The sequence below is a fragment of the Collinsella sp. SGI.180 genome (assembly GCF_050313455.1).
In the GTDB taxonomy this organism is placed as follows: domain Bacteria; phylum Actinomycetota; class Coriobacteriia; order Coriobacteriales; family Coriobacteriaceae; genus Collinsella.
This window is the reverse complement of the sequence record NZ_JBNPLL010000015.1, coordinates 1-56,440: the sequence shown is the minus strand read 5'-3', so window position 1 is coordinate 56,440 and position 56,440 is coordinate 1. Positions and strand designations below refer to the sequence as shown.

Below are 56,440 nucleotides of genomic sequence, written 5' to 3'. Positions count from 1 at the left end.
CTTTTTGGCGAGTGTAGGATCCAAGACGCCGGATGCATCGATTTCGGAGAATAACTCCGTCACTTCTTCCGGAGTCAGATGGTTCTTATCAGCCATAACCTTCCTGTCATATCAATCAGTCGAGCTCGTGCGCACGCGCACCTTCGAACTGCATTCGATAGTAACGGGCATAAGTGCCGCCACGGGCGAGAAGCTCCTCGTGCGTGCCACGTTCCACAACGCGACCATGCTCAACGGTCGCAATCTCGTCGGCATGCTTAATGGTCGAGAGACGGTGAGCGATGATGATCGTGGTGCGGCCGCGCGCCAAGCGCTCGAGCGACTCCTGCACTGCCTCCTCGCTCTCGTTATCCAGAGCACTGGTCGCCTCATCCAAAATAAGGATCTTGGGATTTTTGAGAAACACGCGCGCGATGGCGACGCGCTGCTTTTGACCACCAGAAAGACGGCTGCCGCGCTCGCCCACCACGGTGTCATAGCCCTGCGGAAGCGACTCGATAAAAGCATCGATGTTGGCGCGATGGGCCGCCTCGGCGATCTCTTCTGCCGTAGCGCCCGGCTTGCCATAGGCGATGTTCTCGCCAATCGTTCCGTCGAACAGATAGACATCTTGCTGCACCAGGCCGATGGATCGGCGCAGGCTACGCTGCGTCACGTCGCGCACATCCTGGCCGTCAATGCTAATGGAGCCGGCGGCAACGTCGTAAAAGCGCGGCAACAGCGAACAAGTCGTTGATTTGCCGCCGCCCGAGGGACCAACCAAAGCGATGGTTTGACCGGGCTTAATGGACAGATCCATATGGTCGATAACGGGACGCGTCCCGTCGCCCGCGCCCAGCTCGACATCCTCGTAGCTAAAGCACACGTCGCGATACTCAACAGCGCCGGCCGTCACCTGCAGATCCGCAGCACCCGGCTTATCCTGAATATCGGGAACAGTCGAGAGCACCTCGTCCATGCGCTTAAAGCCGGCGATGGCTTTCTGATACGTCTCGGCCGAATTGACGAGCGTCTCAAGCGGCGTGCAGAACAGCGAAATGTAGAGCGCGAAGGTTGCCATATCGACCGCCTGCAGCTGGCCTTGGGCAACGAGCCAACCGCCCAGCAGCACCACGATCACATAGAGCACGCCCGAGAGCAGACCATACGTCGCGGTGTAGACGCCCATGGCGTGATACATGTTTTCCTTGGACGAAAGGTAGCGATCGTTAGAGGCACGGAACTTAGAGCGTTCGGTCTGCTCATTGGCAAAACTTTTGACCACACGCATGCCCGCCAGCGAATCCTGCAGCTGCGCATTGATGCCGCTGATCTTTTTGCGGTTATCGCTAAAGACCTCGCGCATGCGCATATTCTGCCAAAACATAATGACCGCGAACACCGCCGTCACCACGACCATGGCGAGTGCGAGCACCGGCGCAATGGTAAACAGAATCACAAACGAGCCAATGATCTCGATACCGCAAATAATGATCCATTCGGGCACGTGGTGCGCCGCCTCGCAGATATCGAACAGGTCGTTGACCACGCGGCTCATCATGTCACCCGAGCTGTTGCGATCAAAGTACGCAAAGCTAAAACGCTCGTACTGATCGAACAAGTCCTCGCGCATCTTGGACTCCATGCGCGCGCCCATCACGTGGCCCCAATAGCTCACAAAGTAGCGGCAGGCGCAGCGGGTGGCATACATCAGCACCAGTCCCACCGCGACCATACCGAGCGCCTGCATAATGGCAGTCTGGCCCTGGGTAAACAGCCCGCCGCACAGATTGCGCAGGATAATGGGAAACGCCAGGTCAATGGCGGCGAGCACCAGGGCGCAAATGGTATCGGCAACAAAAAGCCCCATCTGGGGCTTGTAGTAAGACAGAAAACGCTTCAGCATGTGATCCTCAAAGAAATATCAGCAACGTAAGACCCTGGGACAAAGCAATCAGTAGCACTTGTCCCAGGGCTATCCCCACTCGTTACAGCTCAGAACCACCAAGGCGGTGCGCGATGCTGTCGCAGGCAAGTGCGCCCACGACGGTCTTGGCATCCTCGATCTTGCCGTCGAGCACGGCATCGATCAGCTCGTGCAGCGGCACCAGGTCAACGTTGACAAACTCGTCATCGTCGGGGTTGGGCGCATCGAACTCGAGCTTGGTGGCCAGGTAGATGTGAATAATCTCGTCGCAAAAACCGCAGGTCGTGACAATAGACGTTAAAAAGCGAATGCGCCCGGCCTTAAAGCCCGTCTCCTCATGCAGCTCGCGCCTGGCACAATCGAGCGGGTCCTCGCCTGGGTCGAGCTTGCCGGCGGGAATCTCAACCGTCACGCGGTCGATGGCGGTGCGGTACTGACGCACCAGTACGATCTTGCCGCTCTCGGTCAGCGCCACAACGGCCGCCGCACCCGGATGGCGAACGATATCGCGGGCGCTGCGGTGACCGTTGGGCAGCTCAACCTCAAGACGGTGGACGTCGAGGATCTTGCCCTTCCAGGCGCACTCCTCCGAAAGAATCTTCTCGTGCAGCTCGACATCGTGCGGGTCGTCGTCGCCCAGCACCAGCGCCGGCTCGTCAGCGACCTCGCCACCAGGCTCGCCCTCGGCGTGCCCATACATGTGGCTGTCCTCTTCGACGATTTGCGCGTCCACGAGCTCTTCGTTCTTCTCGTCCATCCGTCTCATTCCTCTCGGATTTTAAGCATCCCAGGCGTCGCGGCCGCGCAGCGCGCGCAGGCCAATGTCGTGACGCAGGGTCTTGCCCTCAAAATCGATCTTCTCGCAAGCCTCGTAGGCAAGGTTGCGAGCGTTCTCGAACGTGTCGCCCAGTGCGGTCACGGCGAGCACGCGGCCGCCGTTGGTCACGAGCTGGCCGTCCACCACGGCGGTGCCGGCGTGATACACGGTCACGTTCTCCATGGCCTCGGCATCCTCGATGCCGGTGATGACCTTGCCCTTCTCGTAGCTGCCGGGATAACCCGCGCTCGTCAGCACAACGGCCACCGCCCACTCGTCACGCCAATCGAGCTCAATCTGGTCGAGCTCGCAGTTAGCGCAGGCAAGCATGACCTCGACCAGGTCGTTCTTAAGGCGCGGCAGCACGACCTGCGTCTCGGGGTCGCCAAAGCGGGCGTTAAACTCCAGCACCTTGGGGCCGGCGGGGGTAAGCATAAAGCCGCCGTACAGGCAGCCACGGTAATCGATGCCCTCGGCAGCGAGCTCGGCCACGGTCTGCTCCATGACCTTCACCATGGTGGCGTGCTCCTCGTCGGTCACGATAGGCACCGGGCTGTAGACGCCCATGCCGCCCGTGTTGGGACCAAGGTCGCCCTCAAGCGCGCGCTTGTGGTCCTGCGAGGTGGCCATGGGGCGCACGGTCTTGCCGTCGGTAAAGGCCAGCAGCGAGCACTCGGGGCCAACGAGCATCTCCTCGATAACCACGGTGTTGCCGGCGTCGCCAAAGGTGCCGCCAAAGCACTCGCGCACGGCCTCTTCGGCCTGCGAAAGCTCGGTTGCCACAATAACGCCCTTGCCCGCGGCAAGACCGTCGGCCTTCACGACCAGCGGAGCGCCCTGCTCGCGCACATAGGCGAGAGCCGAAGCCTCGTCGGTAAACGAGCCGTAGGCGGCCGTCGGAATGCCCGCGCGCTCCATGAGCTGCTTGGAAAACAGCTTAGAGCCCTCCATCTGGGCGCCCTCGGCACCCGGGCCAAAGCAGGGAATACCCGCCGCGCGCACGGCGTCGGCCACGCCCGCCACGAGCGGAGCCTCGGGGCCAATCACCACGAGTCCGCATCCGTGGCTCTGTGCAAACGCCGCCACGGCAGCAGGATCGCAATCGTCGAGAACCACGTTCTCGCCGCAGCTCGCGGTGCCGCCGTTGCCCGGGGCGATGTAGAGCTTGCCGGCGCGCGGTGATGCCGCGAGCTTGGCTGCCAAAGCATGCTCGCGGCCGCCGCTGCCCAACAACAGGATGTCGATGGTTTGAGTGTCCGCCTTCAAGGGTGCCTCCTCTATGGATTAACGGCCCGTCAACCATGCGGGCCCATTACAAGCAAATATACCCCTCGGCCGCCCGTCCGGGCTGCGAAGGGGTATATCGCAATAACCAAATAACGCCGATTACTTCCAGAATCGGTTGATGATCTGCTCGCGGCCGGCGCCAACACCGACAAACGTCACGCGCGTGTGCGCCAGATCCTCGACAAATGCCACGTAGTCCTGAGCCTCCTGCGGCAGCTCCTCAAAGCTGCGGCAGCCGGTAATATCGCACTTCCAGCCAGGAAGCTCCTCGTAGATGGGCTTGGCATGCTCAAAGCGCACCTGGTGCTCGGGCACGCTGGTGTAGCGCTCGCCATCGACGTCATAGGCCACGCACACCTTAATGGTGTCGAAGACCGAAAGCACGTCGAGCTTGGTCAGGGCGATGTCGGTAAGACCGTTGACGCGCGAGGCGTAGTTGGCGATGGGACCGTCAAACCAGCCGCAGCGACGACGGCGACCGGTGGTCACGCCGTACTCATAGCCCTCCTCGGTCAGCGTATGGCCGGCCTCGGACTCGTAGGAAAGCTCAGTGGGCATGGGGCCTGCACCGACGCGGGTGATGTAGGCCTTCATGACGCCCAGCACGCGATCGACGTTTTTCATGCCAACACCAGAACCGGTGATCGCGCCGCCGGCGGTGCAGTTAGAAGATGTGACAAACGGATAGGTGCCATGGTCGATATCGAGCAATGTTGCCTGGGCGCCCTCAAAGAGCAGGGTCTTGCCCTCATCGATCATGTTGTTGAGCAGCAGGCTCGTCTCGGTGATGTACGGGCGCAGGCGCTCGGCCATGGGCAGGTACTCTTCACAGATCTGGTCCACGGTGTAGGTGGGCAGGCCGTAAAGCAGCTCGAGCTCGGGATTCACGCGGGCAAGAGAGGTTTCCAGCTTGTCGCGGAAGAGCTCCTCATCCAGCATGTCCTGCATACGAAGGCCAATACGGGCCATCTTGTCCTGATAGCACGGGCCAATGCCGCGCTTGGTGGTACCGATGCTCTTCTTGCCGAGCTTCTGCTCAAAGGCGCCGTCCAGGTCGACGTGATACGGCATGATCACGTGTGCGTTGCCGCTGATCTTGAGGTTCTTGGTGGTGATGCCATCGGCCTCGAACATGTCGATCTCCTCAAGGACAACCTTGGGGTTGACGACGCAGCCGTTGCCAATCACCGACACGTGGTCGGCGTACATGATGCCGGAGGGCACCTGGTGCAGGCCGTACTTCTTGCCGTTGACAACGATGGTGTGCCCGGCGTTGTTGCCGCCCGAATAGCGCACGACGGCATCGAAGTCGCCGGCGATCAGGTCGCAGATCTTACCCTTGCCCTCATCGCCCCACTGGGCACCGACCAAAACGGTTGACGGCATGTTTACTCCTTACATACATGGACTGTCTGCGCGCCATACGGCGGGCAGAAGCACAAAACATTCCCAGTATACCCGTGCAACGGGCGCCTGTCCTACTCCTCGGTATGCACCCCATCAAGCTCATAGAACTTGGTAGACGCCGGCAGAAACATCAGGTCGACGTCGCCGATCGGGCCCGAACGGTTCTTGGCCACGACAATACGCGTGACGCCCTCGTCGGGTCGGTCGTCGCGCGAGGCCTCAGCCTCGTCGGCGGAACGGTCCAAGAACATGACGATATCGGCGTCCTGCTCGATGGAGCCCGATTCGCGCAGGTCGGAAAGCTGCGGGCGCTTGCCGGTACGGGATTCGACCTGACGCGACAGCTGAGACAGCGCGATCAGCGGAATCTTGAGTTCCTTGGCCATAATCTTTAAGCCACGAGACATCTCGGAGACCTCGACGGTGCGGCTCTCGGAACGGCGTCCCGGCGGAGGACTCACCAGCTGCAGGTAGTCCAAGATAATGATGGCCTTCTCCTTGTTGTGGAGCATGCGGCGGCTCTTGGCGCGAATCTCGGTCACCGTGGTGCCGGGCGTATCGTCAATCAGAATATCGAGCTTGGACAAGGTCTGCGTGGCCTCATTGATATTGGCCCACTGCTCGGGGCTAATGCGACCCATGCGAAAATCACTGATCGAAATCATGGCATAGGCGCAAATCAGGCGCTGGGCAATTTCCTTGCCCGACATCTCCAGCGAGAAAAAGCCGACGGTGTAGCCCGCAGCGGCGGCATTGAGCGCCAGGTTTAGAGCGAACGAGGTCTTACCCACGGCGGGGCGGGCGCCGATAATGATGAGCTGGCCCTCGCGGAAGCCCATAAGCATGCGATCGAGTGACGGGAAGCCCGTGGGAACGCCCGCTGCCTGGCCACCGGCCTGGCACACTTCCTCGGCCTCGTTATAGGCCTCGACCATAAACTCGGTCAGTGTCTTGTAGCTCGACTTAACCTCGCGCGCCGTAACCTTGAGCAGCTTGCTCTCGGCCAGCTCCACGACCTCTTTGGTATCGGTGGGGGCGTTATAGGCCAGCGCGTTAATCTCGTTGGTGGCGCCAATCAGCTCACGCAGCATCGAGTCGCGACGAACGATGGCGGCATGGTGCTGCCAGTTGACGAGCGACAGGGTCTGACCCATCAGCTCCAAAATGTACGCCTCGCCGCCCACGGCATCGAGCTTGTTGATGCTTCGCAGGTAATCGATCAGCGAGATGGAGTCGATGGGAATGCGACTGTTGTACATATCGACCATCGCGGTATAGATGGTCTTATGAATGGGCCGGTAGAAATCATCGGGCTGCAGCTCGACCTGGGCTTCTTCGACCACTTCGGGCGATAGCAGCATGGCGGCCAGTACGTTGGCCTCTGCATCTTGGTTTTGGGGGAGACCCAACTTGGAGCCGCGGTCCTCGACCGTCAGCCATGTCTCCCTATCGTCATATGCCATGAGCATCCTCATTCATATCGCTTGCGAGCATCCATAGTATCAGCCACAGCTTTAAATCGAGGCGCGCCTTAACAATCATCACCGAACCAAACGGATGAACGGTCCCTTATGTGGGACCGCATCTCAATGTATGACGTGACACCCACTCAGCGCAAAAAATAAAAGGGCGCCCCGGTCTCCCAGAGCGCCCTTCTTAGAACAAGATTGTTGCGTTGCAGCAAATGCTACTCGGCAGCAGCCTCGGTCTCGGCCTCGGCGGTCTCGGCCTCGGCGACCTCAGCGGCCTCCTCGACCTCAGCCTCGGCAGCGAGCTCCTCGGCGGTAACGCCGACGAGAACGACAACCTCGGCCTTGATCTCGCGGTACAGCGAGATGGCAACGGTGTGGGCACCGGCAACCTTGATGGGCTTACCGAGCTCGACGCGCTTGCGGTCGATGTCCATACCGAGCTGATCCTTGATGGCGTCAGCGATCATAGCGGCGGTGACAGAGCCAAAGAGGATGCCCTCGTCGCCGACCTTGACGTCAACGGTGACCTGCTTGCCCTCGAGGGCAGCCTTGGTCTCGTTGGCGATAGCCAGACGGACGGCCTCGCGCTTGGCGATGTTGTTGCGACGCTCGTCAAGCTGCTTGAGGTTGCCCTTGGTGGCGGCAACAGCGAGCTTCTTGGGGAACAGGAAGTTCTCAGCGTAACCCTGAGCGACCTCTACGACGTCACCCTCGCCGCCCTTGCCCTTGATCTCATCGAGAAGAATAACCTTCATGATGCGTCTCCCTTCTTAGCCGCGGTCGCGGTTGCCACGAGAGGAAACCACGGGGACGGTGTACGGCAGGAGAGCCATCTCGCGGGCACGCTTGATGGCGTTGGCGATGTCATGCTGATGCTGCGTGCAAGCGCCAGTGACGCGACGGGGCTTGATCTTGCCACGGTCGGTCATGTACTTACGGAGAAGCTGAGTGTCCTTATAGTCGATGAACTCAGTGTTCTCCTTGCAGAACTGGCAGTACTTACGACGCGGCTGACGTGCAGAAAAATCATTAGCCATGTCAAAATACCTTTCATTTGGCAACTTCGGCGAACCGAAGCCGCCTCTCACTCAAAAATAGGTGAACAACCCTTAAAACGGGATGTCCTCATCGTAGACGTCGACCGCGGGCGGCGTAGCCACCGGTGCGGCAGGACGCGCTGCGGGCGCGGGAGCTGCGGGGGCGTAACCGCCCTGATCGTAGCCACCCTGGCCACCACGGGAGCTCATAAACTCAATCTCATCGACGATGACCTCAAGCTTGCTCCTGCGCTGACCATCGCGCTCCCAAGAGCTGTAGCGCAGCTTGCCCTCGATCGCAACCTTGTTTCCCTTTGCCAGGAAACGGCTCACGGCCTCGGCGCGGGTGCCGAACATAGTGCAGTCGACAAAGTTGGGATAGTCCTCCCACTCGCCAGTCTGCGCATTGCGGCGGCGATCGTTCACGGCGACGCCAAAGGACAGAACCTGGGTTCCGCCGGCAGTGGCGCGCAGCTCGGGATCGCGGGTGAGGTTACCGGTGATGTTCACTCGATTGATGCTCATTACTCACTACTTCCTCTTGGGGCACAAGCCCAGTCCAAAACGACAGTCTTACTCCTGGTCGTCGCGACGGACGATCATGTGGCGGACCACAGCGTCGGTGATGCGCAGGACGCGATCAAGCTCGGCGATCTGGGTAGGATCTGCGTGGAAGTTGATGAGGGTGTAGTCACCATCGGTGAGGTCGTTGATCTCGTAGGCGAGCTTGCGCTTGCCCCACTCGTCAACGGAGTCGACCTTGCCAGCGCCCTCAGCGATCGTGGTATCGATACGCTTCATAACAGCGAGACGAGTCTCGGGGTCGAGCGACGGGTCAACAAAGAACAGCAGTTCATAAGCCTTCATATTGTCACCTCCTCTGGACAAATGTGGCTTCAGGTCGTGAAGGTGCGCCTGAAGCAGGAAAAGACTTGGTAATAGTATCTTTCAACCTCCCAGGCTGCAAGAATATGCAGCTACAACCTCATGACCTCCACATATGCCCATACTCGCACGGCCTTTCTTGCATATTCCAACCAAATGCTGTCCAAGAGCTTGACGGATTTGAGGACAAGGGCGGGTACATACCGACTTTCTGCCAGATAACCGCAAGTCGCTCGCAGCATGGCTGCGGTCGCAAAATGCATACCAGCGGTACAACGCGACATTTTGAATTATTAAACTTGATTCCCGACCGTCCGTAACTACCTCATTTGAACAGTTCGCCTGGGCCGATTACGCAGGTCATCGATTGGTTTCGGCACGGTTGGGCAAACGACGGAGCGATGCAATTTAAAAAATGCCAAGTTTTTGGTTTGCACTTTGCGATTCCTCGTGTATACTGACTTTCGCATTTAACGGAGAGTTGTCCGAGTGGCCGAAGGAGCACGATTGGAAATCGTGTAGGCGTCAAAAGCGTCTCCAGGGTTCAAATCCCTGACTCTCCGCCAGTTAATTCCAAAGCAGGCCTTTGTGCCTGCTTTGTTTTTACCCCACGCGGAGGGGTGGCAGAGTGGTTGAATGCGGCGGTCTCGAAAACCGTTTGGCCTGTATAAGGTCACGAGGGTTCGAATCCCTCCTCCTCCGCCATTTTGGTTGAGAAAGCTCCCAACAAAGGGAGCTTTTTTGTTTTGAGTCCCTTACAAACAAATACGGCGGAGGAGGGGTTCGAACCCGCCAGGGCGTTCAACACCAACCCAGATCTCTAAACATGTACATCACCCTCCAAAGATGTCAAAAAATGTCGTTTTTGGATGCTGATGTACATGTTTGGAACCTGTGACCGCGCCCAGTTCCGACCGTTTACCGAGCAATGGGGTCACGACCTCCCACAACCATGTACTATGTACGGGCATTTTCCAATCCAACTACCCAAAGGAACCCACCTTGCCCGTCATCGCCACTGTAATCGTTACCGCACACGCCTCGGATGCCATGGTTGCCATCCCGTTTTGGCTCGAGATGTTCGCTGTCGTCGCGGCGTCGATTTCGGGTGTACTGGTTGCGCGCGAGCACAAACTCGATCTGGTGGGCGCCGTCGCGCTCGCCGTGGTCTGCGGTCTGGGCGGCGGTCTTTTGCGCGATATGACGCTCCAGGTGGGCAACGTCTACATCCTTAACCAGCCCATGGCGCTGCCGCTGTCCATCGCCACGGCGGCCATCATCTACATCTTCCCTGCCATCGTCGACAAGCCCGACAAGCTCATCCCCCTGCTCGACATCATCTCGGTGGGTATTTATGCGGCAACCGGCGCAGATAAGGCGCTCGTGTACGGATTTGCACCGGTCGTGTGCATCATGATGGGCTTTTTTACCGCGGTAGGCGGCGGCATGCTGCGCGATGGTTTTATGGGCGTGGTGCCGGGTATTTTCCAGCGCACCAACTTCTATGCCATCGCGGCTATCGCTGGATCGGCAAGCTATGTTTGCCTTGTCATGAGCGGCTTAGTCAGCAATGTCGTCGCGCTGGTCGTTTGCGTCGCAGTGACCATGGGCCTTCGCTGGCTCTCGCTGCGCTTTGACATCAAAAGCCCCACCGAGGACGATATCGCGCGTTTCCTACATCGTAAAAAATAGATAGCACGGCCCGGCCCATCGCAAGGTGACAGCCTATCTACAACCGGCCGCAGGCCCGATATCCCGCGACGCCTTACGTAGGCAATTGCCCATGCAGAATACTGCAACCGCGAGTTTCTTTTAGAGCGAAGGCGCAATGGGTACCATATTGGTCGTATGCAAATCACCAAGCAAAGGATTCACCATGCCTCACAACCAACCCGCGGCGGCGCAACGTCACAACATGCGCGGACACCTCATTATGGCCTTCGCGCTTATCGCGCTGGCGTTTACCGCGCTGCCTTCCATGGCATTCGCCGGCACCGACACCGCGGGCAATGTTTTCGTGTCCGACGGGGACTCCAGTCCATCCGGCGTCGGGGGCGATCTGTACTGGGCCGGTCAAAGCCTTAGCCTGGACGACGCGTCCATCGACCGCGATATCATCGCCGCCGGCGAAAGCCTGTCTATTCGCGACTGCACCGTAGGCGGCGCCGTTCGCCTGGCAGCGCGCACCATCGATATCGCCAAGACCACCATTGATGGAAGCGTGACAGTTGCCGCTCAGCACGTCGTACTTAACTCCGGCAGTACCGCCAATTGCTTCTATGCCGCAGGTGAGACGGTTGCCCTGCGCGGCTCCGCCAAGTCGGCAGTGCTCGCGGGCAGTACGGTAACCATCGACGGCACTGTCGATGGCGATGTTGAGGTCTGGGCCGAAAAGCTGGTGCTCGGCAAAAACGCCAACATCACCGGCACCGTAAACGCTCATGTCTCACAGGATCCCGAACGCGCCGACGGCGCCAAAGTTGGAGCCCTCAAGATCGACCGCACCGAGAACGAGGATACCTCCACCATCAACGACGTCATCGGCGGCATCGTTGCCGCAGCTCTTTCCACCTGCTTTGTCGCGATTCTCCTTGAGCTCGTCTTTCCGCGTGCAACAGCCAGCGCGGCCGGCATGCTTCACCAGCACCCCGCCCCGCTGTGGGTGGGCGGTCTTTTGGGCACGGTAGCCGCCGTTCCCGCCATCTTGCTGCTCATCATCTCGATTGCCGGCCTGTCGCTCGCCGGAGCCCTGATGTGCGGCGTCATCGGCATCGCCCTGGTCTCGGCGGCCTTTGCGGGCACCGCGATCGCACGCATGGTCGGGCACAGCCAGAACCGCTACGCCATGGCCGCCGTGGGCGGCGCCATCGCCGGCGCCCTTACGGCACTTCCCCTTATGGGCAACTTTATCAGCGGCGTAGCCTTCGTCTTTATGCTGGGCTATCTCATTCAGATCATCTGGCGCAACGCCCACGTCAAGCCGCAACAGGCCCCCAACACCCCAGGCCTTCCCTCCGCCTAACCGCCAACCACCGCAAAGGTGTCCTTTCTCTTTGTGGTGGTACAAAAAGGGCGCCGGCCGCGATGGTCGACGCCCTTTCTTGTGAATGCTACAGAGTTCAGCGCTTATTTGTTGACCTGACCGGCGCGAACGGCAGCCTTCTTGCGATCGGTGGCGTTGAGCAGACGCTTGCGCAGACGGATGTTCTTGGGGGTGATCTCCACCAGTTCGTCATCGGCGATGTACTCCAGCGCCTCCTCCAGCGAGAAGGTGCGAGGCGGCACCAGCTGCACGGAGATATCGGAGGTCGAGGAACGCTGGTTGCCCAGGTTCTTGGTACGGGCGATGTTGACGACCATGTCGCCGGCCTTGCTGCGCTCGCCCACGATCATGCCCTCGTAGCACTCGACACCCGGCTCAACAAACAGCTGGCCGCGCTCCTGCAGCGTGCCCAGAGCGTAGGCAACGGCCTTCTCGGTGGTCATGGAGATCATGGCGCCGTTCTGACGGTTGCCGATCTCGCCGGCGTAAGGACCGTACTCCAGGAAGGTGTGATAGAACACGCCCTCGCCGTGAGTGACGTTCATGATGCGGTTCTTAAGGCCCATGATGCCGCGGGTCGGGATCTTAAACTCAAGGTGCGTCACGATACCCGATGTGTCCATGCTGGTCATAATGCCGCCAGAGGTGCCAAAGACCTCGACGACCTTGCCCGAGTACTCGTCCGGGCACTCGACGACAGCCTGCTCGACGGGCTCCATCTTGTTGCCGTTCTCATCCTTCTTAAACAGAACGCGGGGACGGCCGACCTGGAACTCAAAGCCCTCGCGACGCATGGACTCCATCAGGACGGACAGGTGCAGAATGCCGCGGCCCGAGACCTCGACGCCGCTCTTGTCCTCGAGCTCCTCGATCTTCATGGTCACATTGTTCTCGGCCTCATTGAACAGGCGCTCCTTGAGCTGACGGGCGCCCACAATGTCGCCATCGCGGCCGACGAGCGGAGAGGTCGAGGCCTCAAAGACGATGGACAGGGTCGGCGGATCGATCTCGATAGGCTCGAGCTCGACGGGGTTCTCGGGATCGGTGTAGACATCGCCGATGTCGGTGCGCTCGATACCCACGACGGCGGCAATGTCGCCGGCGCCGACTTCCTGGCACTCGGTGCGGCCCAGGTAGTCGAAGGTAAAGAGCTGCTTGACGGTAGCGGTGGCGCTGGAACCGTCGTTCTTGACGACCAGGATCTGATCGCCCTGGCGAATGGTGCCGGAGTACACGCGGCCAATGCCGATGCGGCCGACAAAGTTGGAGTGGTCGATGGTCACGCACTGCATAGCGAGCGGCGCGGTCTCGTCAACCTCGGGCGCGGGCATGTCGTCGATGATCATGTCGAGCAGCGGGTACATATCCATGTTGCCGTCGTTGGGGTCAAGGCGGGCAAAGCCATTCATGGCGCTGGCATAGACCACGTGCTCCATGGCAAACTCGAGCTGGTCGTCGGTGGCGCCCAGGTCGGCCATAAGGTCCAGACAGTCGTTGTAGGCCTTCTCGGGGTTGGCGCCCGGACGGTCGATCTTGTTGATGACGATCATGATCTTAAGGCCGGTGTCGATGGCGTGACGTAGGACGAAGCGGGTCTGGGGCATGGGGCCCTCAAAGGCGTCGACCAGCAACAGGGCACCGTCGGCCATGCGCAGCACGCGCTCGACCTCACCGCCAAAGTCGGCGTGGCCCGGGGTGTCGATGACGTTGATCTTAACGTCCTTGTACTCGATAGAGATGTTCTTGGCGAGAATCGTGATGCCGCGCTCGCGCTCCTGGTCGTTGGAGTCCAGGACGCGATCCTCGACCTGCTGGTTGGCACGGAAGGCGTCCGTGGCACGCAGGAGCTTATCGACCATCGTCGTCTTACCGTGGTCGACGTGGGCGATAATGGCGATGTTCCTCAGATTGTCTACGCGCATGTAGTTCCCCTATCTTCTATCTATATACAAACGGCACGCGTATGTGACCCGTCCAGCAACACAACGCTCGGCGGGAATATTGAGCCTTTTACCGAAAACTCGTTTATTTTAGCGATTCTAGATGAGAGGGGTTTCCTCACCTGCAGGTTCAGGGTCGCTCCACATAAAACCATCGCCGGCGCCCATGCCCTCGTACAGCACATATGCCGAAAAACCGCTCTCGAGCGTGGTCTCGAAGAAGCTAACGAGCAAAGCGTCGTGATATCCGCCCTCGATCTCCACACAGCCGGTGTAGCCGATGGCATAGCGGGCGATGCGGCCCAGGCCTTCGTCCTTGAGACCCATCTTGTGCTCGGAGATAAAGTTGGTGGCAGCCTCCAGGCATGCCTCCTCACCGTCCTCGTCGAGAGCCGCAAGATAGCGGTTGGAGGCGGCATCCTCGATCGCCACGACAACGCCCGGGTTTTCACCGGCGGCAAGGTCGTCCAAAAACGCACCGATCAGATCGCACACCATGGCGTCGAGCTCGGCGGAGACGTTACCGGCGTTCTGCATATCCTGTGCCATCTTTTGACCTTCCCATCGCATTCGGCGTCGTTATAACTCCTGTGCCTCGGCCGCGATTCTGGCGGCAGCGTCACGGGCGCGAACCATCTCCGCCGCGCGCTTGTCGAGCACCTTGATCTGGTTGGTCAGCATTACCGCATCGACCACGCCCCAGATCACCAGGCCCGTCGAAATCGAAAACCCAAGCGCACCAACTGTACCACGAAGCCGCGACAAGATTACCGCGGCAAGCGCGGAGACAACAACCATCTTGATATAGGAGTCACGGCGCTCGCGAAGGGTGCGAGCCTGCGTCACATACGCAATGCGCGCGGCCTCAAATGCCTCGGCGCGTATATGGGCCTCACGCGCGATAGCGGCTGCTTCGGTCGACACACTGGTACCCATCAGCGCTCGCCGTGCATCGTGCTCAACCGACATTTAGAAATCATCGGGCGAGAGCGTGTGGACAAACTCGTCAAACTTCTCGAACTCACTCTCGTCGTCAACCTCGTCGGCAAGCGGAGAGACGGTGCCCAAGCGATTCATGATGTCGTCCTCCACAAACATGGGGGCATTGCTGCGCACGGCAAGGGCGATAGCGTCGCTCGGTCGTGCGTCAAGCATACGCTCGCCCCTATCGGTGTGCACGACGACCGTCGCGTAGAACACCGGCGGCTCGGCGCGCACGATCTCGATACGCTCGATCTTCGCTCCCACCACTTCGATGGTATCGAGCAAAAGATCGTGGGTGATGGGGCGATCGGTGCGGCCGGTATCGATACCGCGGCTGATGGCCGCTGCCTCGTAGGAACCGGTCTGGATGGAAAGAGAGCGCAGCGGCGCGGACGAATCCGACTTACGGCAACGCTCGCGCAAGACGATCAGCGATGGCACGGGACCGGCGGCCATGACGATGGTCTCTATGTCGACACGAACCATGGAACACCTCCGGTGCGTTGTGATTGGCATGCGCGGCAGCTCCGCCGCATTGAATAGCTATACTACCCAATCTTTCGCCCAGCACACAAAATCAAAGCAGTTAATTTGGGACGGGGCTTTTTTAGCTACCCAGCGGCAGGTCTAGAAACTGAGGCTGCGCAGAACAGGGTAGCCAAAAAAGCCCCGTCCCAAATTAACTGCTCCAACGGGTAAGAAAAAAGCCCCGAGGCAATGCCCCAGGGCTCTTAACGTTTTGATGGTGGACCTGACAAGATTCGAACTTGTGACCTCCCGGTTATCAGCCGGACGCTCTAACCAACTGAGCTACAGGTCCATCATGGTGGAGGTTAGGGGGATCGAACCCCTGACCTCAGGCTTGCAAAGCCCGCGCTCTCCCAGCTGAGCTAAACCCCCACGGAGACAGTAATAAACACCCCAGCGGCGACTCGGCTCTCGCTGGGGTGTTTATTGCGAAAGAAAGTGGTGGACCTGACAAGATTCGAACTTGTGACCTCCCGGTTATCAGCCGGACGCTCTAACCAACTGAGCTACAGGTCCATCGCGCAAGGGATATATTAGACGAGTCGTTACGCGCGCGTCAACAACTTTTTTGAAAATCTTTGGGAGGGGTGGTCGCTGGGCTGGCGAGATAGTGTTGGTTTGCCGCTCGGGCAGTCCTGCGCAAGACGAAGGCCACATTAAGTGGCCTTCTTTGCGTGCGGAACTCGCGACAAACCAACACTATCTCGCCAGCCCAGCGACCATGGGGTCCCAAGGTTTTCAAAAAAGCGGTCGGCGCGCAGTGCGCCGACCGCCGATATATGGGGTCTGATGATTTTTACCAGCTAGGGCCTCTTACTCGTCTAGGAGATCCTCTGGCATGTCGTTGCCGTCGCCTAGGTCGACTGGGGCCTCTTCGGTGACGTCTGCGGTCTCGGCACTTTCGCCCTCGGGCTTCTCTTCGGCGGCCGTCATGCGGGCAACGGCGCACACGCGGTCGTCATCGCTTACGGTCATCATCTTGACACCCTGCGTGGTTCGACCGGTCTGGCTGATCTCGTCGGTCTTGACGCGAATGACCGTCGCGCCCTCCGTCACGATAAACAGCTCATGCTGCGGGCCGACCGCCTTCATGGCCGCAAGGTTGCCCTTGCGCTCGGTCATTTGGATGGTGTAGACACCCTGGCCGCCGCGGTTTTGCTCCGGATAATCCGAGACCGGCGTGCGCTTGCCGTAGCCGCACTCGGTAATGACAAACAGGTCGCCCTCGCCGTTGGTGACCTCCATGCCCAAGACACTCACGCCGTCCTTCATGCCAATGCCGCGGACGCCGCTGGTGTCGCGGCCGGTAGCGCGAACCTGGTCCTCGGGGAACATGATCGCCTTGCCCGCAGTGGTGGCCATGATGATCTTGTCGCCCTCGCGTACGCGGCGCACGGCGAGCAGCGCGTCGTCGTCCCTCAGGTTGATGGCGATTAGGCCATCGCGGCGGCTGCGATCATAGGCGCTCATCACGGTCTTCTTGACCATGCCGTTCTTGGTGGCAAACATCAGGTACTCATCGGCGGGGAACTCACGACAGCTAATGACGCTCGCGATCTTCTCGCCTTCCTCAAAGGGAAGCAGGTTGACGATTGCGGTGCCGCGCGCCTGGCGCGTACCAACCGGCAGCTCGTGCACCTTCAGACGGTAGACCTTGCCCTTGCTCGAGAAGAACAGCACATACTCGTGGGTGGACGCGATAAACATCTCGTCGATAACGTCGTCCTCTTTAAGGTTGACGCCCGACACGCCCTTGCCGCCGCGCTTCTGGGCGCGGTAAGCGGCCACCGGGATACGCTTCACATAGCCGGTGTGGGTGATGGTCACGACCATGTCCTCGTCGGCGATGAGGTCCTCGACGTCCAGATCCTTCTCGACCTGGCTGATCTCGGTACGGCGCTTGTCGCCAAACTTCTTGGAGATCTCGCGCATCTCTTCCTTGATGACGCCCAGAATCTTCTCCTCGTGCGTCAGCAGGTCCTCGTAGTAGGCGATAGCACGGCGCAGGCCGTCCAGCTCTTCCTGAATCTTGTCGCGCTCCAGGCCGGTCAGGCGACGCAGCTTCATCTCGAGGATGGCCGTGGTCTGCTCGGGGGTAAAGCCAAAACGCTCAATCAGGCGGCTGCTGGCCTCGGAATCGGTCTGCGAGGAGCGGATGATGCTAATGACCTCGTCGATATGGTCGAGGGCCATAAGGTAGCCCTCAAGGATATGTGCACGGGCCTGGGCCTTTTTAAGGTCAAAGTGGGTGCGGCGGGTGACTACGTCGACCTGGTGGTCGATGTAGTGTTGCAGCATCTCGCGCAGGCTCAGGCATTTGGGAACGCCATTGACGAGCGCCAGATTGTTGGCACCAAAGGTGGTCTGCAGCGAGGTGTACTTATACAGGTTGTTAAGTACGACCTGCGGGATAACGCCCTTCTTGAGCTCAATGACCAGACGGATGCCCTTTTGGTTGGACTCGTCGCGCATGTCCGAGATGCCCTCGATGCGCTTGTCGTTTACGAGCTGGGCGATCTTCTCCTGCAGGGTGCCCTTGTTGACCATGTAGGGAATCTCGGTAAAGACCAGGCGGCTGCGGCCGGTCTTGGTGGACTCCACATGGGCCTTGGCACGCACGGTGATGGAACCGCGGCCGGTCTCGTAGCTCTGCCTAATGCCGGCGCTACCCATGATGATGGCACCGGTGGGAAAGTCCGGGCCGGGCATAATCTGCATGAGCTCGTCGACGGTGGCGTCGGGGTTGTCGATCAGGTAGCAGGTGGCCTCGATCGCCTCGGTGAGATTATGCGGGGCGATATTGGTGGCCATGCCTACAGCGATGCCTTGGCTGCCGTTAACCAGCAGGTTGGGGAAGCGTGCGGGCAGTACCACGGGCTCGGCGAGAGACTCGTCGTAGTTGGGCTGCCAGTCGACGGTATCCTTCTGCAGGTCGCGGAGCAGCTCCATGGCGGGCTTTGCCAGACGGCTCTCGGTGTAACGCATAGCTGCGGCACCGTCGCCGTCGATGTTGCCAAAGTTGCCGTGGCCGTCGATAAGCGGCGTGCGCATGGAGAACCACTGCGCCAGACGAACCATGGTCTCATAGACCGCGGAGTCGCCGTGGGGGTGGTACTTACCGATAACTTCGCCGACCGTCCAGGCCGACTTCTTGTGCGGGCGGTTGGGGTAGATGCCGCTCTCGTTCATGGCGTACAGGATGCGGCGGTGCACCGGCTTTAAGCCGTCGCGCACGTCCGGCAGGGCGCGTGCCGTAATGACCGACATCGAGTACTCGATAAACGACTGCTTCATCTCGCGGCCAAACTCCGAAATCTGGAGCTGGCCGCCGTTGATGTCCTCGCCGGCCGAGGCACCGCGATCGACCGCGCCAAAGCTCTCCTCGAGCTCGGCGTCGTCATCCTCTTCCTCTTCATCCTCGACATCGGGGTTGTAGGAATCCGGATCGCCGTCCTCGCCCTGCTCGGCGCGGGCGAGCAGGCGCTTCAGATCATCGGGCATACCGGCGTCGCCGGCCTCGTCCACACCCTCGTTGTTGTTGATATCGTCTGCCACGTTACCTCCTCATGGTTTGCGTGGTCCATTAGTTCCCTACCACGGAGACGGCTTTTCCAGGTGCCGCAGATTCGCCCGAAAGAGGAGGGAAGCGTACTTGGGTACGCGACCGACGATTGAGGGCGAAGGTGCGGTGGCTGGGAAAGCCGAACAGGTTAGGCATCTAAGAAGCGTGCATCATGCGCGTGTTTTTCAATGTACTCGCGGCGATAGCCCACCTCGGAACCCATGAGCTCGCGTACGGCACGGTCCGCCACCACGGCATCCTCGATCGTCACGCGCTGCAAAATGCGGGTCTTGGGGTCCATCGTCGTCGAGGCAAGCTGCTTGGGGTCCATCTCACCCAGGCCCTTGTAGCGCTGGACGGTATAGCCCTTGCGCTTCTTGGTGATCTTGCCATCCTTGGCCTTGCCGTCCTCGTCGTTGTCGTCGGGGTTCAGGCCCAGGCTCTGAATGGTGTCGCGCAGAATCTCGTCTTCGGGCTGTCGGCCGTTGGGATACACGTAGTGGATCTTGTTGCGCACCTTAATGCCAAAGATGGGCGGGCAGGCAACATAGACATAGCCGGCATCGATCAGCGGACGCATGTACTTGTAGAAGAACGTCAGCAGCAGGATGCGGATATGCGCACCGTCGACATCTGCATCGGTCATGATGATGATCTTGTGGTAGCGCGCCTTGGTGATATCGAAGTCGCCGCCGTCGCCGGCGCTCGTCGTAACGCCGCAACCGATCGCGGTGATCAGCGACTGGATGGTGTCGCTCGAGAACGCACGATGGTCGCCCACGCGCTCGACGTTCAGAATCTTGCCGCGCAGGGGCAGAATCGCCTGGATGTCTCGGCGACGGCCGTCCTTGGCCGAACCGCCTGCCGAGTCGCCCTCTACGATGAAGAGCTCGGTCAGCTCGGCATCGCGCACCGAGCAGTCGGCGAGTTTGCCGGGCAGCGACGCCGTCTCGAGCAGGCTCTTGCGACGGGTCGCCTCGCGCGCCTTGCGGGCGGCGTTACGGGCCTTGCAGGCCTGCTGCGCCTTCTTGACGATCTCGCGGGCGGGCTTGGGGTGCTCCTCGAGGTAGTCGGCAAGACCGTCGGTCACAATCTTGAGCGTAAGCGCGCGCATGTAGGAACTACCGAGCTTGGCCTTGGTCTGGCCCTCAAACTGCGGATCGGGCAGCTTGACCGAGATGACGGCCGAGAGACCCTCGCGCACGTCGTCACCGCTCAGGTTGGCCTCTTTCTCCTTAAGCAGGTTCTGCTTGCGGGCGTAATCGTTAATCACGCGGGTGAGGGCGGTGCGGAAGCCCTCAAGGTGCATGCCGCCCTCGGGGGTGTAGATGTCGTTGGCAAACGACATGACGTTCTCGCCATAACCGGCGTTCCACTGCAGGGACACCTCGACCTCGCCCATCTTGGCCACGGGCGCATCCGGGTCCGATTTGCCCTCAATGTAGATGGGCTCCTTAAAGGCCTCGGGGACGTCCTTGCCGTCGTTGAGGAACTTGACGAAGTCGATGATGCCGCCCTCGTAGCAAAACTCCTCCACGCGGGGAGCCGCCTCACGCTCGTCAGTCAGCACGATCTTGAGGTTCTTGTTGAGAAACGCCGTCTCTTGCAGACGATTGTGCAGTGTATCGAAATCGTAGACGCAGGTCTCGAAGATCTCGTCGTCGGGCCAGAAGGAGACGGTGGTGCCCGTCGAATCCGAGGTGCCCACGACCTCCATCTTCTTGACGGTCTTGCCGCGCGAGAATTCCATCTCGTAGATATTTCCGTCGCGGCGCACCTGTACGACCACGCGCTTGGACAGGGCGTTGACAACGGAGATGCCCACGCCGTGCAGGCCGCCGGAAACCTTATAGGCCGAGTTATCGAACTTACCGCCGGCGTGAAGGATCGTCATGACGACCTCGAGCGTCGGAATCTTTTTGACAGGGTGCTCGTCGACGGGGATGCCGCGCCCGTTATCGACGACCGTAATGGAGTTGTCGGCGTGGACCGTCACCTGAATCTCGGTGCAGAAACCGGCCATGGCCTCGTCGACGGAGTTGTCAACGATCTCCCACACCAGGTGGTGCAGACCGCTGGCGCTCGTCGAGCCGATATACATGCCCGGGCGCTTACGGACGGCTTCGAGACCCTCGAGGATCTTAATTTCGCCGCCATCGTAATCGTTTTCGTTTGCCACACGTCCTCCTTCGGTTAAGAAAATCTGTATAGCCTTACTATTTTATCGTAAAAAATACCCTCGGGGACGAGGGTATTTGCCTATACAAGGCCACCAGATGCGATTTAAGACTCTTTTTTGCTTTGCACGCCCTTGGCCCACTCGGCACTGGCCCTCATGGCGTTCTGGAGGGCCTCACGCAGTTTTTGGTCTTCGATGGGCGACACCTGGCGCTCGATCTCGGCGCGCTCGGCTTCATTCAGGTCGGCATGCGGCGCGGGCGGGCGCGGGGGCGCGACCGGGCGCAGGCGCTCTTTTGCCGCGGGCGGCGTGTGGCCGGGACGGGTCGTCTTAAATACCAGGCCATCCACATGCGCGCCGGCACGCTCCATGCGTGCGCGGATTATCTCGCGCAAAAGTGTCATCTCCTGTGTCCACGAGGGCGAATCGAGATACACCAGCAGCTCGTTGGACTCGGGAAGATAACGCAGCCCCGTCACGTGCCGGCCCTCGCGCGTGCCCGAGCACACCGCGTTCCAAGCACGGTAGACCGTACGCGATTCCTCGGCGGCCTCCATTTGCGCACGACGCTCGGGCGTAGCCGACGCCAAGATGCGCTGGCGCTCGGCACCCAAAAAGTCACTGAAGGCAGCCGTGCCGTTCTCACGCTCGTAATTAGCATGCCTCACCCATGCTCACCACCTTGGCTCGATCAAGCAACTCATCGGTAAAGTATCCCAAATTGGTGGTGGTTATGACTGTCTGGATGTCGTCGCCGATCAGCTGCAAAAAAGCGGCGCGGCGATCGCCGTCGAGCTCGCTCATCACGTCATCCAAAAGCAGCAGCGGGGCGGTACCCAGAATATCGCGGGCTACGGCCACCTCGGCCACCTTCCAAGCCAGGACCAACGTACGTTGCTGACCCTGACTGGCAAACGAGCGAGCCGAGCGGCCGGCGACCGAAAACTCAATCTCGTCGCGGTGCGGACCCACGAGTGTCACGCCGCGGCGGATTTCCTCGTCGGCGCGCTCGTCGAGCGCCGCGAGCATGTGCTCGTATGCCCAGCCCCTCAGCTCCTCGCGGTCATCGGTCTGGGGCAGCTCCCCCAACGTGGACGCATAGGCCACATCGGCCTCCTCCCCGGACGCAACCAGCCCGTAGGCATTGCGCACGTGGGCGTCCAAGCGATCGAGCAGGGCCAAGCGGTGCACCAGCAGGGCCGATCCGGCGCGGGCAATCGACTCATTCCACGCACCGAGCATCTCACGGCAGCACCATGTCTCTTTGAGCAGGGCGTTGCGCTGCGTCACGCAGCGGCCGTAGGCGCTTGCCAGATCGGCATAGCGAGCGCTCAGCTGCACGCCAAAGTCGTCGAGCGCGGCGCGACGCACGCTGGCACCACGCTTAACCATATCCAGATGATCGGGGCAGAACAAAACACTCGGCAGCACGCCGCGCACGCCAGAGGCGGCGCATCGCTTGCCGTTGCGGCTAAACGAACGCTTACCGTCCTCCACACATAGCCCCATGTCCAGCACGCGGCCATCGCCCTCGAGCCTAAGCTCGGCCTTGCACAAACCCGTGCCGTCGTGCACAAGCTCGACGGCAGTGGAATGCCTAAACGAGGCGCCGCTCGTTAGCAGCTGCAGCGCCTCTATGAGGTTGGTCTTTCCCGCCGCGTTGGGCCCCGCGAGCACCGTCACGCCATCGCTCAGTTCCAGGCGATAGCTATCGAAGCTGCGGTAGCGCGCGACGGAAAGATCGCGGGCGAACATGGCCATAGGGCGCCGCTAGATGCGCACCGGCATGACCAGGTACAGATAGTTGATCTTGTCGTAGGACTTAAAGATGCCGGCCTGCGAGTAGCTCTTGAGCTCCAGCGTGATCTCCTTCTCCTTGGACAGGGCGTTGAGACAGCCAAAGATGTAGTGGTAGTTAAAGGCAATGGTGCCCGACTCGCCCTCGGCCTCGACATCGATCGTCTCCTGCGCCAGATCCTGGTCATTGGAGATGGAGGACAGGCCCATCTGGCCGTTCTCGACATCGATCTCAAACTTGACGGCGGGGTTTGCGCTCGCGATGACCGCCACGCGCTTGAGGGCGGCATTAAAAGCCGCCACGTCGATCTTGACGCTCGTTACGCACGAATCGGGGATGAGCTGCTTGTAGTTGGGATACACACCCTCTATGCGGCGCGACACGTAGGTGGTGTTGCCGGCCTCAAAGACAACCTGGGTGTCGGTGGCACCGATCATAATGGTCGCCTGGCTCGCCATGATGCTCAGGGCGTCGTTGAAGGCATCGGCCGGCACGTTGAGCTCAAAGGAGCCCTCGAGCGTCGAGGTCTCCACCTGCGTATCGCACACGGCCAGACGGAAGGAGTCGGTCGCCACCAGGCGCACGGTGTTGTTTTCGACTCTCATATGCACACCGCCCAGGATGGGGCGGGCCTTGTCGGTCGAGGTGACGCGCCACACGCGGCTGACCATCTCGGACAGAATGTCGGTCGGGAGCTCAACGGCGCTCTCGATGGCATAGGCCGGGAACTCGGGGAAATCGTTGGCATCGAGCGTATTCAGGCGGAAGGAACTCTTCTCGCAACCGATCAGCACCTGGCGCTCCGAAAGCTCAAAGGTAACTGGGGCATCGGGAAGGGTCTTGGTGATGTTGGAGAGCATCTTGCAGGGGATTACCATCTCACCTTCCTCTTCCACATGTGCCGCGATGCGGTGACGAATCGAGATAGTGTAGTTAGAGGTTTGGAATTCCAAGATGCCGTCTTGTGCCTTGATGAGCACGCCCGACAGAATAGGGAGGGTGGATGCCGAAGCGACACCCTTCATGACGACGCCGATTGCTTGCGTAAGCGAGCTCTGGCTGACGGTGAACTTCATCTTTTAATACCTTTCTATAGATATAAATATCTTAATAATAGTAATAGTACTGACGAAACTGTTGATTACTCCCAAACATGCAGGTCAAACCCAAAAAGAGAATCGACAGTTCCCTGTGTGCAACAGGGGTCGTTTTCCACGTTCAAAACCTGCGCAAAACTTTTCATCGGAGCGGGCTGGGTTTTAGACACCTTATGCCCGCGGTTTCAACAAGTTTTCAACAGGTGTGCCTATTTCCCTACGAGCGCAGTGTAATTTTGTCCCGTAGCGATTTGAGGTCCTCGGTCACGGTCCGGTCTTCCTGGATCATCTTCTGGACTTTTTTGTAGCTCGTGCTGACGGTCGAGTGGTTGCGGTTGCCAAACTCCGCACCCACGGCGGTGGTTGTCATCTCGCACATCTCGATCGCTAGGTAGATGGCGATATGGCGCGCCTTGGCGATATTGGCATTGCGGCGCGGACCAATGAGCTCCTCATGCGTCACGCCGTACTGCTCCTCGATAACAGACTGAACTGTCTGCACGTTGATCTTTTTGGCCGACGTGTCGAAGTACTGGCTGGCGATGGCATCGATGTCGTCGAAGCTCAGCTCGCTACCCTCGCGCTCGCGGTCGCCCGCCTCCCCGGCGCAGCGCTCGCAGAAGCTCTCGAGCTCACGGATGTTGGTGCCCGATACCTCCGCCATGTGTTTAAAGTGTTCGTCAGTCAGATGTCCGCTGTCGCCACCGTAGGCCGCCAGCAGCGAGTCGTCCCCCGCCTCGGGCGCCGCCGCGATCGTGTTCTCGTAATAGCGCTGCAGAATCTTGTACTTCATCTCGTAGCTGGGCTCTGCTACCAAGCAGAGCATGCCGGCGTTAAAGCGGCTGGTCAGGCGCTCGTCCATGTTCAGGTCCTTGGGCGCACGGTCTGCGGCAATCACGACCTTCTTGTTGTTGCGGATAAACTCGTCCATGAGCTGGAAAAAGTAGTCCACGCTCGCGCGTTTGCCGATGATGTTTTGGATGTCATCGATGATGAGCACGTCCACGCCGTGGTATGCCTGCATGATGGGGGCGTTACTCTTCTTTTGGCGGTCGAATTCTGTCATCAGATCATCGATGTATGCCTGTGAGTTGGCGTATTTCACTTTGATCTCGGGCGACTTCTCGGCGAGCTCGTTTTTGATAGCGAGCAGCAGGTGGGTCTTGCCTAAGCCCGATTTGCCATAGATGAACAGGGATGTGCAAGTACCGCGTTCGTCTGCGAGTGCGGCGAATTTAAGCGCCGAACGATAGGCGTGGCTGTTTTCGGGGCCGTAGACAAAGTTTTCGAAGGTGAATTTTGAGTTGGCCACGAGGGGCGCGCCATCGGCGTTCTGCTCGCCCGGGGCCGCAGCCGCAGGCACGCTCACAGGCGATGTCGAGACTGGTTTTGCGCTCTTGGCGGGTGCCACGCCCTTCATCTGATTCATCATGCGGCGGAAATCGTCGGCCGACAGCGTGTTTTTGATCGCGATGCCCGGTTCTTCGCCCGGCGCTGCGTCGTGCGCGACGGGCATGTGCGAAACACTGGGAGCGGTTGCTACCGGCACGGCTGTTGCGTGGGGCATGGTTTCACGGGAAACATCGCCCGCATTGGTCTCCGGAGCCGCCACAGGGGCGGCGGTCGTCAAAGGGGGAGTGGCGGGTGCCGCCCCTGTGGCGCCTGCCGTGGGACCCTGCGGGGCCACGATGTTGAGCGCGATCGGCGCAAAGGCAATCTCTTCTAGGTAGTGCTCGATAGTCGGCTGGTGCTTTTTGAGCTGCGCAATGGCAAAGCGCGACGGTGCCTCGATGGTCAAGGTGTCCTCGGTTAGGCTCACGGCACGCGATTGCCCCAACATGTTGATGAGGCGCGCATCTTGGCCGTCGCGCTGGCAAAAGGCGATGGCATCCTCCAGGATGATGCTTGCTTCCTCGTCCACTGTCTCTCCCGTTCCTTAACTTTGGGCACGCACGCGAGCGCTGCCGAGTTCGGTCAGATGGTATTTCTGACCGTGTTTGATTACCAAGCCGGCCTGCGCCAAGTCATTGAGTGTGCGTGACCACGTGGGCGCGGAGTTTCCAAATGCTCGCGCCAGGTCGGTGGCGCCGCACTCTTGGTTTTGAGCCAGATATCCCAGCGCCGCGTTGCCGCGCTCGCTCACAAATACGTCCGGTTGCGGCTGTGCGTATTGATTCGCCGCATTAGGATACATCATTTGAGCTGCTGGTTGTTGAGAACTCTGCATGGTTGGCATCGGCTGTTGAAAACTTTGCGGCCACTGTTGGTATGGCTGCGGCGGCATCTGCTGGGCCCAGGGATGGTACGGCTGCGGCATCTGCTGATACGGCTGCTGATAGCCCTGGGGATACTGCTGCATATATTGCTGGGAGTATCCCTGCTGCGGCATATATTGTCCCGGATATGCCTGCGGGTACGGTTGGAAGCCCATCTGCCGCGCTCCTTGCATGTCCGTCACCTGCTGCATCGCGGCTGCATCCAAATCGGCCGGGACCATGGACTCTGCCGAGCCTTGAGTTGTCGTCTGTCCCGCGGGCTGGGGGTCCTGCATGGGCGGCATGCCGGGTTGATGCATCTGCTGCGAAGCCATGGGCTGTTGTAGTGGGGACGCGGCCATGGTTTGCTGCGGAGTCATCATTGCTTGCTGTGGAAATGCTCCCGGCAGTGGGTATTCCGACCCCTGGGCCTCGGGGCGCACGGCTGCCCCGCGCCCTCCCGCGCGCTCAATTTCCTGCACGCGCTTGGGGTCGAGGCTCACCGTGACGACGGTGCCGTTGCCCATGTTATCTTCGATGGAGATTGCCCCGCCGGCGTTTTCCAGGTATTCCTGCACCATGGGAAAACCTGCCCCGGTGCCGCGTATATACCGCTTCATCTTGCTGTTTGCGCTGGTGACGCCAAAGTCGAAGGCGCGCTCTTTGTCGTCGATGCCCGGACCTTGGTCGGCAAAGCGGATAGTTTCCCCGCCGTCCAGGATCGAGATAATGGGTTCGGCAAAGTGGGCGTGGATAAAGTTTTCGACAATCTCGCGGATAACCATGAGCGAGATGTGTCCGCCTTGCTCTTTCATGCACTGGTAGACGGTGTTAGTCGTCTCTTCCAGATACGTGCGGATGTCTTGCGGCTCGATGACGATCACGCGCGGGGTCGAAAGCATGTCGTCATAGACGGCGATGCGCGCCGCATACATGGTTTTTGGTGTCTGTTTCGATGTCTGCTCGCCCTCTTCGCGCTCTTCGCGTACGCCGTTGATGTGCTCGTTGTCGGGTGCCGGGTCACCGGAATCGACCATGGTGTAAAAGTCGTCAGACATGCCGCTCGCAATCTTTCAAAAGGTTTCGGATAAATAGTAGCTCACCGCGCAATGTTTCTCATCTTTCGACAAGTTTTCAAAACATGTTGAAAACTTTGGAAAATGGGCGAAAAGTTCTCAACATTGCCAACATGACCTGTCGAAAACTCGGTGAAATATCGTGAAAAGTTGGAGTCATACTCAAAAACTCATCCGGCTTATGGCGGAACCGTGTGAACTGCGCAACCTTTTACCTTTGATTTCTTGACATTTGAACATTGATTTCCCTACAATCTTCAAGCTCACGTGTCTATATCTGCGTCCGCGCCCTCGCGGACACTCGAAATGCAGCAGGAGGAACTTAAGATGAAGCGTACGTATCAGCCTAATAAGCGTAAGCGTGCCAAGACCCATGGCTTCCGTGCCCGTATGGCCACCAAGGGTGGTCGTGCCGTGCTCGCCCGTCGCCGCGCCAAGGGCCGCAAGCGTCTCACTGTCTAGCAGCGATACACACATCTCGCATGAAGACTATTAAGTCTCGGCAAGATTTCGAGCATGTGTTCAGTCAGGGGCGTCGTTTCAATCATCCTCTGATTCGAATGACCATATGTGAATCGGTTGGCGAAGGCGACTCTGGAAGGGTCGCCTTCGTTGGTGCTAAACGACTCGGTTGCGCAGTTGTGCGCAACCGTTCTAAGCGTGTGATGCGCGAGGCCGCCCGCAGCTGCGGATTTCCCGTTGCGGGTTATGACATCATCTTGTTCGCGACCCCCAAGACGAGGATCTCGTCGCCGGAGGAGATGAACGAGGCATTGCGTTCGCTTGTGATACGCGCCGGCGTTGCCGGGGAGGAGCGATGAGCAATCACGTTTTGCGACGTGTTGCCATCGCTCCTATTCGCATATATCAACAGGTTATTTCGCCCTTATTGCCTGACGCCTGCATTTATTATCCAACGTGTTCTCATTACGCCGTCCAGGCTATCGAGAAATACGGTGTTTGTAGAGGCTGCTGGCTTGCCGTGAGGCGCATCGCTCGCTGCAATCCCCTGCACGTCGGCGGTTATGACCCTGTGCCCTAGCGGGCACTCGCTATCGGAGGAAAAATTACATGTGGGATTGGATCGTTAACATCCTTTTCGAGCTGCTCAAGCTCATCCAGACCTTTGCGGTCGACTGGGGCCTGTCCATCATTATTCTGGTGGTCATCGTCCGTCTGCTGCTGACGCCGCTCATGCTCAAGTCGACCAAGTCGACGGCCCGTATGCAGGTGCTGCAGCCCAAGATGCTCGAGATCCAGGAGCGCTACGCTGACGACCCCCAGCGTCAGGCCGAGGAGATGCAGAAGTTCTACAGCGAGAACAAGTTCAATCCGCTGTCCGGCTGCCTGCCGCTTCTGATTCAGATGCCTATCCTCATCGCCCTGTTTACGCTTCTGCAAAACCTGCCTCATTACTTTAACGAGGGCACCTTCTCGTTCTTCAACATTCTGCCCGATCTGACCACCACGCCGAGTGCCTCTTTTGCCGATGGCTTTATGGTCGCACTGCCTGCGCTGGTTTGCCTGATTCTGTTTGCTGTCCTGACCCTGATTCCGCAGCTGTACATGTCGCGCAATCAGACTGGCCAGCAGGCCCAGAGCATGCGCATGATGGCCGTCGTCATGACCGTCATGATGCTCTGGATGGGTTGGAGCCTGCCCGTTGGTGTTCTTTTGTACTACGACGTGTCTTCTGCCTGGCAGGTCATCCAGCAGATCTTTGTGACGCAGAAGGTTATCGAGAAGGCTAAGGCCGAAGAGGAGGAGCGTCTTAAGAACGCCCCGCTGCAGGTTGAGGTCACGCGTCGCGAGAAGAAGCCGCGCCCGCACAAGAAGAAGTAGCGGTATAGTAATCTTATTTAGGTACCTAACTTTTGGAGTACGTTATGTCTGAAGAGATCGTCGAGGATATGCTTGAGGAGGTTGCCCCGCAGGCCGCGGGCGATTATCTCGAGATTGCACAGCGCTACAAGGCTGGTGAAGAGCTTACGGACGAAGAACTCGACACCATTGCCGATGTTGCGATTTCTATTCTTCGTTCCATCCTTTCGCATTTCGACGCCGCCAACTCTCCTATCGATGAGTATGAGGGCGACGAGGGCGAACTGATTCTTGATGTAACGGCTCCCGACCTTGCCGTCCTTATTGGTCGTCATGGTCGCACCCTTGATGCCCTTCAGGTTATGTTCTCGCTGTTGGTGAGCCGCAAGCTAGGCTTTAGGTATCCGGTCGTCGTCGACGTCGAGGGATATAAGAGCCGCCGCCAGGACAAGGTTGCCTCTATGGCTCAGTCTGCTGCCGAGCGGGCAGTGCGCACTCACAAAAGCGTTTCGCTTCCGCCCATGAATGCCTACGAGCGCCGTCTGGTTCATATTGCTCTTCGCGGCAACGATGCCGTCGACACGCATTCCGAGGGTTCTGACCCCGATCGTCATGTTGTGATTGTTGCTCGATAACCTAAACGAGCTTATCTTAAGGGGGCGTGGTTTCCACGTCCCCTTTTTTTGTCAAAAGTTCTTGATACACTGATTTTTGTCAGATAGGAGTTTGTCTTGTTTGTACTAACCGATGAGCAGGCAAGCCAGATGCTTAGTCGTCTAATTTCGTATTGCGAAGACTATTCTTTGAAGGTCTCCCATGATGCACTTTGCTCCTGTATTGAGCATCTAGATCTTGTTTTGGAGGCTAATAAGACCACCAATCTTACGCGCATCCTAAATATCGAAGATGCGGCTGTTCTTCATATTCTTGATTCGCTTGTGTTGCTTCCCTATATAGACATAGCTCCAGAAGGCGCTTTGTTAGACATGGGTACTGGTGCTGGGTTTCCTGGTATCCCTTTGACAATTGCTAGCGGACGTAAGGCTACCTATATCGATTCGGTTGGCAAGAAGGTTGATGCCGTGAACTCATTTGTTGAGGCTCTCGGTCTCAAGCATGCTCACGCGGTTCATGATCGTCTTGAAGAATATGCCCGAAGCCATAAGAAACAGTTTGCTGTTGTTACCGCTCGTGCACTTGCACCGTTACCGGTTCTCGTCGAGTACGCTTCACCATTTCTAATAGATAGTGGTCTCTTTGTTATCACTAAGGGAAACCCGTCAGACGTCGAACTTCAGTCTGGTCTAACTGCCGCTAGCATATGCGGGTTCACCACACTTATGACAGATGATTTAGATTTGCCAAATGGCTTGGGTCATCGCGAGTTTATCATTCTAAAAAAATCTCGTCCAGCAGCTATTTCACTTCCACGTGCTAATGGCATGGCGAAGAAGAATCCGCTTGCCTAGATGTTTCACGTGAAACATAATGGATAGTAATTACTTGTTATGTTTCACGTGAAACATAACAGATGATGAATCGGAATGTTTCACGTGAAACATCCTCCGTTTAACAGCTTAAAATACACCAGGAGGGACCGTGGGATTTCGCGACGTTAAGCGTTCTAAGAGCGCAAAAGACACGCGTATCATCGCAATCATCAATCAAAAGGGTGGTGTGGGTAAGTCCACCACAGCAGTAAACCTTGCAGCAGCACTGGGTGAACAGGGTCGAAAGACGCTGATTGTTGATTTTGATCCACAGGGTAATAGCACGAGCGGCTTTGGAATCGAAAAAGAAGAACTCGATAACTGCATCTATGATGCATTGCTGAATGATGTTCCGGCTGAATCGCTTGTTCTTGATACAAATTGCAGTAAGGTATTTGTAATTCCGGCTACTATCCAGCTTGCAGGTGCCGAAATTGAGCTTGTAAGCGCAATTGCACGAGAAACACGCTTGAAGGATCTGCTTGAGCCTGTTAAGGATGAGTTTGACTTTATATTTATCGACTGTCCGCCTTCACTTGGCTTGTTGACCATTAATGCGTTGACGGCGGCGGACAGTGTTCTGATTCCGATTCAGTGTGAGTATTACGCACTTGAAGGTGTCACGAAGCTGCTTGAGTCGATGAAGATGGTCAAAACACGCCTAAATAAGAGCCTTGATACCTATGGCGTGCTTATGACGATGTATGATTCGCGAACATCGCTCTCAAATCAGGTTGTCGAAGAAGTGCAGTCGTACTTTGGCGATAAGGCATTTAAGACCTTGATTCCGCGTACGGTTAAAATATCAGAAGCACCGTCGTTCGGTGAGCCGGTAATTACATATGCGCCGCAAAATAAGGGTGCAAAGGCGTATATGAACCTTGCCAAAGAGGTGATCAAGCGTGCCTAGTCCTAGGAAGCGTGGCGGTTTGGGTCGCGGACTCAATGCATTGGTCTCCGAAGCAGAATATGAGACCGGTGGATCTGCGACGTCCGCATCCAATACTGCTTCGGAAACTAAACTTCCAATCGAAGATATCGTTCCGAACCCCAACCAACCCCGAATTCATTTTAATGAGACCGAGCTTCGAGAGTTGAGTGAGTCGATTCAGGAACATGGTGTTCTTCAGCCGCTTCTTGTACGCAAGCACGGTAATGGCTATGAGATTATCGCGGGTGAGCGCCGTTATCAGGCTTCTAAGCTCGCTGGACTTGAGGAAGTTCCTGTCATCATAAAAGATGTTGATGATGAACAGATGCTTGCGCTTGCATTGATTGAAAATCTGCAGCGCTCTGATCTCAATCCAGTCGAAGAGGCTAAGGGGTATCGACAGCTCATCGATGCGAGTGGTATGACTCAAGAGGCCTTGTCGAAGGCTGTTAGCAAGTCTCGCTCTGCAATCACCAATTCGCTGCGCCTACTTGATCTTCCCGAGGTTGTTCAGCAGATGATCTTTGAAGGTAAGCTGACTGCTGGCCATGCTCGAGCAATTCTTGCAGTTCCATACGAAGATGCACGCATTAAGTTAGCTGAGAAGGTTGTTGCGGAAGGATTGTCCGTCCGCGCGACAGAAAATCTTGCTCCGTTGTTTTCTGCCGGAGAGACACCAAAAACGCCTCGAACTGCAACGCCTCAGTCTTTTAAGAAGGCGGCACGCGTTCTGCGTCAGGTATTTAACACGAACGTTCGCGTAAAGAGCTCGCGCGGCAAGAACAAGATCGAGATTGAATTTAAGGATGAAGAGGAACTCTCTCGCATTCTTGGCGAAATCATTCAGTTTGATCAAGGAGGTCAGGATGAGGAATAAAGTTCTGACTGCTGTCGCTTTGGCTGCTACTGTTGCAGTTGGCGCTTTTGCCGGTTATAAGATTGCGACAGATGATGAATTGCGTGGTCGTTTACTTCGCGGAGCGCAGGATATCGTTGATACCTCAAAAAAGAAAATGGATGTTATGAACGAGGACGTTGCCATGCGTACGGCTCAGATGACTAAGAATCCCAAGATCAACCAAGATTGGGTTAATCATCAATGGGAAAATGTAGGCTTTTAGGTACCTAACAATGACTCATCTATTCTGAAGGGTTCCTTGTCTGATCACCAGTACAGGGATCCCTAATATCGTCCTAAATAATGCTGGACAATCGTATGATGCAGATAATCGATGAATATGAAACAGCCCCGGTTGCAATTAAGCAACCGGGGCTTTCTGATGTTTCACATGAAACGTTTAGGCTGGTCTCCCCTACGCGTTCTTCTGAACTTTGAAACGCTGCTTGAGTTGGCCACAAGCCGCATCGATATCGTTGCCACGAGAGTTGCGGATCGTGGTCTCGATACCACGGGACTCAAGACGGCGTTGAAGGTCTTCTACCTTATGGATCGGTGACGGCTTGAGCGGGCTGCCCTCAATATCGTTGAGCTGAATCAGGTTGACGTGGCACAGCGTGCCCTCACAGAAGTCGCAGAGCGCCTGCATTTCGGGGTTGGTGTCGTTGACGCCCTCGATCATGGCATATTCGTACGTCGGACGGCGGCCGGTCTTCTCGGTGTAGAGCTGCAGTGCCTCGTGAAGGCGCAGGAGTGTGTATTTCTTGACACCGGGCATGAGCTTATTGCGTGTGGACTGGATGGCGGAGTGCAGCGAGACAGCTAGGGTGAACTGCTCGGGAATGTCGGCAAACTTACGGATGCCAGGAATAACACCGCTGGTAGACACGGTGAGATGGCGCGCACCAATGCCGATACCGTCGGGGTCATTAAGGATGCGCAGCGCCTTAAGAACCTCATCGTAGTTGGCAAAAGGCTCGCCCTGCCCCATGAATACTACGCTTGTCGCGCGCTCGCCAAAGTCATTGGAAACGTGAAGTACCTGGTCGACGATTTCCTGGGCGGTCAGCGAGCGCCTGAGGCCGTTGAGACCGGTAGCGCAAAAAGCACAGCCCATTCCGCAGCCGGCTTGGGTGGATACGCAGACAGAGAGCTTGTTACGACGGGGCATGCCGACGGTCTCGACAGAAATGCCATCGTGGTACTCGAGTAGGTATTTACGAGAGCCGTCCTTGGACACCTGCTTGGTGAGCTCGGTCGGCGTGTCGAAGGCAAATGCCTCCTTTAACTGCTCGCGGAAAGCCTTGGGAAGGTTGGTCATATCGTCAAACGAACAAACGTTCTTCTCAAAAACCCATTCAATGAGCTGCTTCGCGCGGAAAGCGGGCTGGCCGAGTTCGGCCACGAGCTCGCGAATATCGTTTTGGCTCAAGTCGCGAATGTCCTGAGATTTAGTCCTGGGATTCATGGAAGCCTTTCGATTTTGGGGAAACGTAGGGGGTATCGCTACAATATGGTATCAGCTGCAGAAATCATAGAGGAGGAGTCTGCCCATGCCGGGTAAAAGCCTAGAGAACATGCACGTAGCGGTCTTGGCGGGCGGCCATTCCGCCGAGCGCGAGATTTCGCTCAATTCGGGAAAGAACGTCGTGGTGGCCCTAAAGGAGGCTGGCTACACTTCGGTGGAGCTGCTCGATACGGCTGCCGATGATTTTATGGTGACTATGGCAACTGGCGATTTTGACGTGGCGTTTATCGCCATGCACGGCGCCGGCGGCGAGGATGGCGCCATGCAGGGAGCCATGGAGACGCTGGGTATCCCCTATACGGCGTCGGGTGTGCTCGCCAGCGCGTGTGGCGCCGATAAAGAGGTTTCAAAGCTTCTGTATGCCAAGGCGGGCATCCCCATTGCCCCCGGTTTGGCGCTTGAGGCGGGCGACGAGGTCGATATCGATCGCATCGTTGAGATTTGCGGCGAGCGTTGCTTTGTAAAGCCCGCCGTCAACGGCTCCAGCTACGGCATCTCCCTGGTACACGACCCCTCTGAGCTGCCCGCCGCCATCGCCAAGGCCTTTGAGTACGGCGATAAGGTGCTGGTCGAAAAGTGCATCGAGGGAACTGAGATTACCGTAGGCGTCTACGGCGAGGATGACGTGCGCGCCCTGCCGATCGTCGAGATTCGCAAGCCTGAGGACTGTGAGTTCTACGACCTGGATGTGAAGTACGTCGATCCCACGGATATCCACCGTATTCCGGCGCAGATTTCGCCCGAAAACTATGCTCGTGCCCAGGAACTAGCCCGTGCGGCCCACAAAGCCCTCGGCTGTCTGGGCATTTCGCGCAGCGATTTTATCGTGAGCGAGGACGGCCCCGTCATCCTCGAGACCAATACGATTCCCGGTATGACCGATACGTCGCTGTATCCGGACGAGATTCGTCATACCAAAGACATGACCTTCCCGCAGGTCTGTGACAGTCTGATTCGCATGGGTCTCCGTCGAGCGGGCATTGCATGCTAATCGAGGACGCTGTATCTCCTGGAACGCCGCAGTTTGTCATTGATTCCTATGCAACGCTTGCCGAGCGTGCCCGCACACAATCGTTTGGCCTTATCGAGGAGGATGTTATCGTCCTCGATACCGAGACCACGGGTCTTTCGGTCCAGGACAACGAGCTTATCGAGATTTCCGCGGCCCGTCTTTCGGGCCGCGAGGTCGTTGACCGCTTTGACACGTTTGTGCATCCCAAGCAGCTGATCCCTGCCGAAATCACTGAGCTCACAAGCATCACAAACGCCGATGTGGCCGATGCCCCCTCGGCTGTAGAGGCCGTGGCTGCGCTCGCCGATTTTGTGGGCGGGTGCCCGGTTATCGCGCACAATGCCACGTTTGACCGATCATTCATCGAATCGGTCAAGGGCGGTGTCAACGTCAGCGACATCTGGATCGATTCGCTGGCGCTGTCCCGTATCGCGCTGCCGCGCCTGGCATCGCACAAGTTGTCCTTTATGGCCGATCTGTTTGGCTGCGACTCCGTGTCGCACCGTGCAAATGCCGATGTCGATGCCCTGTGTGGGGTGTGGCGCGTGCTGCTGGTTGCCCTTACGGACTTGCCGCAGGGCCTTATGGCGCGTCTGGCGGATATGCACGCGGATGTTCCTTGGTCCTATCGTCCCATTTTCTCGTTTTTGGCAGGTCAAAACCCCGGCTCGATTTTCTCGCTTGCCGCAGCCCGCGCCGACGTGCTCAAGGCCGATCGCGCCGATGATCGCGTGGATGCCGACGAGCTGCCGGTTCTTAACATGCCGAGCCGCGAAGAAATCGAGGCGGATTATGCCCCCGGTGGCCTGGTCAATCGCATGTATCCCACTTATGAGCCGCGCGACGAGCAGATTGCCATGGCGCTCGAGGTACGCGACGCGTTGGTTACGGATACGCATCGCGTGATAGAGGCCGGTACGGGCGTCGGTAAATCGATGGCGTATCTCGTGCCCTTTGCCGAGGCCGCCCGCCGAAACAACATTACCGTTGGCATTGCGACCAAATCGAATAATCTTGCCGATCAGCTTATGTACCACGAGCTGCCAAAACTCGCCGAACAGCTGGACGGAGGCTTGTCATTCTGTGCGCTCAAGGGATATGACCACTATCCGTGCCTGCGCAAACTCGAGCGCATGAGCCGAAGTCAGGCCGAGATTACCACCAAGCGCGATCCTGCCGACACGCTCACAGCGGTTGCGGTGATCATGGCGTATGTGTGCCAATCTGCCGATGGTGACCTCGATTCGCTCGGCATTCGCTGGCGCAGCGTCAACCGTCCCGACTTTACGACGGCCTCACGCGAATGCGCTCGCCGCCTGTGTCCGTTCTTCCCCGATAAATGCCTCGTCCACGGTGCCCGTCGTCGCGCGGCGCATGCCGATGTCGTGGTCACAAATCATTCCCTGCTGTTTCGCAACGTTGCGGCCGAAGGGAGAATTTTGCCTCCCATCCGCCACTGGGTAATCGACGAGGCCCATTCCATCGAGCGCGAGGCGCGCCGCCAGTGGGCGCGCGTGGTCTCGGCGGGCGAATCTCGTGTGCTATTTGAGCGCCTTGGCGGGTCGAGCTCCGGTGCATTGAGCCAGGTATCTCGTGATTTGGCGACATCCGAAGGCTCCACGCTTTATCTGGGGCTCACCGCGAAGGCGACGTCTACGGTCGCACACGCGAGCATGGCACTCGCCGAGGTGTTTGACGGTGTGCGCGAGCTCGGCCGTCGCGCCCGCGGTGGCTACGACAGCGCAAATCTGTGGATTGGCCCCGAGTTGCGCGAGTCGGATGACTGGCATGACTTCTTGCGGTCTGCCAGCGCTGCTATCGATGCCCTGGAGCAGGCGGATAAAAATGTTGCCGCGCTGGTGCAGGCTGTCGCTGCCGATAAACCCGAGGTCGTCGTCGACCTGGGCGATATTTCGCGCCGTCTGCACGAGCTGGCCGAGAACCTCAAGCTCATCATTGACGGCACCGACGAGCATTATGTGTACTCGCTGCAGGTCAACCGCCGCCTACGTGCGGGCGGAGAATCCATGACCGCCGAGCGCATCGACATCGGCGAGGCCCTGGCGAACGAGTGGCTGCCCGAGGTGCATACGGCCATCTTTGCCTCGGCAACCATGACGGTGTCCAAGAGCTTTGAGCACTTTAACCATGCCGTAGGCCTCGATCGCATTGGCGCTTCGGCATCCTCGTCACTACATCTGGATTCGAGCTATGACTTCGATTCGAACATGGCCGTAGTCGTGGCGGGGGACATTCCCGACCCTCGCGACCGCGAGGGCTATCTGTCCGCGCTCGAGCGCGTGCTGGTCGATGCCCATCTTGCCATGGGCGGGTCGGTACTCACGCTGTTCACCAATCGCCGCGATATGGAAGACCTGTATGCTCGGGTTGAGCCCAAGCTGGCGCGTGCCGGCCTGGAACTCAATTGTCAGCAGCGCAATTCGTCTCCCCGTCGCTTGCGCGATCGCTTTATCAACGAGTCGACCTCGTCGCTCTTTGCTCTCAAAGCATTTTGGGAGGGCTTCGATGCCGGCGGCGAGACGCTGAGATGCGTCATTATCCCCAAGCTGCCATTCTCGAGCCCCACCGATCCTCTCTCGTGCGAGCGCAATCTGCGCGAGGACCGCGCCTGGGTACGCTACTCGCTGCCCGAGGCGGTTCTCGAGGTCAAGCAGGCGGCCGGTCGCCTGATTCGTTCATCGACCGATTGCGGCGTGTTGATTTTGGCCGACCCGCGTCTGGTGACGAAGGGTTACGGCAAGAAATTTCTGACATCGCTGCCCACCAGCTCGTATCAGCGCATCGAAACGGCGCAGATCGGCCACTATCTTCAGTTATGGCGCCAAGCGCACGAACGCCATCGCTAAGAACGGAAGGCCATTGCCTCGGCGGCATCACATAGGCGCTTTGAAAGGGCGGGGTCGTCTGCGATGCGGATAGCTCCGCCCGCTGCGATAATCTGGCTAAACAGCCAGTTTTCGGAGCTATAGCAAACGGTCACGCTTGCCGTATCCTCCCCATCGGCTTTAATTGACCTGATACCTGCCCACCTCACGCGTTCTGCCATATCGAGCGGCATCAGGAGCTTAACGCTCTGGCTTGCCTGTGCAAGGGAATCGTGCAGGGACGTGGTTTCGGTCGTGTGACGCACGACGGAGTCCTCCGTCAGCAGAAGCTCCTCGATCTTGTCCATACGGTAGGAGCGCTGCCCGTCTGCCTCGACATCCCAGGCAATCAGGTACGTTTGGTCGCCATTGGTCGTGATCTTTAGGGGGTCGATCAATCGCCTGCGTGGATGCTGGTCGTCCAGGGAGCGGTAGGTGACGAGGCATCGCACACCATCCTGAATTGCACAGCAGAGTTGCTGCCAATAAGATCCACGGGCGACGGTATCGACAACGCGTTGGTTGTATCCGAGTTCCGCCGGAAGGAGTGCGCGCCGGATGCGCGCCGCCGCGCACTCCTCGATTCCGAGTGACTCCAATTCATGGTTGAGTACGGCGCCCTCGGCGGCACTCAGGCGAAGCGGCAGCACACGGCCCGCATCGCCGATGAGAACCACACGTTCATCGCGGCATTCGCAAATGATGCGCGCGCCCGATTCGCGGTCTGCGAGCGTCGAGATGATGCCGATGATCTCGTCGAGCGAAGCTCCGGAGATATCGAAGCGACTGCAGATTTCGTCTCGCGTCATGCCCGCCTCGCCGGCGGCATAGAGTGCCTCCATAATGTCAATGGAGCGCGAGAGCCTTTGTTCGCTGGTGAGCTTACGCACGGCCATGAGCGCTCACTGTCCTTTCGATGAGGCGGTTCCACGCCTGCTTGAGTTCGTTGGGCGCTACGGGCCTCATACCGTCAACACTGTGTTCCATGCAAAATGACGCCGCCGCATTCAGGTCGCGAACGTCAACGGTCCAGGTCCAGCCGTCTTTGGCGTGCTCGAGCCTTCCTCGCCCACGTGTGAGGCCGTGGACCATGTCGGATTGAGCCTGCGGAGCAAACGAGAAAGTTGCCGTGACGGGCTGGCAATCGGAGAAATCGAATTCAAAGAAGAGGTAATCGTTGAGATTGAAGTCTGTGGGAATGGCGTAGGCCCGCGATGGACGCCACGCACGAACGATGCGATCGCAGCGAAAGGTTCTGATTTTTCCGGTGGCGTCATCTAGGCCGCAAAAGTAGGCCGTTCCTTCGCGCTCGAACATGCCGTAGACGCAAACAGTGCGTTGTCGTTGCTCACCCCGTCCGTTTTGATACAAAAAACGCAGCGCGCATCGGTCGGCAAACGCGCTCCATACCGCATCGACCGTCGGCGAGTGAACAACGGGGGGCTCGGCCGTATTCGTCTCGCCGGTAAGATAGGCAATTTTGGAGCGTATGTCGGCGAGCGGGGTCGCAAAGGCCGAAGAGCCCGTGGTGAGGGTCTGATCGATAGCGTTTAGCAGAATGTCGGCATCGTCTGCGGTGATCAAGCCGCCCGCGGCAAACGTATGCTCACGGTCGATTGTCCAGGCGCTCTCCTCGGTCTCCTGGGCACCCGCGGCGCGAACTTCCTTGATCACAATGCCCCGCTCGAGCAGCTTGTCGCGGTCGCGGCGAAATTTTCGCTTATCCGAGTCGACGTTGCCCGATCCGTAGCCTAGGTCAGAATCCAGCACGATCTGCTCGGTTGTTAGAGGCTCGGGGGAACTGTTGAGGACAAAGAAAAGGTTGAGGATACGCTGGGCGGTTTTGTCGAAACCGGGTTCTGGCGCATTTGTTTTGTTTGTCGCGGTCATATCGCTTACCGTCATAGAATCCTCGCATGGGAAGGTTATTTGATGCCATGATTTTAATCCGATATGGAGATTAGGCTATATCCTTGTCCGCTCAGTGCGTTAAGATGCCCAGATTTCGGCCGATTGCGTTCGCTCGGGGTATACTTTCGACTATATACGGTTCTAATGTGCAAGCATTGGGCCTATTTGTCGGATTATGGATGTGGAGCGCACATGGCGAACACCCAGAACTATATCAATCACCTGCTGCAGGGCACGGGCATCACGCCGGCGTGCAGCGAAGAAGAGCGTTTGGCTGCCGAGGATATCGCCCAGATCTTCCGCAATCATGGCTTTGATCCCGAAGTCCAGGAATTTAACGCTCCTGCACCCAGCAGGCTGGCATTTGCCGTCACAGGCATTCTGTCTTTTGCCGGTGCCCTGCTTATGGGTATTGGCGGCAGCATCGGCTTAATCGGTGTTCTGCTGGCCATCGCCGGTGCCGTGTTGTATGTGCTCGAGCGTACCGGTCGCCCTGTTATCTCTCGCCTGGGCAAGACGGGCGTGAGTCAAAATGTCATTGCCTATCACAAGGCCACAGGTCCGCTTGCATCTCCGCGCAACCGTCCGGTGGTTGTTGTCGCCCATTACGATTCTCCGCGTGCCGAGCTCCTCGCTCGCGAACCGTACGCGCCGTATCGCGCGCTCATCGCCAAGATGCTGCCGGTCGCCACGATTGTCCCCGCTGCCGTCGCCATTCTGCGTATTCTGCCGCTCCCCGGCGCTCTGAAGGTTCTGCTTTGGATCGTTGCGATCCTCGCCTCTCTTGTAGCGCTCGCCAACGCGGCCAATATCATTGCCAACCGTTTTGTTCTTCCCTATACGTCCGGTGCGGTCTGCAATAAGTCTTCTGTAGCCGCGATGCTCGGTGTCATGGATAACGTTGCCCCTTACCAGGGCGAAAACGAGTTTCCCAACGACATTCCGTTTGATGACTATTTTGGTGAGCAAAAGCGTCGTGCCGAGGAGATGGCGCGCGCGGCGGCTGAGTATGCCGCTGCCCAGCAGCAAAACGACTACGGCAACACGATCGAGTACGAAGAGCCCTCCTACACCGAGGACGAGTTTGGCCAGCCGATCGCTCCCGAATCCGAGCAGGGCGAAGTTTTTGACGAGCAGATCGATGGCTTTGAGGGTGCCTCAGCTGACGAAACCCTGATTGGTGTCATTGCTCCCGAGGCTCAGGCTGAAGCCGAGGTTGCTGCCGAGCCGGTCGCGGATGAGGATGTCGTCGAGTCGATTGGGGCGCCCGCTGTCGCTGAGCCGAGCGAGCCCGAGCCCAAGCTGTATCGCAATGCTGCCGGTAATATTCGCTTTGGTTCTGATGCCATTCGTGCCTTGGGGATGCTTCCCGAGTCGTGCACGCTTGATTACGAAGAGGGCGAGGAGCCGACGATCGATCCCGCGCCTGCTTCGGTTGAACCTGTCGCCGCGCCTGCCGACGAGCCCGTCGTCGATACCGAGCCCGAGACGGAACCCGAGCCCAGCCCTGCACCCGAGCCGGACACCGCTGCACCCGCTCCGGTGGTTCAGGATGTGTACGACGATTCCGCCAGCGATTACGATGAGTATCCGCAGCGCGTTTCCTATGAGAGCGATACCGATTTTTCGGCCGATCTACCGGTCGCGACGCCCCATGCCGATATAGCATCTGCGTTCTCTTCGATTGGAGCCAGCGCTTCAAGCTTCTTTAAGGGCGCACTCGCTAAGGGTAAAAAACTTGTCGACGACCTTGAGGAAAAGCGTGCCGCTGCGCGCGAGGTGGCAGAGCAGGAGGCTATTGCCCACCAGCAGGCTGCCGAGGCCGAGCGTGAGCGTGCGGCGCGGGAATTTGAACAGCATGAGGCTGAGCAGCCTGCCGCTACGGAGGTCGCCGAGGCCACGACGTCCTTTGAGGCCCAGCAGCCAATCGACGCCACCGAGACGCTCGATGCCGCGAAGTTCGATGCCACGATAACGTTCGAGAAGCAGGGTACTGCCATCGCCGAGCCCCTTTCTGTTTCCGATGAGTCCCAGGATGCTGCAGATGAGATCGAGGCGCCCGAAGCCGAGCCGGCTGAGAGTGTCGATGCCGAGCAGGTTGAGAACGTTGACGCCGAGCCGAACACCGCCGACGAGATTGAAGCCGAAGCGACGGTCGTCGTTGAGCAAGAAGAGACACCGGTGATTTCTAACGCCGATGAGTCCAGGCCGTACTCTACGCAGATCTTTACCATGCCTGCCCCGAGCGATCCCGGCTCCACGGTTGCCAACCCCGCATCGGCGCAGGTCGAGACGGTTGATTCGCTCATGGCACAGATTTCATCCAAGGCCGCACCGCGTCCGCAGATGAATATCCCCGATCCCGCTTCTGTTCCGGTGCTCACACCTTCTTCTTCGCCGCTTGCCTCGGTCCCCGATCCGTCGCTGCCCTCGATGCAGCAGGCCAACGTCGCATCCCGCACATCCCTCTTCGATCTCCCCGACCCCTCGGCTCAGGCCGACGATCCTTTCGCGACAGCTCAGGGGCCCGAGCCCACGTCGGCACCGGTTGCCCCCTCCATGCCCGTTTCTTCGGGCGCCCAGCCCATCGAAACCATTTCTGCTCCCGTCGCCAAGGAGGCAAAGCCTCAGAAGCGTGGTCTGGGCGGCTTGTTCGGACGCAAAAAGAAGAATGAGCAGAACAGCATGAGCGACTGGCTGGGCGTCGAGGATGACTACGATGCCAAGAAGTCTGGCCGCGGTATCGGCTCTTGGGATAACTTTGAGGACGATGATAACGGCTGGAAGGGCGGTGCCACCTCTTCTGACGGCGCTTCTGCCGAGGACATGCTTTCGGCTGTTGCCTCCATGGGTGATGACGAGCTGCTTGGTCATGATATCTGGTTTGTGGCAACGGGTGCCTCGGATTGTGACGGCGCCGGTATGAAGGCGTTCCTCGAAGCCCATCGCGATAAGCTGCGTGGTGTGTTCTTTATCAATCTTGAGTCCATTGGAGCCGGTAGGCTTTCGGTCGTGACGGTCGAAGGCGAGCAGCAGTTGCTCAAGGGTGATCGCCGCATCATGAATCTGGTCAGCAAGGTGTGCAAGTCGTTCCACGTTGATTGTGGCGCGTTTGAGATGCCCTATGCCAAGACCGATGCCTATGCCGCGCTCGAGGCGAGCCGTCGCGCCCTCACAATTGCCGGTGTCGATGGCCCGCGTCTTGCCTGCGCGCGCACCGAAGACGATTTGCCGTACAACGTCAACCCGACGAACATCGCTACGGTGTCCGAGGTTGTCACCGAGGTCATCCGCCGTTCGTAGCGGACCTCTAAGGAGTTAGCGTGTTTTCATACATCAAACGCCATTGGCCCGTCTATGTGGTTCTGTTTTTGATCGCCATCGCTATGGGTTTGGGGGCCGCATATATCGTGGGCGCTAAGGGGTCGACGCCCAGGTCCACGATGAGCGAAGAGGTGGAGCAAGAGCAGAGTTTGGGTGCCGACGGCATTTCGGATGGCGATCTGGAACTTGTTGACGGCGGGTCTGCGTCTACGGAATAGCCTTTGGTTACACACGCCAGATAACGGGCGAGCCGGCATATCGGCTCGCCCGTTATTTCTACTTACTCCTCTTTTGATGCCGAGCTTAGCCAAGTGAGCCAAATTGCTGTGCCACCGGCGGTCAATAATGCGGTGAGAAAAGAGATGATGGGTGCATTGCCCGTATTTGGAAGATCCTGCGGAATGGCGCATTTTTGAACAACACGATCTTTATCGTGCGACTCGAGTTTTTCGCCTCCTCCGTTGCGGCAAAGGTCAACACGGGCACTGTTGGCGAGTGCGGTTTGGGGCGTATAGGATGAGGTTGCACACATCCGGATGATTGCTCCGTGTAAATCCGATTTGAGGGATGCCGTCGCATCATCAAGGTCGTCATGCTCGTCTTTAAGCCCATTGCGATTCCAAGAATCGTTGTCGCGCCGGGTCGTAAAGTGTGCGGAAACCGAGCCATACTCAAAGCGAATCCCCGTGATAACATCATCGTCCGAAAGCGTAAGGTCCTTTACTTCGAGGGTGGAAGACTCCGTGGTCGAGACATCGGCTTTCCAAAGACTCCAGCCATCGTAATCGACAATCCGCACATCCTCGCCCAGCCGCTCTTTGACCTCGGCTGTCTCGAGCCACGGGTTGGTGTGTTCATCGTCAAGTGTGGCGTTGGCCTTTTCCTTTATGCCCAACTTGTCTGCCGGTGACGTTCGATACCAAACATTGCAGAGCCCGTTTAAGTCACCGACGGCGATCGGGGTTTTAATGGCGACAAGTTTGGCCGTGCCGTCTTTGGCACATTCGAGATCGTCGGTGACGGTGAACTCGTCGACCCAGGTGCTCGATTCGTTTTGAGCGTCGATGGTGTAGGAATAGGAGCCCTTTCTGTCGGGTTGCGTCGCCGCCCGGTTTTTACCGTCGCCGTTCGCCACTGTTCCCTTTGCGGTTGGCCGCGCGATTTCTTGTCGCTTGTCGACGCTCCCCTTAATCTCAATCGGTGCATCCGTCATGGTTACGGCCTGGATCTTCCCCGTATCCTCGACTTCAAAGGATACGTCTTCAGCGAGGTCATAGGAGCGCGGGGACATTGTTTCGCGTAGGGTATAAGAACCGGGTTCAAGGTGCTCCACGCGATGGGGCTGCTCGGATGATATCCAAGAATCAATTTCTGTTCCATCGGCGTCGCATAAGACCAGTCGGGCGCCTTTAACTTCATGCTTGTCTGTCATATCGACCTTGGAGAAATCGACCTTGGTGTAATCATTAGGCAATTCGATCTGCGACTCGACCACGGGGACCTTCTGGTCGATATAAGTAAGCTCAACGATATGTGCTGTCCGATCAAGTAGATAGCCGTCGGGAGACTGGGTTTCAACGACTTCGTATCGTGCCGTTCCGCAACCCAGCGAAAGGTTGTCTACGCAAGCTTTACCCTGTTCATCAGTTGTGACGGCGGCAACGGCTTCACCGGCAAGGGCGGCAATGTGGCCATCGGGGCAAACGATATCGTCGGCAGCGCGAATTTCAAACTTGGCACCAGATAGGGCACTGCCGTCTACTGCGTCAGCCTTCGCGATCTCGATGCTTCCGGTTGCCGCGCTGTTGAAATACGAGACGGCGGCGATAGGTGTGAGATCTGCATCGGCAGGAATCGTCACCTTCAGTTCGTCGCCCACAAGGTAGGGCGCTTTGGCTGCGACTTCTCGTACGTAATATGTGCCCGGCTTGAGCGATTCTGGCAACGTGACGGTGCCGGTCGCATTGGTGGTAAAGGTGTTCATAACGTTGTGCGTCGGATACCAGCATGTTTGAGAGATGGGTTCACGGTTGCTGTTGAGCAGCTGAAAACTAAAGCCGGCAAGGGGGACGGAAGCTCCCGTCTGGGCATCGCGTTTGATGATTTGGAGATGTGTCGAAAGGGCGTGATTGTCCACTATGTACTGAAGCTTGGCTCCGTCGGCGATTTGCTCGGGCGCGATGGTCCAATCCTCTGCCCGCTTGAAGCCTGCGGGAACAGTTTCCGGAACCTCGCGAACGGTATACCCCTCACGATCGTAGGGGATGGCTCCATGGACGCCGTCCGGTCGTGTGCCCGCACCAAACCAGGCCTTGGGCTGGTCTTTGGTGGATGCGAAGCCATAAATATTTGTCGTCAATGTGCCTACGACCTGCTTAGAGCTGTTGCTGACGATTTCAAAGACGACGCCTTCCGCTGGCTGTTCTAATCCCGATTGCTCGCCGTTCCCGTAATCCTTGAACTTGGAAATCTCGAGGTCAAACGCAACATGAGTATTGGGGATGCGGCGTTCGAGCTCAACGACGCCCATGTCGTTTAGTTGATTGGGGCCGACCGTATAGGTCCAGCTGTCATGGGGGAGCAGGTAGCCCTCTGGTGCTTTCGATTCGTAGAGGGTAAAGGTTCCCAGGGGAATGCCGCTTAAGGTCGCCTGGCCATCGCCTTCGGTCGTGAAGGTGCGCGTCCACCCAGGGGTAGATTGCGAGACACAGGTAAATTCGGCTTTGGCGAGCGAGGTTCCCGCCTGCGCTCCGGCATTCGTGGCGGCATCGGTTTTGACGACACGCAGCGTGATAGAACCTGGCTGCTCGTTGATTGTGACATGTCCGCCGCTTTTTCCGGTGGTAAAGGCAATGCGATCGCGTCGGGACAGATAGCCTGTCGGCGCTTTGGTTTCGATTAGGTAGTATGCCGTGTTGGGCAAAAGTGTTGCCCGTGCACGACCGTTGCCGTCCATTTTGATGCTGCCGACGTGTTTGTCTGTGTTTTCCTCAAAGATGTTAAACGTCGCCCCACCTAACTGATACGTATCGTTCCCGCTGGTAATGACAGTGTCTGCAGATCTTTTCTCAAAGGATACGTTGATGGTGGGCAAAACGTAGAGCATATCCTGGTGCCGGCCTTCGTTAGAGACGGGTCCGTGATAGCGTCTGGCGCGATGCGGGTCGGCCTTAATATTTCCGGCTTTTGCGTTGTCGTAGAGCCAGCGCGCCGCCGCGACAACCTCGGCGTCTTGATCGAACTTGCCGCTTTTGGCAACGCCGGCGTTGTTTGTATACGCAAAAGAGCCGTCGGGGCGCGTGGTTCCTTTGAGCATCCACACGGCAATCTGGGTTGCGGCGCGGGCGCGTTCGGCCGTTAGGTTATGGCCGCCAAATGATGTGGCGGAGGGGTATCCATGGCAGATGACGGCGGCAAACTCGTTGTCGAGCCATGTCCAACCCTGATTGTAGGTCCGCCAGGGTCCTCCTGGGCTGCTGGGGCCGGGGCAGTCTTGGTTCATGCAGTAAGAAATCGAGGCGTCTTGTGCCTCGTACTTGCCAATGCCAAACGGTCCGCACATATCGCTGATGGTGCGGAAACTAAGCGTATCGTTTCCATCGACGGCGCAGGCGGTACCAGGCGTGGCGCAGGCTAGAAACAACAAGAGGAATAGGAGCAGCGGTGCTGTTGCGATTGCGCTGTGGACAGAGTGCGTGGGTGCATTGGACATGGCTGCTCCTTATCCTTTGTGCGCCGCGCTGGGAGATTGCGGCGCGTGGGATGAGATTAGCGCCGGGGGTCATACGGGTAAGTACCGCGAGCTGACCAAGAACTTGCCAAGTTCCCAACAGATGGAGACCGGTTTTAGATAATCAAACAAAAGAGCAGGTAGAAGACGGTGTAAAAAAGTTACTCGAGTCCCTGTTTTCGCAATTCGAGCAACAAGAAGATGATTTTCCATGCGTAAAACAAGGGTTGGCGCCCTTGTATCAAACAAGACAACCGCGTTATACTATCCCCCACATATGCGGGCATCGCCAAGTGGTAAGGCATCAGCTTCCCAAGCTGACACTCGCGGGTTCGAGTCCCGTTGCCCGCTCCAGTTAAAAGTACAAGCACGGCACCATCACGGTGTCGTGCTTTTTTCAATAAAGCGCCGGGACTCGAACCCGACAGGGTGTGAGCGTTAAGCAAACGCGAAGCGTTTGTAGCGAGCAGGTGAAGGCGCCGACAGGCGCCTGAAGCCGGTGCGGATTTGCGAAGCAAATGCGCGGATGTCCCGTTGCCCGCTCCAGTTAAAAGTACAAGCACGGCACCATCACGGTGTCGTGCTTTTTTCAATAAAGCGCCGGGACTCGAACCCGACAGGGTGTGAACGTTAGGCAAATGGCAAAATGTTAGGTTAATACCTGCTGCCTATACTTGCACCTGCGCACGGTACAATGGTTGGGTTACGACCAACGTGCCAATAACCAAAAAGGAGCCGCTATGATCGATCGCTATACCCGCCCGGAGATGGGACACATCTTCTCCCTCGAGAACAAGTACGCCATTTGGCAGGAGATTGAGGTTCTGGCCTGCGAGGCCCAGGCGGAGCTCGGCAAGATCGGTATTTCTAAAGAAGAAGCACAGTGGATCCGCGACCACGCCAACTTTGAGAAGGAGAAGGTCGACGAGATCGAAGAAGTCACGCGCCATGACGTCATTGCCTTCCTGACCAATATGAAGGAGTATATTGACGCCGATGTTCCCGAGGGCGAGCCTAAACCCAGCCGTTGGGTTCACTATGGCATGACCAGCTCTGACTTGGGCGATACGGCCCTGTGCTATCAGCTTACCCAGGCCTGCGACCTAATTATCGAGGACGTCAAGAAACTCGGCGAGATCTGCAAACGTCGCGCTTTCGAGGAGCGTAACACGCTCTGCGCCGGTCGCACTCACGGCATCCACGCCGAGCCTATGACCTTTGGTATGAAGTTTGGCTCTTGGGCCTGGGAGCTCAAGCGCGATCTGGATCGCCTTGAGGACGCTCGCAAGAACGTCGCCTTCGGTGCCATCTCGGGTGCCGTTGGCACCTACAGCTCCATCGAGCCGTTTGTCGAGGAGTATGTCTGCGAGCACCTGGGTTTGGTTCACGACCCGCTGTCCACGCAGGTTATCAGCCGCGACCATCATGCCTACCTCGCTGGCGTCCTCGCCACCACGGCGGCCACCTGCGAGCGTATCGCTACCGAGGTTCGCAATCTGCAGAAGACCGATACGCTCGAGGCCGAGGAGCCGTTCCGCAAGGGTCAAAAGGGCAGCTCCGCCATGCCGCACAAGCGTAACCCCATCACCATGGAGAAGGTCTGCGGCCTGTCGCGCGTCGTGAAGTCCAACGCCCAGGTCGCCTTCGACAACGTCGCCCTGTGGCATGAGCGTGACATTTCGCACTCTTCTGCCGAGCGCGTCGCCCAGGCCGATAGCTTTATCGCACTTGACCACATGTTCCAGTGCCTTATCCGCGTTATCGATGGCCTCCAGCTGTATCCGGCTCGCATGATGGCCAACCTCAACAAGACCCGCGGTCTCATCTTCTCCTCCAAGGTTCTGTTGGCCCTCGTCGATACGGGCATTACCCGTGAGGACGCCTACGCAATCGTGCAGGAAAACGCCATGGCGACCTGGCATGAGGTGCAGGACTGCGTTTCCGGCCCCACCTTCAAGGAGCGCCTCGAGGCCGATCCGCGCTGCACCGTCAGCCAGGAGAAGCTCGACGAGATCTTTGATCCGTGGGACTTCCTCACCCGCATCGATACGGTCTTCGATCGTCTGGAGCAGCTGAGCTTCGAGTAGGTTCGGGCATAACGTTAGCTTTTTAGGGCGCTTTGCTGGTAATGTGTGTTGCCGGTAAAGCGCCTCGTTGCATTCATGGAAAGACGGGGATAATAGTCGTCTCGAATGACATTCTGAGAAGGAGATCGCATGATTTCGTTTGATTACAAGCCCCAGGGCGTGTGTACTCGCAATATTCACCTCAATCTTTCCGATGACGGCAGCAAAGTGCTGGGCGTTGAGTTTACCGGCGGCTGCAACGGCAACCTCAAGGCCATCTCTAAATTGGTCGAAGGTGTTTCTTCCGATCGTGTGATTGAGGTGTTGGCCGGCAATACGTGCGGCACGAAAAAGACCTCCTGTGCCGACCAACTTACGCGTGCCATCGAGGCCGCGCGTGCCGAGATTGCCTAATGAGTATTTTTGATCGCGTTAAGAATGGGATAACGCGCCGAGGATTTGTGTTGGGTGGTGCTGCCGCGAGTGCTGCCACGCTGCTTGCGGGGTGCTCGAAAAAAACGGGCACCAGCGATGATGCTGCCGGTGAGCCGCAGGTTATCAAAGATGATTCCAAGATCATCTCGATTACCGAAGAGTATGAGGCCGTCGACATTGATCTTAAGCCGACGGCGTCGTGGACGTTGCCATTGGGGACGCTCCTGTATTACTGCGATGGCGGTTACGCTGCGGCGATGATGGCGCCCGCATCTGCGCTGCATGCCAACACGCTTGGCGTGTTCAACATGGGGGACGGCTCACTCACCACGTTGATTGACGATCCTGTCGAGGGTTCCGGTTATGCGTTTTACGACGTTCGCGCCACCGATAGCGTGTTTGCGTGGGTTGAGATGAACTACGCGAATTCGTCGTGGAAGCTCTATGCGCAAACCCTGTCGGGCGCGGCGCTTACTGGTAATGCCGTTGAGCTTGATCGCGGCGGTGAGGACTACGACCCTCCGCTGTTTACCGCCTTTGACTCGTCGGTCATCTGGTACAAGATGCCTTCGACCGGTGGCAATAAGACCGGCAGCGATTCATATTGCTACCGCCGTTCGCTCGATGAATCTAAAGCGGAGGCAATCTGGAAGTCGACAGGCCGCTTTGCGTCTGCACCGCGCGTGAGCGATGGCATCCTGACTATCTCACCCCGCGTGCGCAATGACGAGGGCGTCTACTACGGCATGACGGCGATCGACCTGACGGACGGCAACAATACCAAGAGGGCTCAGCTGGTCCTTCCTTCGTCGGTGTCACCTTTCGAGGCCGTATATATGGGCGATACGTTTGTGTTCTCCATTGAGGCGACCTATGCCGGCGTGGGCGGCCTGGGCAATATGGGTACCTACATTGGTAACGAGGGCGGCCCGTATCAATTTCTATCGCGCGAACCGCTCGCGTGCGCCGCCGGCAGGAAGGGCAAATATCTGGTTAAGGTTCAGGCATCGCATTTTCTGATCGATACCTCCGCTAAAACCTATGGTTCGCTGCTGTCGCCCGACCGCGCTCTCGAATATGGCGACTATCCAGCTACGGCGGGAAAATCGAATACGTTTTTAACCTATGCCACGGTGCGTAATAGCCAAGGAATTCCCGAGACGGTTACCGCTCGCCTGTTCTCTCTTTAGCGCCGAGGGGTTAAAAAGGCGCCAACGGGGGAATAAGCCCATTGTAACCGTGAGTACCGCCCGCCGAGCTGTCGCGCCCATGCGATGCCCGGTGGGCTCAGGTGCGTTAAAATGGGCTTGTTCTTAGCTAATTGAGACAGGGGGGCCGTGTTATGGCTTCAGATGCAAAAAAGATTCTGCTGGTCGAGGACGAGAAGGCGATCCGTGACGCTGTCGCTGCCTATCTCGAGCGCGAGGGCTACTGGGTTGTTGGCGTTGGCGATGGCCAGTCTGCGATCGAGGAGTTCGAGAAGCACCAGTTCGACCTGGTTGTGCTCGACCTTATGCTCCCCAAGATCCCCGGCGAGCGCGTTTGCCGCACTATCCGCGATACCTCGGATGTGCCCATCATCATGCTTACCGCCAAGGGCGAGATCGAGGATCGCATCATCGGCCTCGAGCTTGGTGCCGACGACTACCTGATCAAGCCGTTCTCGCCGCGCGAGCTCGTCGCCCGCGTTCGTGCCCTATTCCGTCGTGCTCACCAGGCAGACGAGCCCGCCGTTGAGGTACTCGACTTTGGCGATCTGGTCATCGATATCTCGGGCCACAAGATCTTGGTCGAGGGCAAGGAAGTTGATTTGACCGCTTCCGAGTTTAAGCTGCTTACCACGCTTGCTCGCCATCCCGGTCGCGTCTATAACCGTATGGAGCTGGTCGAGAAGGTGCTCGGCTACGACTTTGAGGGCTACGAGCGCACCATCGACAGCCATGTGAAGAACCTTCGCGCCAAGCTGGGCGACGACCCCAAGAAGCCTAAGTGGCTCTATACCGTTCACGGCGTCGGTTATCGCTTCGAGGCTCCGGCCAAGACCGATAAGTCGGACGAGAAATAGGTAAATCACATATGACACCTGCGCGCTTTGAAATCGGACAAAAGCACAAGCAGGAGAACGAGGCGGGTTCCAAGGCAAGTTGGAACACGCCTCGTTCCGATTCACGGCCGGCGATGAGCTATCCCTCGCGTATGGCTTTGGCTTTTGCCCTGACATCGCTCATGACGGTATTGGTGCTGGTGGGCGTTGTCTCCGTTGTGTGGGGCACCGTCTTTTCGGATTACACGCGCTCCAATATCGTCGAGATCGCCAATTCTGCTGCCGAAAAGCTTGCGACGTCGTATGAGGAAAACGGCAATTGGACTGCGGGCGAGCTGCGCACGGTCGCGACGTCGAGCTTGGTGTCCGACGACCTGGGTATGCAGGTCGTCAACAAAAAGGGCGTTGTCGTTTATGACGACTCATGGCCTTCGGCAAGTGCGACCGCCGATGTGCGCGAGAGCGAATTGCCGTCGAGCAGCTCGAGCGGTAAAAAGGCCTCGCATAGCCCGGTCTCGTCAGCGCCCACCGACTCCGATAGCGTTGCCAACGTCGAAATCGTTACGTCCTCTGGCGAGCATGTCGGACAGGTAAAGCTATGGGCTATCGGCTCCGACGCTCTGCTCACTAAGGCAGATTCTGCGTTTAGGGAGAAGACCTTTAACGCCATGGCTCTTGCCGCGGTTGTTGCAATCTGCATCTCGGTCGTTATCGGATCGCTCGTGTCGCGCATGCTTACCAAGCCAATTCATCGTATTACGAGCACAGCCAAGCAAATTCGCGACGGCGATCTGTCTGCTCGTACGGGCTTGCGCGGCGATGACGAAATCGACCAGCTGGGTGAGACCTTTGACGAGATGGCCACCTCGCTCGAGAAAGATATGAAGCACGAAAAGCGCCTGACCTCGGATGTCGCACACGAGCTTCGTACACCGCTCATGGCCATGCTTGCAACGGTCGAGGCCATGCAAGACGGCGTGTACCCCACCGACGACGAGCATCTGGAGACGGTCGCTTCCGAGACGCGTCGCCTCGCTCGTTTGGTGCAGCAGATGCTTGACCTATCGCGTATGGAAAACAGCACGGCTCCGCTCAATCTCGAACCGGTGGACATGGTTCCGTTCGTGCGATCGATTGTGAACGGCCAGGAGCGTCTGTTTGCCGACCGTGACCTTCGCCTTCGCTTTGCAGATGAAACCCAGGGGCACGACGATGTCGTCGAGGCCGATCCCGACATGATCACGCAATGCGTCATCAACCTCATGAGCAACGCCATGCGCTACACCCCCGAGGGCGGTTGGGTCGTAGTGTCGGTGCTCAGTGACCGCAAGCATGTCAGTATTGCCGTTTCGGATACCGGTATCGGTATTGCCAAGGACGATCTGTCGCGTATCTTCGGACGTTTTTGGCGCGCCGATGCCAGCCGCGCCCGCGAAGCTGGCGGCCTGGGCGTCGGCCTCGCCGTAACTAAACAGATCGTCGAGCGTCACCATGGCTACATATCCGTGGAGTCGGAGCTTGGAAAGGGTACGACTTTTACGATTCATCTGCCCCGCGAGCACACGGCGGACGCGGCATCTACTACAATGGAGCACTAGCTTTTCGCTATTCGGTGAAGGAGGGACCGCGTCCCTGCCGCTCCGAGTTTGCGAAAACGTGCGGTAAAGAACCCGCATTTCTGTCGTATTTAGGTAAGGAGTGACTCACGTGACAACGATGGAGCGTCGTCCGGATTCCCGTGGCAAGGTTCGTGATATCTACGATGCCGGCGAAAACCTGTTGATGGTCGCCACCGATCGCATTTCTGCGTTCGACTTTATTCTTCCCGACGAAATTCCGTTTAAGGGAGAGGTGCTCAACCGTATCTCGGCGTTCTGGTTCGACAAGTTTGCCGATATCGTCCCCAATCACCTCGTCTCCATCGATCCGGCGGATTTCCCCAAGGAGTTTGCCGAGTATCGTGACTATCTCGCAGGCCGCGCCATGCTGGTTAAGAAGGCCCAGACGATTCCTATCGAGTGCATCGTCCGCGGCTATCTGACCGGTTCGGGCAAGAAGACCTACGACGAGAACGGCACCGTCTGCGGCATCCAGCTGCCTGAGGGCCTGACCGAGGCCTCCAAGCTCCCCGAGCCGCTGTTCACCCCGTCCACGAAGGCCGAGATCGGTGATCACGACGAGAATATCTCGTTTGAGCGTTGCTGCGAGATCGTTGGTGAGGACATCGCCACGCAGATCCGCGATCTATCTCTTAAGATCTACAAGGCTGCCGCCGAGTATGCAGCGACCCGTGGCATCATCATTGCCGACACCAAGTTTGAGTTTGGTGTCATCGATGGCAAGGTCACGCTGATCGACGAGTGCCTCACACCCGACTCCAGCCGTTTCTGGCCTGCTGCCAGCTACGAGGAGGGTAAGATTCAGCCTAGCTACGACAAGCAATTCGTCCGCAATTGGCTCAAGGCCAACTGGGATATGACGGGGGAGACCCCGCATCTGCCCGCCGAGGTCATCGATGGCACGTCCGAGCGCTATCGCGAGGCCTTCCAGATCATCACGGGCTCCCAGTTTACAAGCATGAAGGAGAACGCGTAAGTGAGTACCCGCAGCGCCACGAACAAGCGCACGCAATCCCACGAGGTTACCGGGGTTGCGCGCAAGTCCGCCGCATCCGCCAAGCCAGCTCGTCAGGCAGCGAGTTCTGTTCGCGTCGTGCCGGCATCATCTAAGGCACGCCGCAAGGAGCTCGAGAAGGGCGAGAGCCTCGAGGGCCTCTCTAAAGAGGAGAAGCGCGCCCGCAAGGCTAAGCGGCGCGCCAAGGAGGACCGCATCTACACGGTGTCGAGTATCCTTCTCAAGCAGGATGAGGACTACACCAAGCGCCGCCGCATCTGGTGGGCCGTGCTTACTATCGGCATGGTGCTCGTCGTGGCCATTTGGTCTTCGCTGTACTTCGCTCCCGCTGGCATGGTGTCCAGCCCCGTCCAGATGGCCGGCATTGTTTTGTCCTACATCGTCATTCTGGGTGACTTCATCTACGACTTCGTGCGCATCCGTCCCTTGCGTAATATGTATCGCGCGCAGGCCGAGGGCATGTCCGATAACAAGCTCAACGCTATTATCGAGCGCTCGGCTGCCAAAGAGGACAAGAAGGCCTCCAAGAAGAAGTAGTAGCGTTACAATCTATAGATATCGCTAAGATATAAGGCGCGTCGTTTTTTGCGGCGCGCCTTTTTACTGTCCTGTAGATAGATGGAGTGGCACATGATTCGAGCTGCCCTGACGGTCGAAGAGGCTCTGGAGGGTATGAAGTCCCTGGAGCCCAAGATTAAAAATTATGCGCGTCTCGTTGTCCGCAAGGGCGTCAACGTTAAGCCCGGTCAGGAGGTCGTCGTTCAGTCTCCCGTCGAGTGCGCGTCATTTGCGCGCGTGGTGGTTGCGGAGGCTTATGACGCCGGTGCCGGTCACGTGACGGTCATCTGGGCTGACGATGCCGTGACGAGGCTTACCTACGAGCATGTCGAGAAAAGCTATTTTGAGCAGACTCCCGAGTGGAAGCGCATGCAGCTGGATTCGTTGGCTCAGGACGGAGCCTGCTTTATCTTTATTGAGGGCACGGACCCTGCTGCCCTCAAGGGCATCGATCCCGCTAAGCCTGCCGCAGCTTCTAAGGCGAGGAACATGCAGTGTAAGGTCTTCCGCCGTGGACTGGACTACAACATTAACCCGTGGTGCATCGCCGGCGCTCCGGTCGCTGCTTGGGCGCGCGAGGTATTCCCGGGAGACGCCGATGAGGTTGCAGTCTATAAGCTGTGGAATGCGATTCTGCACACCGCTCGTGCTGATGGCCAGGACCCGGAGAGCGACTGGGAGCTCCATGACGCCACATTCGAAAAGAACCTGCGCTTCCTAAACGATAATCAATTTGATTGCCTGCACTACACCGCTTCGAATGGAACTGATCTGACGATTGGAATGACGAAAGGCCATGAGTGGGCCGGCGGCAAGGGAAAAACTCCCGACGGTCACCCTTTCTTCCCCAACATTCCCACCGAGGAGGTCTTCACCTCGCCCGATCGTATGCGCGCCGACGGCATCGTGTACTCGGCTATGCCGCTCATTCACCACGGCAATAAGGTTGACGATTTTTGGATTAAGTTCGAGAACGGCCGCGTAGTGGACTATGACGCTCGCGTGGGTAAGGCAACGCTTGCGAGCATTATTGAAACCGATGAAGGTGCTGCTCATCTGGGCGAGGTCGCGCTTATTTCCAAGAACACACCGATTCGTGAAAGCGGCATTCTATTCTACGACACACTCTATGACGAGAACGCCAGCTGTCACCTTGCGTTGGGTGTCGGTTTTCCCGAGTGCATCGAAAGCGGGTATGACATGTCCAAAGAGGAACTTCTGGAGCATGGCGTCAACGTTTCGAGCACGCACGTTGACTTTATGATTGGCACGGACGACATCGATATTACGGGCATTACACCTGATGGACGTGAAATTGTGATTTTCCAGAACGGCCAATGGAGTTGGGAATAGTCTCAGACCGTGGTACAATGCCATCCGCGGGCCGTTAGCTCAGCTGGCAGAGCAGGGGACTTTTAATCCCAAGGTCCAGGGTTCGAACCCCTGACGGCCCACCATAGAATAGAAAAGCGACTGGCGGATGCCGGCCGCTTTTTTTGTTGCCGGTGCACGGGTTCGAACCCGAGAGGGCGCGGAGCTGAGGAAACGCGTCAGCGTTTGCCAGCGCAGCGCGCGAGGCGCGGAGGCGCCGAAGCGGCCGCCCGCGCAGCGGGCCCGAACCCCTGACGGCCCACCATAGAATAGAAAAGCGACTGGCGGATGCCGGCCGCTTTTTTGTTGCCGGTGCACGGGTTCGAACCCGATCTTCTCTATATATAAGGACGCCTGGCGGCCAAAACCAGCCTTTTACCGACAGGAAACCAAAACCAGATGCCGTTAGAGTAAAGTAGCGCACCAGAGATGACCGATACCTCAACACCTATAAACCAGCTGGTCATCGCCAATACCGGAAGCCGATGCTTCAGATATGACTTCAGTGGAACAGCTGAAGGATCAATTT

Annotated in this window: 48 protein-coding genes and 7 tRNA genes; 27 read left to right on the top strand and 28 right to left on the bottom strand. The window is 58.0% G+C overall.

Annotation, left to right across the window (positions count from 1 at the left end; translation table 11 throughout):
* Positions 1-115: 115 nt before the first annotated feature.
* From ACQRAP_RS06775 to rpsF, 9 genes are all read right to left on the bottom strand, one after another.
* Entirely contained in the window at positions 116-1,885 is a 1,770-nt protein-coding gene (locus tag ACQRAP_RS06775; protein WP_427795200.1) for an ABC transporter ATP-binding protein, read from the bottom strand.
* 82 nt (positions 1,886-1,967) lie between these two features.
* Positions 1,968-2,663 (bottom strand): NUDIX domain-containing protein, encoded by a 696-nt coding sequence (locus tag ACQRAP_RS06770; protein WP_427795199.1) that lies wholly within the window; start codon positions 2,661-2,663, stop codon positions 1,968-1,970.
* A 21-nt stretch (positions 2,664-2,684) separates the two neighbouring features.
* A complete protein-coding gene (purD, locus tag ACQRAP_RS06765; RefSeq protein ID WP_154516747.1) occupies positions 2,685-3,989 on the bottom strand; it encodes a phosphoribosylamine--glycine ligase in 1,305 nt (434 codons plus the stop codon).
* Positions 3,990-4,109: 120 nt separating this feature from the next.
* The gene (locus tag ACQRAP_RS06760) at positions 4,110-5,396 is read right to left on the bottom strand and encodes an adenylosuccinate synthase (protein WP_427795198.1); all 1,287 of its coding nucleotides are present in this window, start codon (positions 5,394-5,396) and stop codon (positions 4,110-4,112) included.
* Between the two features lie 92 nt (positions 5,397-5,488).
* On the bottom strand, positions 5,489-6,886 hold the full coding sequence (gene dnaB, locus ACQRAP_RS06755; protein ID WP_427718155.1) for a replicative DNA helicase: 1,398 nt from the start codon (positions 6,884-6,886) through the stop codon (positions 5,489-5,491).
* 218 nt (positions 6,887-7,104) lie between these two features.
* Complete coding sequence (rplI, locus tag ACQRAP_RS06750; protein ID WP_427795197.1) at positions 7,105-7,644, bottom strand: 50S ribosomal protein L9; 540 nt, start codon at positions 7,642-7,644, stop codon at positions 7,105-7,107.
* A gap of 15 nt (positions 7,645-7,659) precedes the next feature.
* The gene (gene rpsR, locus ACQRAP_RS06745; RefSeq protein WP_006235829.1) at positions 7,660-7,926 is read right to left on the bottom strand and encodes a 30S ribosomal protein S18; all 267 of its coding nucleotides are present in this window, start codon (positions 7,924-7,926) and stop codon (positions 7,660-7,662) included.
* A gap of 72 nt (positions 7,927-7,998) precedes the next feature.
* Positions 7,999-8,451, bottom strand: a complete 453-nt coding sequence (locus tag ACQRAP_RS06740) for a single-stranded DNA-binding protein (protein ID WP_006235830.1) — start codon at positions 8,449-8,451, stop codon at positions 7,999-8,001.
* A 48-nt stretch (positions 8,452-8,499) separates the two neighbouring features.
* Positions 8,500-8,793: a 30S ribosomal protein S6 gene (rpsF, locus tag ACQRAP_RS06735; protein WP_006235831.1), complete on the bottom strand. Its 294-nt coding sequence runs from the start codon at positions 8,791-8,793 to the stop codon at positions 8,500-8,502.
* A 493-nt stretch (positions 8,794-9,286) separates the two neighbouring features.
* Between rpsF and ACQRAP_RS06730 the strand changes: the two genes are divergently transcribed.
* The 4 genes from ACQRAP_RS06730 (at position 9,287) to ACQRAP_RS06715 (ending at position 11,833) form a co-directional block, all read left to right on the top strand.
* Positions 9,287-9,377: transfer RNA gene (locus ACQRAP_RS06730), tRNA-Ser, on the top strand.
* A gap of 48 nt (positions 9,378-9,425) precedes the next feature.
* Positions 9,426-9,516 (top strand) — tRNA-Ser (locus ACQRAP_RS06725).
* A 297-nt stretch (positions 9,517-9,813) separates the two neighbouring features.
* Positions 9,814-10,503: a trimeric intracellular cation channel family protein gene (locus ACQRAP_RS06720; protein ID WP_229770653.1), complete on the top strand. Its 690-nt coding sequence runs from the start codon at positions 9,814-9,816 to the stop codon at positions 10,501-10,503.
* Between the two features lie 184 nt (positions 10,504-10,687).
* Positions 10,688-11,833 carry a hypothetical protein gene (locus ACQRAP_RS06715; protein WP_427795196.1) on the top strand — a complete coding sequence of 382 codons (1,146 nt, stop codon included), beginning with the start codon at positions 10,688-10,690 and terminating at the stop codon, positions 11,831-11,833.
* Positions 11,834-11,937: 104 nt separating this feature from the next.
* Here ACQRAP_RS06715 and typA read toward each other — a convergent pair whose 3' ends face one another.
* The 14 genes from typA to ACQRAP_RS06645 form a co-directional block, all read right to left on the bottom strand.
* The gene (typA, locus tag ACQRAP_RS06710) at positions 11,938-13,776 is read right to left on the bottom strand and encodes a translational GTPase TypA (protein ID WP_154516764.1); all 1,839 of its coding nucleotides are present in this window, start codon (positions 13,774-13,776) and stop codon (positions 11,938-11,940) included.
* Between the two features lie 117 nt (positions 13,777-13,893).
* Positions 13,894-14,343, bottom strand: a complete 450-nt coding sequence (locus ACQRAP_RS06705) for a hypothetical protein (protein WP_427729039.1) — start codon at positions 14,341-14,343, stop codon at positions 13,894-13,896.
* A gap of 30 nt (positions 14,344-14,373) precedes the next feature.
* Positions 14,374-14,730: a hypothetical protein gene (locus ACQRAP_RS06700; RefSeq protein ID WP_427795195.1), complete on the bottom strand. Its 357-nt coding sequence runs from the start codon at positions 14,728-14,730 to the stop codon at positions 14,374-14,376.
* Positions 14,731-14,763: 33 nt separating this feature from the next.
* Positions 14,764-15,264: a bifunctional nuclease family protein gene (locus tag ACQRAP_RS06695; protein ID WP_427748159.1), complete on the bottom strand. Its 501-nt coding sequence runs from the start codon at positions 15,262-15,264 to the stop codon at positions 14,764-14,766.
* A 257-nt stretch (positions 15,265-15,521) separates the two neighbouring features.
* Positions 15,522-15,598: transfer RNA gene (locus tag ACQRAP_RS06690), tRNA-Ile, on the bottom strand.
* A 4-nt stretch (positions 15,599-15,602) separates the two neighbouring features.
* Positions 15,603-15,678, bottom strand: a tRNA-Ala gene (locus ACQRAP_RS06685).
* A 67-nt stretch (positions 15,679-15,745) separates the two neighbouring features.
* Positions 15,746-15,822: transfer RNA gene (locus ACQRAP_RS06680), tRNA-Ile, on the bottom strand.
* 297 nt (positions 15,823-16,119) lie between these two features.
* A complete protein-coding gene (gyrA, locus tag ACQRAP_RS06675) occupies positions 16,120-18,807 on the bottom strand; it encodes a DNA gyrase subunit A (RefSeq protein WP_427795201.1) in 2,688 nt (895 codons plus the stop codon).
* Positions 18,808-19,016: 209 nt separating this feature from the next.
* Positions 19,017-21,047, bottom strand: a complete 2,031-nt coding sequence (gene gyrB / locus ACQRAP_RS06670) for a DNA topoisomerase (ATP-hydrolyzing) subunit B (protein WP_427717924.1) — start codon at positions 21,045-21,047, stop codon at positions 19,017-19,019.
* Between the two features lie 104 nt (positions 21,048-21,151).
* Entirely contained in the window at positions 21,152-21,715 is a 564-nt protein-coding gene (locus ACQRAP_RS06665; protein WP_427795194.1) for a DciA family protein, read from the bottom strand.
* A complete protein-coding gene (gene recF, locus ACQRAP_RS06660; RefSeq protein WP_427717918.1) occupies positions 21,702-22,808 on the bottom strand; it encodes a DNA replication/repair protein RecF in 1,107 nt (368 codons plus the stop codon). The genes ACQRAP_RS06665 and recF overlap by 14 nt, the downstream gene beginning before the upstream one ends.
* Positions 22,809-22,817: 9 nt before the next feature.
* Positions 22,818-23,921, bottom strand: a complete 1,104-nt coding sequence (dnaN, locus tag ACQRAP_RS06655) for a DNA polymerase III subunit beta (protein WP_427748154.1) — start codon at positions 23,919-23,921, stop codon at positions 22,818-22,820.
* A 238-nt stretch (positions 23,922-24,159) separates the two neighbouring features.
* On the bottom strand, positions 24,160-25,863 hold the full coding sequence (locus tag ACQRAP_RS06650; RefSeq protein WP_427729026.1) for a DnaA ATPase domain-containing protein: 1,704 nt from the start codon (positions 25,861-25,863) through the stop codon (positions 24,160-24,162).
* 15 nt (positions 25,864-25,878) lie between these two features.
* Positions 25,879-27,234, bottom strand: coding sequence for an ATP-binding protein (locus ACQRAP_RS06645; RefSeq protein ID WP_427795193.1), 1,356 nt, complete (start codon positions 27,232-27,234; stop codon positions 25,879-25,881).
* A gap of 366 nt (positions 27,235-27,600) precedes the next feature.
* Here ACQRAP_RS06645 and rpmH point away from each other — a divergent pair, with 366 nt between their 5' ends.
* From rpmH to ACQRAP_RS06600, 9 genes are all read left to right on the top strand, one after another.
* Positions 27,601-27,735, top strand: a complete 135-nt coding sequence (gene rpmH, locus ACQRAP_RS06640) for a 50S ribosomal protein L34 (RefSeq protein WP_019127408.1) — start codon at positions 27,601-27,603, stop codon at positions 27,733-27,735.
* A 20-nt stretch (positions 27,736-27,755) separates the two neighbouring features.
* Positions 27,756-28,094 (top strand): ribonuclease P protein component, encoded by a 339-nt coding sequence (gene rnpA / locus ACQRAP_RS06635; protein ID WP_154516785.1) that lies wholly within the window; start codon positions 27,756-27,758, stop codon positions 28,092-28,094.
* Positions 28,091-28,315, top strand: coding sequence for a membrane protein insertion efficiency factor YidD (gene yidD, locus ACQRAP_RS06630; protein ID WP_154516787.1), 225 nt, complete (start codon positions 28,091-28,093; stop codon positions 28,313-28,315). The genes rnpA and yidD overlap by 4 nt, the downstream gene beginning before the upstream one ends.
* A gap of 29 nt (positions 28,316-28,344) precedes the next feature.
* On the top strand, positions 28,345-29,115 hold the full coding sequence (locus ACQRAP_RS06625; protein ID WP_154516790.1) for a YidC/Oxa1 family membrane protein insertase: 771 nt from the start codon (positions 28,345-28,347) through the stop codon (positions 29,113-29,115).
* A 44-nt stretch (positions 29,116-29,159) separates the two neighbouring features.
* Positions 29,160-29,729, top strand: coding sequence for a protein jag (locus tag ACQRAP_RS06620; RefSeq protein ID WP_154516793.1), 570 nt, complete (start codon positions 29,160-29,162; stop codon positions 29,727-29,729).
* 96 nt (positions 29,730-29,825) lie between these two features.
* Positions 29,826-30,563 (top strand): 16S rRNA (guanine(527)-N(7))-methyltransferase RsmG, encoded by a 738-nt coding sequence (gene rsmG / locus ACQRAP_RS06615; protein WP_427795192.1) that lies wholly within the window; start codon positions 29,826-29,828, stop codon positions 30,561-30,563.
* A 130-nt stretch (positions 30,564-30,693) separates the two neighbouring features.
* The gene (locus tag ACQRAP_RS06610) at positions 30,694-31,494 is read left to right on the top strand and encodes a ParA family protein (RefSeq protein ID WP_427729019.1); all 801 of its coding nucleotides are present in this window, start codon (positions 30,694-30,696) and stop codon (positions 31,492-31,494) included.
* Between the two features lie 19 nt (positions 31,495-31,513).
* Entirely contained in the window at positions 31,514-32,392 is an 879-nt protein-coding gene (locus ACQRAP_RS06605; RefSeq protein ID WP_427795191.1) for a ParB/RepB/Spo0J family partition protein, read from the top strand.
* Positions 32,382-32,636 carry a hypothetical protein gene (locus ACQRAP_RS06600; protein WP_427795190.1) on the top strand — a complete coding sequence of 85 codons (255 nt, stop codon included), beginning with the start codon at positions 32,382-32,384 and terminating at the stop codon, positions 32,634-32,636. Before ACQRAP_RS06605 ends, ACQRAP_RS06600 begins: the two co-directional genes overlap by 11 nt.
* A 192-nt stretch (positions 32,637-32,828) precedes the next feature.
* Here ACQRAP_RS06600 and rlmN read toward each other — a convergent pair whose 3' ends face one another.
* Positions 32,829-33,881 (bottom strand): 23S rRNA (adenine(2503)-C(2))-methyltransferase RlmN, encoded by a 1,053-nt coding sequence (gene rlmN / locus ACQRAP_RS06595; protein ID WP_154516799.1) that lies wholly within the window; start codon positions 33,879-33,881, stop codon positions 32,829-32,831.
* Between the two features lie 85 nt (positions 33,882-33,966).
* Here rlmN and ACQRAP_RS06590 point away from each other — a divergent pair, with 85 nt between their 5' ends.
* Both ACQRAP_RS06590 and ACQRAP_RS06585 read left to right on the top strand, forming a co-directional pair.
* Positions 33,967-34,932, top strand: coding sequence for a D-alanine--D-alanine ligase family protein (locus ACQRAP_RS06590; protein ID WP_427795188.1), 966 nt, complete (start codon positions 33,967-33,969; stop codon positions 34,930-34,932).
* Complete coding sequence (locus ACQRAP_RS06585; RefSeq protein ID WP_427795187.1) at positions 34,926-37,820, top strand: helicase C-terminal domain-containing protein; 2,895 nt, start codon at positions 34,926-34,928, stop codon at positions 37,818-37,820. Before ACQRAP_RS06590 ends, ACQRAP_RS06585 begins: the two co-directional genes overlap by 7 nt.
* Here the strand turns inward: ACQRAP_RS06585 and ACQRAP_RS06580 are convergent.
* Both ACQRAP_RS06580 and ACQRAP_RS06575 read right to left on the bottom strand, forming a co-directional pair.
* Entirely contained in the window at positions 37,817-38,734 is a 918-nt protein-coding gene (locus tag ACQRAP_RS06580; protein WP_427729001.1) for a helix-turn-helix transcriptional regulator, read from the bottom strand. The genes ACQRAP_RS06585 and ACQRAP_RS06580 overlap by 4 nt on opposite strands.
* Complete coding sequence (locus ACQRAP_RS06575; protein ID WP_427729003.1) at positions 38,721-39,743, bottom strand: helix-turn-helix transcriptional regulator; 1,023 nt, start codon at positions 39,741-39,743, stop codon at positions 38,721-38,723. The genes ACQRAP_RS06580 and ACQRAP_RS06575 overlap by 14 nt, the downstream gene beginning before the upstream one ends.
* A 198-nt stretch (positions 39,744-39,941) precedes the next feature.
* Here ACQRAP_RS06575 and ACQRAP_RS06570 point away from each other — a divergent pair, with 198 nt between their 5' ends.
* Positions 39,942-43,052: a hypothetical protein gene (locus ACQRAP_RS06570; protein ID WP_427729005.1), complete on the top strand. Its 3,111-nt coding sequence runs from the start codon at positions 39,942-39,944 to the stop codon at positions 43,050-43,052.
* Positions 43,053-43,072: 20 nt separating this feature from the next.
* Complete coding sequence (locus ACQRAP_RS06565; RefSeq protein ID WP_427729007.1) at positions 43,073-43,291, top strand: hypothetical protein; 219 nt, start codon at positions 43,073-43,075, stop codon at positions 43,289-43,291.
* 62 nt (positions 43,292-43,353) lie between these two features.
* Here ACQRAP_RS06565 and ACQRAP_RS06560 read toward each other — a convergent pair whose 3' ends face one another.
* Positions 43,354-46,785: a SpaA isopeptide-forming pilin-related protein gene (locus ACQRAP_RS06560; protein WP_427729009.1), complete on the bottom strand. Its 3,432-nt coding sequence runs from the start codon at positions 46,783-46,785 to the stop codon at positions 43,354-43,356.
* A 297-nt stretch (positions 46,786-47,082) separates the two neighbouring features.
* On the opposite strand from ACQRAP_RS06560, the gene ACQRAP_RS06555 reads away from it, so the two are divergent.
* The 10 genes from ACQRAP_RS06555 to ACQRAP_RS06510 all read left to right on the top strand — a co-directional run bounded on the left by ACQRAP_RS06555 (position 47,083) and on the right by ACQRAP_RS06510 (position 55,997).
* A tRNA-Gly gene (locus ACQRAP_RS06555) sits at positions 47,083-47,157 on the top strand.
* A 386-nt stretch (positions 47,158-47,543) separates the two neighbouring features.
* The gene (gene purB, locus ACQRAP_RS06550) at positions 47,544-48,890 is read left to right on the top strand and encodes an adenylosuccinate lyase (RefSeq protein ID WP_427748137.1); all 1,347 of its coding nucleotides are present in this window, start codon (positions 47,544-47,546) and stop codon (positions 48,888-48,890) included.
* Positions 48,891-49,019: 129 nt separating this feature from the next.
* Positions 49,020-49,283 (top strand): TIGR03905 family TSCPD domain-containing protein, encoded by a 264-nt coding sequence (locus tag ACQRAP_RS06545; protein WP_427717875.1) that lies wholly within the window; start codon positions 49,020-49,022, stop codon positions 49,281-49,283.
* Positions 49,283-50,494: a hypothetical protein gene (locus tag ACQRAP_RS06540; protein WP_427729013.1), complete on the top strand. Its 1,212-nt coding sequence runs from the start codon at positions 49,283-49,285 to the stop codon at positions 50,492-50,494. The genes ACQRAP_RS06545 and ACQRAP_RS06540 overlap by 1 nt, the downstream gene beginning before the upstream one ends.
* Positions 50,495-50,646: 152 nt before the next feature.
* Positions 50,647-51,369, top strand: coding sequence for a response regulator transcription factor (locus ACQRAP_RS06535; RefSeq protein ID WP_006236208.1), 723 nt, complete (start codon positions 50,647-50,649; stop codon positions 51,367-51,369).
* Positions 51,370-51,380: 11 nt separating this feature from the next.
* Positions 51,381-52,946 carry a sensor histidine kinase gene (locus ACQRAP_RS06530; protein ID WP_154516828.1) on the top strand — a complete coding sequence of 522 codons (1,566 nt, stop codon included), beginning with the start codon at positions 51,381-51,383 and terminating at the stop codon, positions 52,944-52,946.
* A gap of 118 nt (positions 52,947-53,064) precedes the next feature.
* Positions 53,065-53,943: a phosphoribosylaminoimidazolesuccinocarboxamide synthase gene (locus tag ACQRAP_RS06525; protein WP_154516897.1), complete on the top strand. Its 879-nt coding sequence runs from the start codon at positions 53,065-53,067 to the stop codon at positions 53,941-53,943.
* On the top strand, positions 53,944-54,519 hold the full coding sequence (locus ACQRAP_RS06520; RefSeq protein ID WP_427717870.1) for a hypothetical protein: 576 nt from the start codon (positions 53,944-53,946) through the stop codon (positions 54,517-54,519).
* Between the two features lie 93 nt (positions 54,520-54,612).
* Complete coding sequence (locus tag ACQRAP_RS06515; RefSeq protein WP_427717868.1) at positions 54,613-55,893, top strand: aminopeptidase; 1,281 nt, start codon at positions 54,613-54,615, stop codon at positions 55,891-55,893.
* A 28-nt stretch (positions 55,894-55,921) separates the two neighbouring features.
* Positions 55,922-55,997: transfer RNA gene (locus ACQRAP_RS06510), tRNA-Lys, on the top strand.
* A 252-nt stretch (positions 55,998-56,249) separates the two neighbouring features.
* Here the strand turns inward: ACQRAP_RS06510 and ACQRAP_RS06505 are convergent.
* Positions 56,250-56,440: hypothetical protein (locus ACQRAP_RS06505; protein ID WP_427795186.1), on the bottom strand; the 191-nt coding region annotated here is incomplete at its 5' end.

Bases quoted from the DNA above. Each gene is read 5' to 3' on its own strand.
- ACQRAP_RS06775 (WP_427795200.1), bottom strand. From the start codon at position 1,885: ATGCTGAAGCGTTTTCTGTCTTACTACAAGCCCCAGATGGGGCTTTTT.
- ACQRAP_RS06770 (WP_427795199.1), bottom strand. From the start codon at position 2,663: ATGGACGAGAAGAACGAAGAGCTCGTGGACGCGCAAATCGTCGAAGAG.
- ACQRAP_RS06760 (WP_427795198.1), bottom strand. From the start codon at position 5,396: ATGCCGTCAACCGTTTTGGTCGGTGCCCAGTGGGGCGATGAGGGCAAG.
- dnaB (WP_427718155.1), bottom strand. From the start codon at position 6,886: ATGCTCATGGCATATGACGATAGGGAGACATGGCTGACGGTCGAGGAC.
- rplI (WP_427795197.1), bottom strand. From the start codon at position 7,644: ATGAAGGTTATTCTTCTCGATGAGATCAAGGGCAAGGGCGGCGAGGGT.
- rpsR (WP_006235829.1), bottom strand. From the start codon at position 7,926: ATGGCTAATGATTTTTCTGCACGTCAGCCGCGTCGTAAGTACTGCCAG.
- ACQRAP_RS06740 (WP_006235830.1), bottom strand. From the start codon at position 8,451: ATGAGCATCAATCGAGTGAACATCACCGGTAACCTCACCCGCGATCCC.
- rpsF (WP_006235831.1), bottom strand. From the start codon at position 8,793: ATGAAGGCTTATGAACTGCTGTTCTTTGTTGACCCGTCGCTCGACCCC.
- ACQRAP_RS06715 (WP_427795196.1), top strand. From the start codon at position 10,688: ATGCCTCACAACCAACCCGCGGCGGCGCAACGTCACAACATGCGCGGA.
- typA (WP_154516764.1), bottom strand. From the start codon at position 13,776: ATGCGCGTAGACAATCTGAGGAACATCGCCATTATCGCCCACGTCGAC.
- ACQRAP_RS06705 (WP_427729039.1), bottom strand. From the start codon at position 14,343: ATGGCACAGGATATGCAGAACGCCGGTAACGTCTCCGCCGAGCTCGAC.
- ACQRAP_RS06700 (WP_427795195.1), bottom strand. From the start codon at position 14,730: ATGGGTACCAGTGTGTCGACCGAAGCAGCCGCTATCGCGCGTGAGGCC.
- ACQRAP_RS06695 (WP_427748159.1), bottom strand. From the start codon at position 15,264: ATGGTTCGTGTCGACATAGAGACCATCGTCATGGCCGCCGGTCCCGTG.
- gyrA (WP_427795201.1), bottom strand. From the start codon at position 18,807: ATGCCCGATGATCTGAAGCGCCTGCTCGCCCGCGCCGAGCAGGGCGAG.
- recF (WP_427717918.1), bottom strand. From the start codon at position 22,808: ATGGCCATGTTCGCCCGCGATCTTTCCGTCGCGCGCTACCGCAGCTTC.
- dnaN (WP_427748154.1), bottom strand. From the start codon at position 23,921: ATGAAGTTCACCGTCAGCCAGAGCTCGCTTACGCAAGCAATCGGCGTC.
- ACQRAP_RS06645 (WP_427795193.1), bottom strand. From the start codon at position 27,234: ATGGTCGATTCCGGTGACCCGGCACCCGACAACGAGCACATCAACGGC.
- rpmH (WP_019127408.1), top strand. From the start codon at position 27,601: ATGAAGCGTACGTATCAGCCTAATAAGCGTAAGCGTGCCAAGACCCAT.
- rnpA (WP_154516785.1), top strand. From the start codon at position 27,756: ATGAAGACTATTAAGTCTCGGCAAGATTTCGAGCATGTGTTCAGTCAG.
- yidD (WP_154516787.1), top strand. From the start codon at position 28,091: ATGAGCAATCACGTTTTGCGACGTGTTGCCATCGCTCCTATTCGCATA.
- ACQRAP_RS06625 (WP_154516790.1), top strand. From the start codon at position 28,345: ATGTGGGATTGGATCGTTAACATCCTTTTCGAGCTGCTCAAGCTCATC.
- ACQRAP_RS06620 (WP_154516793.1), top strand. From the start codon at position 29,160: ATGTCTGAAGAGATCGTCGAGGATATGCTTGAGGAGGTTGCCCCGCAG.
- ACQRAP_RS06600 (WP_427795190.1), top strand. From the start codon at position 32,382: ATGAGGAATAAAGTTCTGACTGCTGTCGCTTTGGCTGCTACTGTTGCA.
- rlmN (WP_154516799.1), bottom strand. From the start codon at position 33,881: ATGAATCCCAGGACTAAATCTCAGGACATTCGCGACTTGAGCCAAAAC.
- ACQRAP_RS06590 (WP_427795188.1), top strand. From the start codon at position 33,967: ATGCCGGGTAAAAGCCTAGAGAACATGCACGTAGCGGTCTTGGCGGGC.
- ACQRAP_RS06585 (WP_427795187.1), top strand. From the start codon at position 34,926: ATGCTAATCGAGGACGCTGTATCTCCTGGAACGCCGCAGTTTGTCATT.
- ACQRAP_RS06580 (WP_427729001.1), bottom strand. From the start codon at position 38,734: ATGGCCGTGCGTAAGCTCACCAGCGAACAAAGGCTCTCGCGCTCCATT.
- ACQRAP_RS06575 (WP_427729003.1), bottom strand. From the start codon at position 39,743: ATGACGGTAAGCGATATGACCGCGACAAACAAAACAAATGCGCCAGAA.
- ACQRAP_RS06570 (WP_427729005.1), top strand. From the start codon at position 39,942: ATGGCGAACACCCAGAACTATATCAATCACCTGCTGCAGGGCACGGGC.
- ACQRAP_RS06560 (WP_427729009.1), bottom strand. From the start codon at position 46,785: ATGTCCAATGCACCCACGCACTCTGTCCACAGCGCAATCGCAACAGCA.
- purB (WP_427748137.1), top strand. From the start codon at position 47,544: ATGATCGATCGCTATACCCGCCCGGAGATGGGACACATCTTCTCCCTC.
- ACQRAP_RS06545 (WP_427717875.1), top strand. From the start codon at position 49,020: ATGATTTCGTTTGATTACAAGCCCCAGGGCGTGTGTACTCGCAATATT.
- ACQRAP_RS06540 (WP_427729013.1), top strand. From the start codon at position 49,283: ATGAGTATTTTTGATCGCGTTAAGAATGGGATAACGCGCCGAGGATTT.
- ACQRAP_RS06535 (WP_006236208.1), top strand. From the start codon at position 50,647: ATGGCTTCAGATGCAAAAAAGATTCTGCTGGTCGAGGACGAGAAGGCG.
- ACQRAP_RS06530 (WP_154516828.1), top strand. From the start codon at position 51,381: ATGACACCTGCGCGCTTTGAAATCGGACAAAAGCACAAGCAGGAGAAC.
- ACQRAP_RS06525 (WP_154516897.1), top strand. From the start codon at position 53,065: ATGGAGCGTCGTCCGGATTCCCGTGGCAAGGTTCGTGATATCTACGAT.
- ACQRAP_RS06515 (WP_427717868.1), top strand. From the start codon at position 54,613: ATGATTCGAGCTGCCCTGACGGTCGAAGAGGCTCTGGAGGGTATGAAG.